This window comes from Bacillus sp. FSL W8-0640 (assembly GCF_038007725.1).
Classification (GTDB): Bacteria; Bacillota; Bacilli; order Bacillales; family Bacillaceae_G; genus Bacillus_A; species Bacillus_A cereus.
Map to the genome: position 1 here is coordinate 90001 of NZ_JBBOXT010000001.1, position 56387 is coordinate 146387.

Genomic DNA, 56387 nt, shown 5'->3' on the forward strand with positions numbered 1-56387 from the left:
GAGGCGGAGCCGCAGCGAAAGCGAGTCTGAATAGGGCGTTTAGTACGTGGTCGTAGACCCGAAACCAGGTGATCTACCCATGTCCAGGGTGAAGTTCAGGTAACACTGAATGGAGGCCCGAACCCACGCACGTTGAAAAGTGCGGGGATGAGGTGTGGGTAGCGGAGAAATTCCAATCGAACCTGGAGATAGCTGGTTCTCCCCGAAATAGCTTTAGGGCTAGCCTTAAGTGTAAGAGTCTTGGAGGTAGAGCACTGATTGGACTAGGGGTCCTCATCGGATTACCGAATTCAGTCAAACTCCGAATGCCAATGACTTATCCTTAGGAGTCAGACTGCGAGTGATAAGATCCGTAGTCAAAAGGGAAACAGCCCAGACCGCCAGCTAAGGTCCCAAAGTGTGTATTAAGTGGAAAAGGATGTGGAGTTGCTTAGACAACTAGGATGTTGGCTTAGAAGCAGCCACCATTTAAAGAGTGCGTAATAGCTCACTAGTCGAGTGACTCTGCGCCGAAAATGTACCGGGGCTAAATACACCACCGAAGCTGCGGATTGATACCGAATGGTATCAGTGGTAGGGGAGCGTTCTAAGGACAGTGAAGTCAGACCGTAAGGACTGGTGGAGTGCTTAGAAGTGAGAATGCCGGTATGAGTAGCGAAAGACGGGTGAGAATCCCGTCCACCGAATGCCTAAGGTTTCCTGAGGAAGGCTCGTCCGCTCAGGGTTAGTCAGGACCTAAGCCGAGGCCGACAGGCGTAGGCGATGGACAACAGGTTGATATTCCTGTACCACCTCTTTATCGTTTGAGCAATGGAGGGACGCAGAAGGATAGAAGAAGCGTGCGATTGGTTGTGCACGTCCAAGCAGTTAGGCTGATAAGTAGGCAAATCCGCTTATCATAAAGGCTGAGCTGTGATGGGGAAGCTCCTTATGGAGCGAAGTCTTTGATTCCCCGCTGCCAAGAAAAGCTTCTAGCGAGATAAAAGGTGCCTGTACCGCAAACCGACACAGGTAGGCGAGGAGAGAATCCTAAGGTGTGCGAGAGAACTCTGGTTAAGGAACTCGGCAAAATGACCCCGTAACTTCGGGAGAAGGGGTGCTTTCTTAACGGAAAGCCGCAGTGAATAGGCCCAAGCGACTGTTTAGCAAAAACACAGCTCTCTGCGAAGCCGTAAGGCGAAGTATAGGGGGTGACACCTGCCCGGTGCTGGAAGGTTAAGGAGAGGGGTTAGCGTAAGCGAAGCTCTGAACTGAAGCCCCAGTAAACGGCGGCCGTAACTATAACGGTCCTAAGGTAGCGAAATTCCTTGTCGGGTAAGTTCCGACCCGCACGAAAGGTGTAACGATTTGGGCACTGTCTCAACCAGAGACTCGGTGAAATTATAGTACCTGTGAAGATGCAGGTTACCCGCGACAGGACGGAAAGACCCCGTGGAGCTTTACTGTAGCCTGATATTGAATTTTGGTACAGTTTGTACAGGATAGGCGGGAGCCATTGAAACCGGAGCGCTAGCTTCGGTGGAGGCGCTGGTGGGATACCGCCCTGACTGTATTGAAATTCTAACCTACGGGTCTTATCGACCCGGGAGACAGTGTCAGGTGGGCAGTTTGACTGGGGCGGTCGCCTCCTAAAGTGTAACGGAGGCGCCCAAAGGTTCCCTCAGAATGGTTGGAAATCATTCGTAGAGTGCAAAGGCATAAGGGAGCTTGACTGCGAGACCTACAAGTCGAGCAGGGACGAAAGTCGGGCTTAGTGATCCGGTGGTTCCGCATGGAAGGGCCATCGCTCAACGGATAAAAGCTACCCCGGGGATAACAGGCTTATCTCCCCCAAGAGTCCACATCGACGGGGAGGTTTGGCACCTCGATGTCGGCTCATCGCATCCTGGGGCTGTAGTCGGTCCCAAGGGTTGGGCTGTTCGCCCATTAAAGCGGTACGCGAGCTGGGTTCAGAACGTCGTGAGACAGTTCGGTCCCTATCCGTCGTGGGCGTAGGAAATTTGAGAGGAGCTGTCCTTAGTACGAGAGGACCGGGATGGACGCACCGCTGGTGTACCAGTTGTTCTGCCAAGGGCATAGCTGGGTAGCTATGTGCGGAAGGGATAAGTGCTGAAAGCATCTAAGCATGAAGCCCCCTCAAGATGAGATTTCCCATAGCGTAAGCTAGTAAGATCCCTGAAAGATGATCAGGTTGATAGGTTCGAGGTGGAAGCATGGTGACATGTGGAGCTGACGAATACTAATAGATCGAGGACTTAACCATATAATATGTAGCAAATGTTATCTAGTTTTGAAGGAATATGCCTTCATAGTTTGGTGATGATGGCAGAGAGGTCACACCCGTTCCCATACCGAACACGGAAGTTAAGCTCTCTAGCGCCGATGGTAGTTGGGACCTTGTCCCTGTGAGAGTAGGACGTCGCCAAGCAACTAAACACGAGTCAAATGACTCGTGTTTTTTCGTGTTTTCTTTTATAATCCATAGTAATTAAAAAAATGTCCTTAAATAATTACTATTTTGATTAAATGCAGGGGAATGTGGCTAGGATAGTGAATAAGCAAAAGAGTTGCAAATTTTATTAATACGTATATAATTAAAGTCAAAGATAGTCAAAGTCAATAAAGGTGGCGGATAAATGAGAAATATATCTGATATCATTGAGCAATATCTAAAGCAAGTTATTGACTTAAGTAATAATAATGTGATTGAAATCAAAAGAAATGAGATTGCGGATCGATTCGAGTGCGTACCATCTCAAATCAATTATGTAATCAATACCCGTTTTACATTAGAAAGAGGATTTGTAGTAGAAAGTAAACGTGGTGGAGGAGGTTACATTCGCATTATAAAAGTCAAACTGCATGATGATATAGACATTATTGATCAAATGCTTCATATGATTGATCATAGCGTTGCACAAGGGAATGCAGAGAGTATGATTATACGTTTATTAGAAGAGGGAATCATAACAGGCCGTGAAGCAAAACTAATGTTAAGTGTACTAGATCGTTCTGTATTATCAATGGATATTCCTTCTCGAGATGAACTTAGGGCTCGAATATTATGCGCAATGTTAAGAACACTGAAATATAAATAAATACAGCTTTTGTAAAAGAATGATAATTAAGATAGGGCAGTTAAATATTGTAGAAGTTTTGAAAAAGAGCATGTACTTTTATCTAAATGGATTAAGGAAAGAGGACAATCTAGTAATGTATGAAAAGTATCATGAGGTAGATCGTTCCTGTTGTAAAGGTGGGGATATTGATGACTTGTCAAAACTGTAATATAAGACCAGCAACTTTACATTATACAAAAGTAATCAACGAGAAGAAGGCGGAAGTTCATCTTTGTGAGCAATGTGCAGAGCAAAGTGGCTATACGTCTTTCTTTCAATCATCACAGTCTAACTTTTCATTTCATGATGTATTTGCTGGTTTATTACACGGTGAATCAACAATGTTTGGAGAAGGAAAAAACGGGTTTTCAAATACAAATACAATAAGATGTCCAGGTTGTAAGATGACATACGAACATTTTACAAAGGTGGGACGCCTTGGTTGTGCTTCTTGTTACGATACATTTAAAGGACACTTAAACCCATTGTTAAAACGACTTCATGGTGGACATACAGAACATTGTGGAAAAATTCCGGAACGAATGGAAGGAAATATCCACTTAAAGAAAGAATTAGATGAACTAAAACTTATTCTGAAACAATATGTACAGAATGAGGAGTTTGAGAAAGCTGCTGAGGTAAGAGATGAAATTCGAGGGCTTGAAACTCAGCTTAGTGAGCATAGAGAGGGGGAGTAGTTCTATGTCACTGGACAAAATTATGAATGAAGCGATTAGTCCATGGATGAAGGGGGATGGCCCTGATTCTGATATTGTTTTAAGTAGTCGAATTCGTTTGGCTCGTAATTTTAAGCAATATCAATTTTCTACTATGCAAAACGAAGAGGAAGCTCAAAAGGTTCAAGAATTATTTAAAAAGAAATTTATAAATAAAGCGGTAGAGCCCTTTGGGAAGTTTGGACTATTAAAAATGAATGAATTAACGCCTCTTCAAAGGAGAGTTTTAGTCGAAAAGCATTTAATTAGTCCAAATCTAGCAGGGACTGAATATGGAGCATGTCTGTTATCAGAAAGCGAACACATTAGTGTGATGCTTAATGAGGAAGACCACATTAGGATTCAGTGCCTATTTCCAGGACTACAGTTATCAAAGGCGCTTCAAAGCGCCAATCAAATAGATAATTGGATTGAGAAAGAGGTTGAATATGCTTTTGATGAATCACTTGGATATATTACGAGTTGTCCTACTAACGTTGGTACAGGATTAAGAGCTTCTGTAATGATTCATTTACCAGGGCTGGTTTTAACAAAAAGAATTAGCCGTATTATACAAGTAATTCAAAAATTAGGTTTAGTAGTAAGAGGAATATACGGTGAAGGTAGCGAAGCGTTAGGTAATATATTTCAAGTATCAAATCAAATGACGCTAGGGAAATCCGAAGAAGATATTATTGCAGATTTAAAGAGTGTCATGCAGCAAATTATACAACAAGAAAAATTGGCCAGAGAATTAATTGTACAAAATTCGAGTATTGAGCTTGAAGATAAGGTTTATCGTTCTTACGGTATACTAGCAAATAGTCGTTTAATTCAATCTGCAGAAGCGGCAACTTGCTTATCGGATGTACGACTTGGTATTGATCTAGGATATATAAAAGGTATATCGAGAAATATTTTGACTGAGCTAATGGTTCTTACGCAACCAGGTATTTTACAACAATACGCAGGAGGACCTTTAGGACCAGAAGAAAGAGATTATCGAAGAGCAACCTTAATCCGTGAGCGATTACGTATTGAAAAAAACTAAGCGCAAGTAGGAGGCGATTTCTATGATGTTTGGAAGATTTACAGAAAGAGCACAGAAAGTATTAGCTTTATCTCAAGAGGAAGCAATTCGCATTGGGCATAATAATATTGGAACAGAACATATTTTACTTGGGCTTGTACGCGAAGGTGAAGGAATTGCAGCAAAAGCGTTAATTGCTCTTGGATTGAGCCCGGAGAAAGTGCAAAAAGAGGTAGAAGCGTTAATTGGACGTGGAACAGAAGCTTCTCAAACTGTACATTATACACCTCGTGCTAAAAAAGTTATTGAATTGTCTATGGATGAAGCGCGTAAGCTAGGACATTCTTACGTTGGAACAGAACATATTTTACTTGGCTTAATCCGTGAAGGTGAAGGTGTAGCGGCACGTGTTTTAAATAATTTAGGCGTCAGCCTTAACAAAGCAAGACAACAAGTGTTACAACTTCTTGGAAGTAACGAGGCAAGTTCAGGTCACCAAGGTGGTTCATCGACAAATGCCAATACACCGACACTAGACAGTTTAGCGCGCGACTTAACAGTTGTTGCACGTGAGAATCGTTTGGATCCTGTTATTGGACGTAGTAAAGAAATTCAACGTGTAATTGAAGTGTTAAGCCGTAGAACAAAAAACAATCCAGTGTTAATTGGAGAGCCTGGTGTAGGTAAAACAGCAATTGCTGAAGGGTTAGCACAGCAAATCGTAAATAATGAAGTTCCTGAAACGTTAAGAGATAAGCGTGTTATGACACTAGATATGGGAACAGTGGTAGCTGGGACGAAATATCGTGGTGAGTTTGAAGATCGTTTAAAGAAAGTAATGGATGAAATACGTCAAGCAGGGAATATTATTCTATTTATTGATGAACTTCATACATTAATCGGTGCAGGTGGAGCAGAAGGTGCAATCGATGCATCAAATATTTTAAAACCATCTTTAGCACGCGGAGAATTACAATGTATTGGTGCGACAACTTTAGATGAGTATCGTAAATATATTGAAAAGGATGCAGCTTTAGAGAGACGTTTCCAGCCAATTCATGTTGATGAGCCGAGTCTAGAAGAATCAACTCAAATCTTGAAAGGTTTACGCGATCGTTATGAGGCCCATCACCGTGTGTCTATTACAGATGATGCAATTGATGCAGCTGTGAAACTTTCCGATCGTTATATTACGGATCGTTTCTTACCAGATAAAGCAATTGATTTAATTGATGAAGCTGCTTCAAAGGTTCGCTTACGTTCTTATACAACACCACCAAACTTAAAAGAGCTTGAAGTGAATCTTGAGGAAATTCGAAAAGAAAAAGATGCGGCTGTACAAAGTCAAGAGTTTGAAAAGGCTGCTTCCTTACGTGATATGGAACAACGCTTACGTGAGAAATTGGAAGATACAAAGCGTCAGTGGAAAGAACAACAAGGAAAAGAAAATTCAGAGGTTACGGTAGAAGATATTGCAAATGTCGTTTCTACATGGACACGTATCCCTGTTTCTAAACTTGCACAAACAGAGACTGATAAATTATTAAACTTAGAATCCATTCTTCATGATCGTGTCATCGGCCAGGATGAAGCGGTAGTGGCTGTAGCGAAAGCTGTTCGTCGTGCAAGAGCAGGACTGAAAGATCCGAAACGTCCAATTGGTTCATTTATTTTCTTAGGGCCAACAGGTGTAGGTAAAACAGAATTAGCAAGAGCATTGGCAGAATCTATGTTCGGTGATGAGGATGCAATGATTCGCATTGATATGTCTGAGTATATGGAGAAACATTCAACTTCTCGCTTAGTTGGTTCTCCTCCAGGATATGTTGGGTATGAAGAAGGCGGACAATTAACAGAGAAGGTTCGTCGTAAGCCGTATTCAGTTGTCCTATTAGATGAAGTAGAGAAGGCGCATCCTGATGTATTTAATATTTTACTACAGGTATTGGAAGATGGTCGTTTAACTGATTCTAAAGGACGTACAGTTGACTTCCGTAATACGATTGTTATTATGACGTCTAACGTTGGTGCTGAGGCGTTAAAACGTAACAAACATCTTGGATTTAACGTACAAGATGAAAGCCGTGATTATTCGGATATGAAAGGTAAAGTAATGGATGAGCTGAAAAAGGCATTTCGTCCAGAATTCTTAAACCGTATTGATGAAATTATCGTATTCCATATGCTTGAGAAAAAACATATTCAAGAAATTGTGACTCTTATGGTAAATCAGTTAGTGAATCGCTTAAAAGAACAAGAAATTGAATTGCAATTAACAGAAGGGGCGATTGCAGCTATTGCTGATAAAGGGTTTGATCGTGAATATGGTGCTCGTCCACTACGTAGAGCAATTCAGAAGCATGTAGAAGATAGACTATCGGAAGAACTTTTAAAAGGTGCTATTGAGAAAGGACAAAAAGTTATCTTTGATGTAGAAGGGGAAACATTTGTCATTCATAGTGCTGAAAAGGTAAAATAAGTATAGACAAACTAAGAGGGCTACGAGATAGCCCTCTTTCTTGTACGAGAAGGTCAAATGTTTATAGATGAAAGCGAAGTGAAATATAAAAAGATATGGCTAAAAAGAAAACAAAATTCACATGTCAAGAGTGTGGTTATCAATCACCAAAATATATGGGTAAATGTCCAGGGTGTGGTCAATGGAATTCGCTTGTTGAAGAGATGGAACCCGTTGTATCATCCAGACGCCTAAATTATGCAAATGCAATTCAAACAGAAGTAACAAAACCAAGACGTCTTACAGAAGTAGAAACAAAGTCTGAGGCACGTATTGAAACAAAATTTCAGGAGTTTAACCGTGTACTAGGTGGCGGAATTGTAGATGGATCTTTAGTACTTATTGGTGGGGACCCTGGGATTGGAAAATCAACGTTATTATTACAGATTTCCTCGCAATTAGCAGATGCTTCATATGATGTATTGTATATATCAGGTGAGGAGTCAGCAAAGCAGATTAAACTTCGTGCAGATCGTTTACATGTAAATGGTAGTAATCTATTTGTTGTATCAGAGACAGATTTACAGCGTATTGCAGCACATATTGAAGAGATGAATCCTGCTTTTGTTGTTATTGATTCTATTCAAACGATACATTTACCTGAGGTGACATCAGCTCCTGGTAGCGTGGCGCAAGTACGTGAATGTACAGCAGAATTAATGAAACTTGCAAAAACAAAGGGAATCCCAATTTTCATCGTAGGACATGTGACAAAAGAAGGTGCAATTGCGGGGCCGCGTATGTTAGAACATATGGTCGATGCAGTTCTTTACTTTGAAGGAGATCGACACCATACATATCGTATTTTACGAGCTGTAAAGAATCGTTTTGGTTCTACGAATGAAATGGGTATCTTTGAAATGAAAGAACTTGGCCTTGCAGAAGTCTTAAATCCTTCTGAAATTTTCCTTGAGGAAAGACCAGTTGGAGTTGCAGGTTCAACAGTAGTTGCCTCAATGGAAGGAACAAGACCAGTTTTAGTAGAAATACAGGCATTAATTTCCCCTACTAGTTTTGGAAATCCTCGAAGAATGGCGACAGGAATTGATCATAATCGTGTCTCGCTTATTATGGCGGTACTAGAGAAAAGAACAGGTTTACTATTACAAAATCAAGATGCGTATTTAAAAGTAGCTGGTGGTTTGAAATTAGATGAACCGGCAATTGATTTAGCTGTTGCCTTAAGTATAGCTTCAAGTTTTAGAGATAAATCTACGGCACCAACTGATGCGGTAATAGGAGAAGTTGGATTAACTGGAGAAATAAGAAGAGTATCAAGAATCGAACAACGTGTACAAGAAGCAGCTAAATTAGGATTTCAACGTGCTATCATTCCTAGAAAAAATTTAGGGGGGTGGACAATTCCAGAGGGGATTGAGGTTGTAGGTGTTTCTAATTTAGGAGAAGCGCTTCGTTTGACATTAGGAGGCTAGGCTATGGAAGAAAATAAGCAACGTGTCAAAAGTATAATTAATATTTTACAGCTCGTGGCCCCGGGAACACCACTGCGCGAAGGGATAGATAATGTACTTCGTGCACAAACAGGGGGACTAATTGTTCTTGGGTATAATGAGCAGATTAAAAGCATTGTTGATGGTGGTTTTCATATTAATTGCGCATTCTCTCCTGCTAGTTTATATGAATTAGCAAAAATGGATGGAGCACTTATTTTAAATGAAACTGGAAGTAAAATTTTAATTGCAAACGCACAGTTAGTTCCGGATTCATCTATTGATTCTATTGAAACAGGTATGCGTCACCGAACAGCAGAGCGTGTAGCAAAGCAGACGGGCAGCCTTGTTGTGGCCATTTCACAAAGACGTAATGTAATTACGCTATATCAAGGGAACTTACGTTATACACTAAAAGATATAGGTGTCATTTTAACGAAGGCAAATCAAGCAATTCAAACGCTAGAAAAATATAAGGCTGTATGGAATGACGGCATTACGAATTTGGGTATTCTAGAATTTGAAGAGGTCGTTACAATGTCCGAGGTGGTTCACGTTTTACATAGTGTTGAAATGGTGCTGCGTATAAAAAATGAAATATTGAGCTATATTCATGAGCTAGGAACAGAAGGTAGGTTAATTCGTTTACAGCTTACAGAATTACTAGCTGATTTAGAGGCAGAGGCAGCATTGTTAATTAAAGATTATCACCAGGAGAAAACACAAGACCATCATCAAATCTTGAAAAAGTTACAAGATCTTGCAAATACACAACTTTTAGAGGATAGTGATTTAGTTAAATTACTTGGGTATCCAGGACAAACAAGTTTAGAAGAAAGTGTGACACCTAGAGGGTACCGAATCACAAGCAAGATTTCTCGTGTTCCGCCACTTATTATCGAGAATTTAATTAATCGATTTAAAACATTGCAAGGTGTTTGCCGAGCAACTATTAATGAATTGGATGATGTGGAAGGAATTGGAGAAGTGAGAGCGAAGAAAATACGAGAAGGTCTAAAAAGAATTCAAGAGCATCTCTATATGAGTAGACACAATTAAGAATATTACATTGATTCTATAATATAACGACACTAGAACATTTTTGGTATATGATATGATATATTGGTAAATAAAACTATTTACAAAAAAACACGTCCGCTTTTGCATTCGGCGTTTTGATTAGCGAAACAATGGTTAATAATGAGTAGGAGGTGGTTGGATGTTAAAACGGATTGTACAGCTCTTCTTTTTAGTGATCGGGGGAGCGTTAGGGATTTACTTAATCCCAAAAATTATTAATGTATTAGATATCGGTGCGGTTCCTTTGTTGGAAGGATCGTATGTTCGTGCAATTATTGGTGCAATTATTTTATTTTTAACAACATTTTGGCTTGTAGATTATATTGTTCAACTTATTAAGCATATTGAAGAGGCTCTTGTAAAGGCGCCTGTAGCAGATGTTTTATTTGGTACATTAGGATTAATCTCTGGTCTTATTGTTGCATATTTAATTTTGATACCAATTCGTGAATTTACAATTCCAGTTATTAGTACGGTGTTGCAAGTGTTCTTCACCCTTTTACTTGGATATTTAGGATTCCAAGTAGGGTTTAAAAAGAGGAATGAATTGCTAGGATTATTTACATTACCCCAACGCGGAGGTAAGAAGAAAAACAATAGTGAGAATGAAGAGGTAGAGGTCGAAGCAGAAAAATCTACGACTCATTGGAAAATTCTTGATACGAGTGTAATTATTGACGGACGTATTGCAGATATTTGCCAAACAAAGTTTTTAGAAGGAACAATTGTCATTCCGCAATTCGTATTAGAAGAGCTTCAGCATATTGCCGATTCTTCAGATGCTTTAAAGCGTAATCGTGGCCGCAGAGGGCTAGACATTTTAAATCGTATTCAAAAGGAGATGCCAATTCCGGTAGAAATTTATGAAGGCGATTTCGATGATATCCAAGAAGTAGATAGCAAGCTTGTAAAGTTGGCAAAAATCACTGGTGGAACTGTAGTAACAAACGATTTCAATTTAAACAAAGTTTCTGAATTACAAGGGGTTACGGTGTTAAACATTAATGATTTAGCTAATGCGATTAAACCAGTCGTACTCCCTGGTGAAGAATTAAGTGTTTATGTTGTGAAAGATGGTAAAGAACAGAATCAAGGTGTTGCATACTTAGATGATGGTACGATGATTGTAGTAGAAGATGGTAGAGAGTATGTGGGTTCACAACTTGATGTACTTGTTACTAGCGTATTACAAACATCGGCTGGTCGTATGATTTTCGCAAAACGTAAATTGCTAGAAAAAGCATTATAAGTAGAGGATTATTAATATGTATACATTAATTATTCCGGCAGCGGGCCAAGGGAAACGAATGGGTGCTGGTAAAAATAAGTTATTTTTACTTATAGATGAAGTACCAATTATTGTGCACACATTGCGTGCTTTTGAAAAAGATAAAGCGTGCAAAAGTATTATTATGGCAATTAACGAAGAAGAACGCCCGTATTTTGAAGAGTTGATGCAGAAGTACCAGATTGAAAAGCAGGTACAATTTATTCAGGGTGGAGCCGAAAGACAAGATAGCGTATATAACGCACTTCAGTATGCGAGTGGTGTCGAATATGTTCTTGTTCATGACGGGGCGCGCCCGTTCGTAACGAATAAAGTGATTCGCGATGTATTAACTGCAGCAGAAAAATATGGAGCTTCCATTTGTGCAGTGCCAGTAAAAGATACTGTTAAGAAAGTAGAGCAGGGTGTTGTTGTAGAAACGGTAGAGCGGTCTCAACTTAACGCTGTACAAACACCACAAGGATTCTCTGTTTCTCTTTTGCTAGAAGCTCATAGAAGCGCAAAGCAAAGTTGTTTTCTTGGCACAGATGATGCAAGTCTCGTAGAACGCGTTGGGAAGCAAGTTGGTGTAGTGGAGGGGAGTTACTATAATATTAAAGTGACGACTCCGGAAGATCTACTAATTGCTGAAAGTTTCCTTCGTGTTCAGAAGAAATAACGTTGATGATGTGTTAATAAAGAAAAGCTCGGCAACAGCCGGGCTTTTCTTTATAAGGATAGCGATATAATATAGAGTCATAAAGCTCAGTAGTTTAGCTTAAGGAGGAAGTAAGGATGTTTCGAATTGGACAAGGTTTTGATGTACATGAATTTGCGGAAGGGCGTCCGTTGATTATCGGTGGAATTACAATTCCACACGAGAAAGGATTAATTGGTCATTCAGATGCAGATGTATTGTTACATACGATTGCTGATGCATGTTTAGGTGCGATTGCAGCAGGAGATATCGGAAAGCATTTTCCTGATACAGACCCAGCTTTTAAAGATGCAGATTCAGCTGTATTGTTACAAAAAGTTTGGGAATTTGTGCGTGAACAAGGTTACGAGTTAGGAAATTTAGATTGTACAATTATTGCTCAAAAACCAAAAATGGCACCACATATTGAGAGCATGCGTAAGCGCATTAGTGAACTGTTAGAAACGTCTATCAATAACATTAATGTAAAGGCAACAACAACAGAAAAATTAGGATTTACAGGTAGAGAAGAAGGGATTGCTTCTCAAGCGGTTGTTTTATTACAGAAAAAATAATGGTTTTTAATTCGTAAGATGGATAATCACATTTTTTTGGTGTACAATTATAGAATGTGTTGACATTAAGAATGGAAGGTGTACCAATTATGGAAAAGCAAGTGAGAGTGCGCTACGCGCCAAGTCCAACAGGACACTTACATATCGGAAATGCGCGTACGGCATTATTTAATTATTTATTTGCTCGTCATTTAGATGGCAAATTTATTATTCGTATTGAAGATACTGATGTAAAACGTAACGTGGCTGGTGGAGAAGAAAGCCAATTAAAATACTTGAAATGGCTCGGTATGGACTGGGATGAAGGTGTTGATGTTGGTGGTGAATTTGGACCATATCGCCAAACAGAGCGTTTAGATATTTATAAAAAATTATATGAAGATTTATTAGAGCGTGGTCTAGCTTATAAATGTTATATGACAGAAGAAGAGCTAGAAGCAGAGCGTGAAGGACAAATCGCTCGCGGTGAAACACCTCGTTACGCAGGTAACCACCGTGAATTAACTGAAGAACAAGTGAAAGAATTTGAAGCTGAGGGACGTATTCCAAGTATTCGTTTCCGTGTACCAGCTGATCGTGACTACACATTCAAAGATATTGTAAAAGATGAAGTTGCGTTCCATTCAAATGATTTCGGTGATTTTGTTATTGTGAAAAAAGATGGAATTCCAACTTATAACTTTGCAGTAGCAGTAGATGATCATCTAATGGAAATTACACATGTACTTCGTGGTGATGATCATATTTCAAATACACCGAAACAAATGATGATTTATGAAGCTTTCGGCTGGGATATTCCACAATTCGGTCATATGACTCTAATTGTTAATGAAAGTCGTAAAAAGTTAAGTAAGCGTGATGAATCTATTATTCAATTTATTGAGCAATATAAAGAGCTTGGGTATCTTCCAGAAGCAATCTTTAACTTTATTGCACTACTAGGTTGGTCTCCGGTAGGAGAAGAAGAAATCTTCTCTAAAGATGAGTTTATCAAAATGTTCGATGCAGCTCGTTTATCAAAATCACCTGCATTATTTGATTCTCAAAAACTAAAATGGATGAACAACCAGTATATGAAAAAGCAAGATTTAGATACGGTTGTAGAGTTAAGCTTACCGCATTTAGTGAAAGCTGGACGTGTGGGAGAAACTTTAAGCGAACAAGACCAAGCTTGGATTCGTGATGTAATTGCTTTATACCATGAACAAATGAGTTTTGGAGCTGAAATTGTAGAGCTTTCTGAAATGTTCTTTAAAGATCATGTTGATTATGAAGAAGAAGGACAAGAAGTATTAAATGGTGAACAAGTACCTGAAGTACTTCGTGCATTTGCTGGTCAAATAGAAGCTCTAGAAGCAATGGAGCCAGCAGCAATTAAGGCAGCGATTAAAGCAGTTCAAAAGGAAACAGGACATAAAGGTAAAAATTTATTTATGCCAATCCGTGTTGCAACTACAGGACAAACGCATGGTCCAGAGCTTCCGAATGCTATTGCACTTCTTGGAAAAGAAAAAGTTTTAAATCGTCTTCAAAAAGTAATTGGTTAACATTTTCTAGGTTTAGAAATATAATAAGTATACCTAAAACCTAATAAGGAAAAGCGACGAGAAGGAGAAGTAGAAAATCAGGCTTTTTACAGAGAGAACCACCTTTAGGCTGGGAGTGGTTTATAAGCGGATTTTTGAAATGCCCCTTCGAGTCTTCTGCTGAACAGCGAATTGCTTCGTGGGATGTCTTAGGCCGCAAAGTAAGCAGAAGCGGTGTACACCGTTATCATGGATGAGTTTGAGGCTTTTTTAAGCCTAAACAGAGTGGAACCGCGCTTAAAAGGCGTCTCTGTCAATATGACAGAGACGCCTTTTTTTTTATACCGTGTAAATAGGTATGAATATAGAATTTATCTCCTTATATAAAGAATTAGGGGAGAAGTGATGAGTTAGGGGAGTTAGTTCGTTCGACAAAAAAGCAGCCCATAAAGGGGAGGGAACACCGATGTTTAAGAGGCTTCGGGAAGATATTGAAGTCGTTTTTGAACAGGATCCAGCGGCAAGAGGTTATTTCGAAGTCATTTTAACTTACTCTGGATTACATGCAGTTTGGGCCCATCGAATTGCACATGCTTTTTATAAAAGAAATTTTTTCTTTCTTGCACGTTTTGTTTCACAAGTGAGCCGCTTTTTTACTGGCATTGAGATCCATCCAGGAGCAACTATTGGTCGACGCTTTTTTATAGATCATGGAATGGGAGTTGTAATTGGAGAAACTTGTGAAATTGGTGATAATGTAACGATTTATCAAGGGGTTACATTAGGTGGTACAGGAAAAGAAAAAGGGAAGAGGCACCCAACAATTCAGGATAATGTATTAATTGCGACGGGTGCTAAAGTTCTTGGGTCTATTACTGTGGGAGAGAATTCTAAAATCGGAGCAGGGTCTGTCGTATTAAAAGAAGTTCCTGCACATTCTACAGTTGTAGGTATACCTGGCCGTGTCGTTATTCAAAATGGAGTAAAGATTGGTCAAGAATTAAATCACTCTGACCTTCCAGATCCGATTTTTGATAAATTAAAGGCTATGGAAGTAGAACTTGATAAATTGAAGAAACAATTGGAATTAAAGGTAGAAAGGAAGGATAAAAATGACTATTCACATTTATAATACGTTAACACGTCAAAAAGAAGAGTTTGTTCCATTAGAAGAAAATAAGGTAAAGATGTATGTATGCGGACCTACAGTTTATAACTACATTCATATTGGGAATGCAAGACCTCCTATGGTATTCGATACAGTGCGTCGTTATTTAGAATACAAAGGATACGATGTGCAATATGTATCTAACTTTACGGACGTAGATGATAAATTAATTAAAGCGGCAAATGAATTAGGTGAAGATGTACCAACGATTGCTGATCGTTTTGTTGAAGCGTACTTTGAAGATGTAACAGCACTAGGTTGCAAACACGCAACAGTTCATCCTCGTGTAACAGAAAATATGGATATCATTATTGAATTTATTCAAGAACTTGTGAATAAAGGGTATGCATATGAATCAGAGGGTGATGTGTACTTTAAGACGAAGGAATTCGAAGGTTACGGTAAATTATCACATCAACCAATCGCAGATTTACGTCACGGTGCTCGTATTGAGGTAGGGGAAAAGAAACAAGACCCTCTTGATTTTGCTTTATGGAAAGCTGCGAAAGAAGGAGAAATCTTCTGGGAAAGCCCTTGGGGGCAAGGACGTCCAGGATGGCATATTGAATGCTCAGCAATGGCGCGTAAGTACTTAGGGGATACAATTGACATTCATGCTGGTGGGCAAGACTTGGCGTTCCCGCATCATGAAAATGAAATTGCGCAGTCAGAGGCATTGACTGGAAAAACGTTTGCACGTTACTGGATGCATAATGGATATATTAATATTAACAATGAGAAGATGTCTAAATCGCTGGGTAACTTTATTTTAGTTCACGATATTATTAAGCAATACGACCCGCAGTTAATTAGATTCTTTATGTTATCAGTACACTATCGTCACCCGATTAACTTTAGTGAAGAGTTATTACAAAGTACGAATAATGGACTGGAAAGAATTAAAACAGCTTATGGAAACTTAAAGCATCGTATGGAGAGTAGTACGGATTTAACGGACCATAATGAGAAATGGTTAGCTGAAATAGAGAAATTCCAGACTGCATTTGAAGAGGCAATGAATGATGACTTTAACACTGCAAATGCAATTACCGAATTATACAACGTAGCAAATCATGCAAATCAATATTTACTTGAAGAACATACATCTAAAGTTGTGATTGAAGCATACGTAAAACAACTGGAAACGTTATTTGATATTTTAGGATTAGAATTATCAAAAGAAGAATTACTGGATGAAGAAATTGAAGAGCTTATCCAAAAGCGCATTGAAGCTCGTAAAAATCGCGATTTCGCATTGTCTGATCAAATTCGTGACGATTTAAAAGAACGTAATATTATTTTAGAAGATACCGCTCAAGGTACAAGATGGAAAAGAGGATAAGGATGATTGATGCAAAGCAATTAAACAGCTTGGCGTTAGCGTATATGGGTGATGCGGTATATGAACAATATATCCGCTATCACCTCCTTCAAAAAGGAAAAGTTCGCCCTAATCAATTACATCGCTTAGGGACGAGCTTTGTTTCAGCAAAAGCACAGGCGAAAGTTGTTTATCATTTATTAGAGACGGCATTTTTGACAGAGGAAGAAGAGGCGGTATTAAGAAGAGGGCGTAATGCAAATTCAGGTACAGTTCCGAAAAATACGGATGTACAAACATATCGACATAGTACAGCCTTTGAAGCACTAATTGGTTATCATCATTTATTAAATAATCGTGAAAGATTAGACGAAATTGTATATAAGGCAATTGCAGTTTTAGAAGAAAAGGAAGGGGGCACATCATCATGACTAGTGAATATATTATCGGACGTAACCCTGTAATTGAAGCGTTAAGATCAGGGAGAGATATTAATAAAATTTGGATCGCAGAAGGTGCTGCCAAAGGACAAGTACAAATTGTACTAGCGTTAGCGAAAGAAAATAAGATTATTTTACAACATGCACCAAAGAAAAAGTTAGATCAATTAGTTGAGGGTAATCATCAAGGTGTAATTGCTCAAGTAGCTGCATATCAGTATGCAGAGTTAGAAGATTTATTCAAAGTGGCAGAAAAACGTAATGAAGATCCGTTCTTCTTGATTTTAGATGAGATTGAAGATCCGCATAACCTAGGTTCTATTATGCGTACTGCTGATGCAACAGGAGCTCATGGAATTATTATTCCGAAGAGAAGAGCTGTGGGACTTACCGCATCAGTTGCGAAAGCATCAACAGGAGCGATTGAATACATTCCTGTTGCGCGCGTAACAAACTTATCTCGTACAATTGATGAATTAAAAGAGCGTGGACTTTGGATTGCTGGTACAGATGCCAAAGGGAAAACGGATTACCGTAATTTAGATGGTACAATGCCGATTGGATTAGTAATTGGTAGTGAAGGAAAAGGTATGAGTCGTATTATTGGTGAAAAGTGTGATTTCTTAATCACTCTACCGATGGTTGGTAAAGTTACATCCTTAAATGCTTCAGTAGCCGCAAGTTTGTTAATGTATGAGGTATATCGTAAACGTCACGAAATTGGTAAATAAAAAATGAACGATATTTTAATCGTTGACGGCTACAACATTATCGGAGCTTGGGGAGATTTGAAGAAACTGCGGGATGTAGATTTACAATCATCAAGAGATGCGCTTATTGATAAGATGGCGGATTATCAAGGTTATACAGGCACAAAAGTGATGATAGTCTTTGATGCCTATACAGTCCATGGTATTGAAAAAAAGATGAAACAATCTCGTGTAGAAGTAATATTCACACGAAAGAATCAAACTGCAGACGAAAAGATAGAGCAACTTGCGATAGAGCTTAGAAATATAAATACACAAATATATGTTGCGACTTCTGATTATACAGAACAATGGGTTATATTTGCGCAAGGTGCCCTTCGAAAATCTGCGCGTGAATTAGAGTTGGAAGTACAAGCGATGGAACAACAAGTAAGAAGGCGTACAAAAGACGCGAAAGAACAGCAGCCCGCCATGCGAAAGATATTTAGTAAGGATATTACAGAAAAATTAGAAAAATTAAGAAGAGGAGAGCGTTGAAGCATTGACGCTCTTTATCTTTTTACTGTATAATATTGCTAAATAAATAGCGGTCGGAGGGATCAAGGTGGAAGCAGGCTTCGTAAGTATAGGCGACGTTACATTTCGTGATTTAGAGGATGAGGCAATCGTTGAGTTAGTTCGAAAAGGTAATACTGACGCTCTAGAATATTTAATTCACAAGTATAAGAACTTTGTTCGTGCGAAATCAAGATCTTACTTTTTAGTGGGTGCCGATCGAGAAGACATTGTTCAAGAAGGTATGATAGGGTTGTTTAAAGCAATTCGTGATTATAAAGAGGACAAGCTGTCTTCATTCAAAGCATTTGCTGAACTATGTATCACTCGACAAATTATTACCGCTATTAAAACGGCAACAAGACAAAAACATATTCCTTTAAATTCGTATGTGTCTTTAGATAAGCCGATTTACGATGAGGAATCTGATCGAACGTTATTGGATGTTATTTCTGAAGCGAAGGTGACTGATCCTGAAGAGATGATCATTAGCCAGGAAGAATATACAGACATAGAATCAAAAATATCTGAATTATTAAGCGATTTAGAAAGAAAAGTGCTTTCTTTATATTTAGATGGTCGTTCTTATCAAGAGATTTCAGAACAGTTAAACAGGCATGTGAAATCTATTGATAACGCTTTACAAAGAGTAAAGAGGAAATTGGAACGATATATGGAAATGAGAGAAAGTACAACTTTAAATTCATAAGAAGTAACAAGTGCTGCAGGTGTAAAATAAATCACCTGTTTTCTTTTGTAGAGAGTACAAAATGCATGTCATTGACATTGTCTTTTATTGTATGATACATTTTTAGGGACATAATGTTACAAGGTTGGTGTAACTAATGAGGAAAAAAGTTGTACTCTCATGTGAAGAGTGTAAAAATCGAAACTACTCTACTATGAAAGATACGAGCTCAATAGAGCGACTTGAAATAAAAAAGTTTTGTAAAACATGCAATCAGCATACAGTTCACAAGGAAACAAAATAAATAATTGAAATAATACACTGGAGGTCCCGCAGATGCGTTTAACGAACTTTTTCGGCGATGTAGGTCGCGAAATGAAAAAAGTAAGTTGGCCTAAAAAAGATGAATTACTCCGCTCAACAGCGACTGTTGTTGCTACAGTTGTGTTCTTTGCGATTTTCTTCGCAGTAGTTGATATGGGCATTTCTTCTTTAATTCGGTTAATTCTTGGTTAATTCTTGAATAAGAAGCACTTATCCATGATATAATGTTATTTATAAGAACTGTGTAAAAGCCCGGTGAACGGGTTTTTTCATTTGCGCAAAAAAATGTACGTCAGGGAGGGAAGGACGCTCGTCCTAAATGAATGGAAAAAAGTTGGTATGTTGTCCATACTTATTCTGGATATGAAAATAAAGTAAAAGCAAACCTAGAGAAACGTGTAGAATCAATGGGTATGCAAGATAAAATTTTCCGTGTTGTTGTCCCGGAAGAAGTAGAAGTAGAAATGAAAAACGGAAAAGAAAAATTAATGAAAAGAAAAGTGTTCCCAGGTTATGTATTAGTAGAATTAATCATGACTGATGACTCTTGGTATGTTGTACGTAACACGCCGGGTGTAACTGGGTTCGTTGGTTCTTCTGGTTCTGGATCTAAACCATCACCTCTATTAGAAGAGGAAGTTGTTACCATTATGAAACATATGGGAATGGACAACGAAGTGGTTGATTTCGACTTTGAACTTCATGAGACAGTACGTGTAAATGAGGGGCCATTCGCAGATTATACAGGTGCTATTGAAGAAATTGATGTGGAGAAGAAAAAGGTTAGCGTGCTTGTGGATATGTTTGGTCGCGAGACTCCAGTTGAACTTGACTTCCATCAAATTGAAAAATTATAAAATGAAACTTGAAATGAATTGTAAAAAGTGATAATATCTTTTAAGTCAGTACGTCTTCGTTATCGGAGACGTTTTTTGAAAGATTTTATCCTTACAGATAAAATATGACGTGGGAGGGCAAATCACTGTCCAATTGACCACATCACGGACTTAAGGAGGTGTGTCTCGTGGCTAAAAAGGTAATTAAAATGGTAAAGCTTCAAATTCCTGCAGGTAAAGCTAACCCAGCTCCACCAGTTGGTCCAGCATTAGGACAAGCAGGTGTTAACATCATGGGCTTCTGTAAAGAGTTTAACGCTCGTACAGCAGATCAAGCTGGTCTTATCATCCCTGTTGAAATTACGGTATTTGAGGACCGTTCATTCACTTTCATTACTAAAACTCCTCCTGCTGCTGTTCTTCTTAAGAAAGTAGCTGGTATTGAGTCTGGTTCTGGTGAACCAAACCGTAATAAAGTGGCAACTGTTAAGCGTGATAAAGTACGCGAAATCGCTGAAACTAAAATGCCTGACCTAAACGCTGCTAGCGTAGAAGCTGCAATGCGTATGGTTGAAGGTACTGCACGCAGTATGGGCATCGTTATCGAAGACTAATTCGATTTGTTTTTAAAAAAGGTTGCGGGTCTGGAATTCCAATTCGCAACCTTTATTATCGTAAATGATTATCGTTTTTAAATAAATGGATGGCGCTCATCCTCAGGTTATACCTGAAAACAGGCGTAAACGTGGGAGGTTATTCCGCTAAAACCACATTCGAGGAGGAAATAAAAATGGCTAAAAGAGGTAAAAAGTACGTAGAAGCTGCAAAGCTTGTTGATCGTGCAGCTGCTTACTCTGCAACAGAAGCAGTAGAATTAGTAAAGAAAACAAACACAGCTAAATTTGATGCAACTGTAGAAGCTGCATTCCGTTTAGGTGTTGACCCTAAGAAAGCTGACCAACAAATCCGTGGTGCAGTTGTTCTTCCACACGGTACTGGTAAAGTACAACGTGTATTAGTATTTGCTAAAGGTGAAAAAGCTAAAGAAGCTGAAGCTGCTGGAGCTGACTTCGTAGGCGATACTGATTACATCGGTAAAATCCAACAAGGTTGGTTCGATTTCGATGTAGTAGTAGCAACTCCTGACATGATGGGTGAAGTTGGTAAACTTGGTCGCGTATTAGGACCTAAAGGTTTAATGCCAAACCCTAAAACTGGAACAGTTACTTTCGATGTAACTAAAGCTGTTAACGAAATCAAAGCTGGTAAAGTTGAATACCGCGTTGATAAAGCTGGTAACATCCACGTTCCAATCGGTAAAGTATCTTTCGAAGATGCTAAATTAGTAGAAAACTTCAAAACAATTGCTGACACTTTACAAAAAGTTAAGCCAGCTGCTGCAAAAGGTACTTACATGAAGAACGTAACAGTTGCTTCTACAATGGGACCTGGCGTACGTGTAGACGTTTCTACATTAGCGTAAATTTTGGAAGTTGACTTCATAAAGAAGTTTTAATATAATCATTTATGTTGTGAATTTAATTAGTGTACCGTAGACAGTAGGTGTCAATAGACTTAATTTCCTACCTAGGTGTTAATATACGAAGCGGAATCTTTTTTCTGTGACTATATGCCTCCATGTCTACAAGTTGGGCATGGAGGTTTTTAGTGCACTTTCGGTACATCTTCTATATAATCTACAGGAGGTGTAATAACATGAGCAAAGTAATCGAAACTAAACAACAAGTTGTAACTGAAATCGCGGACAAACTTCGCGCTAGTAAATCTACAATCGTTGTTGACTACCGTGGTTTAACAGTTTCTGAAGCAACAGAATTACGTAAGCAATTACGTGAAGCTGGCGTTGAGTTCAAAGTTTACAAAAACTCTCTAACTCGTCGTGCTGCAGAATCTGCTGAAATGGCTGAGTTAAATGAATTCTTAACAGGACCAAACGCAATCGCGTTCAGTAACGAGGATGTAGTTGCTCCTGCGAAAGTATTAAACGACTTCGCTAAAGATCATGAAGCTTTAGAAATTAAAGCGGGCGTAATCGAAGGTAAACTTGTAACACTTGATGAGGTTAAAGCAATCGCTACTCTTCCATCACGTGAAGGCTTACTTTCTATGCTTCTTAGCGTTCTTCAAGCTCCAATCCGTAACCTTGCACTTGCTACTAAAGCAGTTGCAGACCAAAAGGAAGAGCAAGGCGCTTAATTTTTTAAAAGATAATTACGTATTATCGATAAAACAATACAAACCTATTTAAGGGAGGATATTTACAATGACTAAAGAACAAATCATTGAAGCAGTTAAATCTATGACTGTATTAGAACTTAACGACTTAGTAAAAGCTATCGAGGAAGAATTCGGCGTAACTGCTGCTGCTCCTGTAGCTGTTGCTGGTGGCGCTGGAGAAGCTGCTGCTGAGAAAACTGAATTTGATGTGGAACTAACTAGCGCTGGTGCACAAAAAATCAAAGTTATCAAAGTTGTTCGTGAAATCACTGGTCTTGGCTTAAAAGAAGCTAAAGAATTAGTTGACAACACTCCAAAAGTAATCAAAGAAGCTGCTGCTAAAGAAGAAGCTGAAGAAATCAAAGCTAAACTTGAAGAAGTTGGCGCTGCTGTAGAAGTTAAGTAATTAACTTTTGATGCTTTAAAAAAAGCTCGCTCTCATGCGAGCTTTTTTTTTAACTGTAAAGAAAAGAGGTGGCCATATGGCAGACCATTATTTTTCTAACGACCCTTCTAGTAAAAGTGATCGTAAGCGATGGGAGTTTGCCCTTCGTGGATCTCGATTCACTTTCTTATCTGACCATGGGGTGTTCTCGAAAAACGAAGTGGACTTTGGTTCCCGTCTTTTAATTGAAGCGTTTCAAATGCCAGATATTAAAGGTGATATATTAGACGTAGGTTGCGGATACGGTCCTATTGGTTTGTCGTTAGCGAAAGAGTTTCAAGGTCGTGAAGTTCACATGGTGGATGTGAACGAGAGGGCACTTGGGCTTGCGAAAGAAAACGCCGCTAATAACAAAATCGAGAATATACGTATTTTTCAAAGTAGCGTCTATGAAAATGTAGATGGTAAGTATGCTGCTATTCTATCTAACCCTCCAATTCGTGCGGGTAAAGATATCGTACATGAGATTTTAGAAAAAGCTGTGGAGTATTTAGTTCCAGATGGAGAGCTTTGGATTGTTATTCAAAAGAAACAAGGTGCACCGTCTGCGCTAAAAAAACTAGAAGAAGTATTTTCTGAAGTTGAGGTTGTAGAAAAGAAAAAAGGATATTATATCATAAAATCAAAAAAACGTTGACGGTTATTTTTGGCTATGTTAACATTATACAATGCCAATATATGATTTTCTGCGTTGAGAAAGATGTATATTTTTGTTTCTCTTGGAAAAGATAGTAAAATCAGCAGATTATGAAACAGAATGATGGTTTTCTTATAGAAGCCATTTTTCTTTTTTGAGCAGGTAGAAAGACTCAACGTATTTATCTTTAAGAGAAAGAGACTACGCTAATAGCAGTAGTTGTATTTATTTGTGATTTTGCACAAATTTTTTTGTGCATTTATAATACTCATGATTTGAGGGGTGAAGCAGTTGACAGGTCAACTAGTTCAATACGGACGCCACCGCCAACGAAGAAGTTATGCCCGTATTAGTGAAGTATTAGAGTTACCAAATCTTATCGAAATTCAAACCTCTTCTTATCAGTGGTTTCTTGATGAGGGTTTGCGAGAAATGTTCCAAGACATTTCTCCGATTGAAGACTTTACGGGAAATCTATCGCTTGAATTTATCGACTACAGCTTAGGTGAACCTAAATACTCTGTAGACGAATGCAAAGAGCGTGATGTGACGTATGCAGCACCACTTCGTGTAAAAGTGCGTCTAATCAACAAGGAAACTGGTGAAGTAAAAGAACAAGATGTGTTCATGGGAGATTTCCCACTCATGACAGAGACTGGAACATTCGTAATTAACGGTGCAGAACGTGTTATCGTTTCCCAGTTAGTTCGCTCTCCAAGCGTATACTATAGTGGCAAAGTGGATAAAAACGGAAAACGTGGTTTTACTGCTACTGTAATTCCAAACCGCGGAGCTTGGTTAGAGTATGAGACAGATGCTAAGGATGTTGTATATGTGCGTATTGACCGTACGCGTAAACTTCCTGTAACTGTTTTGTTACGCGCATTAGGGTTTGGCTCTGATCAAGAAATCACCGAGCTTTTAGGTGATAACGAATACTTAAGCAACACATTAGAAAAAGACAACACAGATAGCACAGAAAAAGCATTGCTTGAAATTTATGAGCGTCTACGTCCTGGTGAACCACCAACAGTAGAAAATGCTAAGAGCTTACTTGTGTCTCGTTTCTTCGATCCAAAGCGCTACGATTTAGCAAATGTAGGTCGCTATAAGATCAACAAGAAGTTACACATTAAAAACAGATTGTTTAATCAACGTTTAGCTGAAACATTAGTGGATCCAGAAACTGGTGAAATTTTAGCGGCAGAAGGAACAATCTTAGATCGTCGTACACTTGATCGCATTTTACCTTACTTAGAGAAAAACATTGGATTCAAAACAGCGAAACCAATGGGTGGAGTGGTAGAAGGCGATGTTGAGCTGCAATCTATTAAGATTTATGCTCCTGAGTCGGAAGGCGAACGCGTAATTAATGTAATTGGTAATGCAAACATTACTCGTGATGTGAAACACATCACACCAGGTGATATCCTTGCTTCTATCAGTTACTTCTTCAACCTACTATACAAAGTAGGGGATACAGATGATATTGACCATTTAGGAAACCGTCGTCTGCGTTCTGTTGGAGAACTATTACAAAATCAATTCCGTATCGGTCTTTCTCGTATGGAACGTGTTGTTCGTGAGAGAATGTCGATCCAAGATACAAATGCGATTACACCACAGGCACTAATTAATATTCGTCCTGTTATTGCATCTATTAAAGAGTTCTTCGGAAGTTCTCAGTTATCTCAGTTTATGGACCAAACAAACCCATTAGCAGAGTTAACTCACAAACGAAGACTATCTGCATTAGGACCCGGTGGTTTAACGCGTGAGCGCGCAGGCTTTGAAGTGCGTGACGTTCATTACTCTCACTACGGTCGTATGTGTCCGATTGAAACACCAGAGGGACCAAACATCGGTTTGATTAACTCATTATCTTCGTTCGCGAAAGTAAATGAGTTTGGTTTCATTGAAACACCATACCGTCGTGTTGACCCAGAAACTGGTCTTGTAACAGGGCATGTTGATTACTTAACAGCAGATGAAGAAGATAATTATGTTGTAGCCCAAGCGAATATGAAATTATCTGACGAAGGTGAATTCCTAAGTGAAGATATCGTAGCTCGTTTCCGTGGTGAAAACATTGTCACAAATAGAGAACGCATCGACTACATGGATGTATCTCCAAAACAAGTAGTGTCGGCAGCGACAGCTTGTATTCCGTTCTTAGAAAACGATGACTCTAACCGCGCACTTATGGGAGCGAACATGCAACGTCAGGCGGTTCCGTTAATGAATCCGGAATCTCCGATTGTAGGTACAGGTATGGAGTACGTATCAGCAAAAGACTCAGGTGCTGCAGTAATCTGTAAACATCCTGGTGTTGTTGAGCGCGTAGAAGCACGTGAAGTTTGGGTACGTCGCTATGTAGAAGTTGACGGTCAAACAGTAAAAGGCGACTTAGATCGCTACAAAATGCAAAAATTCATTCGTTCTAACCAAGGAACTTGTTACAACCAACGTCCAATCGTAAGTGTTGGAAATGAAGTTGTAAAAGGTGAAATCCTTGCGGATGGTCCTTCTATGGAATTAGGTGAACTAGCACTTGGACGTAACGTGCTTGTTGGCTTCATGACTTGGGACGGTTATAACTACGAGGATGCGATCATCATGAGTGAGCGCCTTGTAAAAGATGATGTGTACACTTCTATTCATATTGAAGAATATGAATCAGAAGCTCGTGATACGAAGCTTGGACCAGAAGAAATTACACGTGACATTCCAAACGTTGGGGAAGACGCATTACGTAACCTTGACGAGCGCGGTATCATTCGCGTTGGTGCTGAAGTAAAAGATGGAGATTTACTTGTTGGTAAAGTAACACCTAAAGGTGTAACAGAATTAACAGCTGAAGAACGTCTATTACATGCTATCTTTGGAGAAAAAGCGCGTGAAGTACGTGATACATCACTACGTGTACCACACGGTGGTGGCGGTATTATCTTAGACGTAAAAGTATTCAACCGTGAAGATGGCGATGAATTGCCACCAGGCGTGAATCAACTTGTACGTGCATATATCGTTCAAAAACGTAAAATTTCTGAAGGTGACAAGATGGCCGGACGTCACGGTAACAAAGGTGTTATTTCTCGTATTTTACCAGAAGAAGATATGCCTTACTTACCAGACGGTACGCCAATCGATATCATGTTAAACCCATTAGGGGTACCATCTCGTATGAATATCGGTCAGGTATTAGAGCTTCATCTTGGTATGGCAGCAAGATACCTTGGCATTCACATTGCAACACCAGTATTCGATGGTGCTCGTGAGGAAGATGTTTGGGGCACAATTGAAGAAGCTGGTATGGCAAATGACGCGAAAACAATCCTGTATGACGGACGTACTGGTGAACCATTCGATAACCGCGTATCTGTTGGTGTCATGTATATGATCAAACTTGCGCACATGGTTGACGATAAACTTCATGCTCGTTCTACTGGACCATACTCACTTGTAACGCAGCAACCTCTTGGAGGTAAAGCTCAGTTCGGTGGACAGCGTTTCGGTGAGATGGAGGTTTGGGCACTTGAAGCTTACGGTGCTGCTTATACTCTTCAAGAAATCTTAACAGTGAAGTCTGATGATGTTGTTGGACGTGTTAAGACTTATGAAGCAATTGTTAAAGGCGAAAATGTTCCAGAACCAGGCGTTCCTGAATCATTCAAAGTATTGATTAAAGAGCTGCAAAGTTTAGGTATGGACGTTAAAATGATGTCTAGCGACGATACAGAAATTGAAATGCGTGATACAGAAGATGACGATGATCATCAATCAGCAGATAAATTGAATGTCGAAGTTGAGACAACTAAGGAATAATTGGGATAACCTGTAGACTAAAAGGGAGGTAGGCCCCTTGATAGATGTAAATAACTTTGAATATATGAAGATTGGACTTGCTTCACCTGACAAGATTCGTTCTTGGTCATACGGTGAAGTTAAGAAACCAGAAACTATTAACTATCGTACGTTAAAGCCTGAAAAAGATGGCTTGTTCTGTGAGCGTATTTTCGGACCACAAAAGGACTGGGAATGTCATTGTGGAAAATACAAACGTGTACGTTATAAAGGTGTAGTTTGTGATCGATGTGGCGTTGAAGTAACGCGTGCAAAAGTACGTCGTGAACGTATGGGTCATATCGAATTAGCTGCTCCTGTATCTCATATTTGGTATTTCAAAGGTATCCCGAGCCGCATGGGACTTGTCTTAGACATGTCCCCTCGCGCGCTTGAAGAAGTAATTTATTTCGCTTCTTATGTTGTAACAGAAAGTGGAGATACACCACTTGATAAGAAGCAATTACTTTCTGAAAAAGAATACCGTGCATATCGTGATCGATATGGTAGCACATTCCAAGCTGCTATGGGTGCAGAAGCAATTAAAAAGCTACTACAAGACATCGATTTAGATAAAGAAGTAGACTTCTTAAAAGAAGAATTAAAAACAGCACAAGGACAACGCCGTACTCGTGCTATTAAACGTCTAGAAGTATTAGAAGCATTCCGTAACTCTGGAAATGAACCGTCTTGGATGATCTTAGATGTTCTACCAGTAATCCCACCAGAACTACGCCCAATGGTACAGTTAGACGGTGGACGTTTTGCTACTTCTGACTTAAACGACTTATACCGTCGTGTAATTAACCGTAACAATCGTTTAAAACGTCTATTGGACTTAGGTGCACCAAGCATCATCGTTCAAAACGAAAAACGTATGTTACAAGAAGCTGTAGACGCATTAATCGATAATGGTCGTCGTGGCCGTCCAGTTACTGGACCAGGTAACCGTCCATTAAAATCACTATCTCACATGCTTAAAGGTAAACAAGGACGTTTCCGTCAAAACTTATTAGGTAAACGTGTTGACTACTCTGGTCGTTCTGTAATCGTTGTAGGACCGAACTTAAAGATGTATCAATGTGGATTACCAAAAGAAATGGCGCTTGAACTGTTCAAACCTTTCGTAATGAAAGAGTTAGTTGAAAAAGGATTAGCACATAACATTAAGAGTGCGAAACGTAAAATCGAGCGTGTACAACCTGAAGTTTGGGACGTTTTAGAGTCTGTGATTAAAGAACATCCAGTACTTCTAAACCGCGCACCAACACTTCACCGTCTTGGTATCCAGGCGTTTGAACCTACATTAGTAGAAGGTCGCGCAATCCGTCTTCACCCACTTGTATGTACTGCATACAACGCGGACTTTGACGGTGACCAAATGGCCGTTCACGTACCTTTATCATCAGAAGCTCAAGCTGAAGCTCGTCTTCTTATGTTAGCGGCACAAAACATCTTGAACCCGAAAGACGGTAAACCAGTTGTTACTCCATCTCAGGATATGGTATTAGGTAACTATTACTTAACACTTGAGCGTGAAGGTGCAATCGGTGAAGGTATGGTCTTCAAAGATGCAAACGAAGCATTGCTTGCATATCAAAATGGATATGTTCATCTTCATACACGTGTTGCAGTAGCTGCAAGTGCAGTAAACAACGCAACATTTACTGAAGAGCAAAAGAGTATGCTTCTATTAACAACAGTTGGTAAATTAATATTTAACGAAATCTTACCAGAGTCGTTCCCTTATATTAATGAACCAACAAATTCAAACCTTGAAAAAGAAACACCAGCGAAATATTTCGTTGAAAAAGGTGCGAACATTAAAGAAATTATTGCTAGTCGCGAAGAAGTGGCGCCATTTAGCAAGAAAATCCTTGGTAACATCATTGCGGAAGTATTCAAACGTTTCCAAATTACAGAAACGTCTCGCATGCTTGACCGTATGAAAAACTTAGGATTCAAGTACTCTACAAAAGCTGGTATTACAGTTGGGGTATCTGACATTCTTGTATTAGGCGAAAAAGATGAAATTCTCCACGAAGCACAAGCAAAAGTAGATAATGTAATTAAACAATTCCGTCGCGGTTTAATCACGGAAGAAGAACGTTACGATCGCGTTATCTCTATTTGGAGTAATGCAAAAGATGTTATCCAAGGAAAACTGATGAAATCCTTGAATAAACGCAACCCAATCTTCATGATGAGTGACTCAGGTGCCCGTGGTAACGCATCTAACTTTACTCAGCTTGCTGGTATGCGTGGTCTTATGGCCAATCCATCTGGTCGTATCATCGAACTTCCAATCAAATCGAGTTTCCGTGAAGGTTTAACAGTACTTGAGTACTTCATCTCTACGCACGGTGCGCGTAAAGGTCTTGCTGATACAGCACTTAAAACTGCCGATTCTGGTTACTTAACACGTCGTCTTGTTGACGTTGCACAAGATGTAATCGTTCGTGAAGATGATTGTGGAACAGATCGCGGTTTATTAATCGGTGCGATTAAAGAGGGTAATGAAGTTATCGAGTCATTATATGATCGTCTTGTTGGACGTTTTGCAAGAAAAACTGTAAAACATCCTGAAACAGGTGAAGTATTAGTTGCTGAAAATCAATTAATTACTGAAGATATCGCTCATATCGTTGAAAATTCGGGTGTTGAAACTGTAAACATTCGTTCAGCGTTTACGTGTAACACTCGCCACGGTGTATGTAAGAAGTGTTACGGTCGTAACTTAGCAACTGGAACAGACGTAGAAGTAGGAGAAGCGGTAGGTATTATCGCAGCTCAATCTATCGGTGAGCCAGGTACACAGTTAACGATGCGTACATTCCATACAGGTGGGGTTGCCGGAGATGATATCACTCAAGGTTTACCTCGTATCCAAGAGATCTTCGAAGCTCGTAATCCGAAAGGTCAGGCAGTTATCAGTGAAATCGACGGTGTTATCGCAGCGATCAACGACGTTAAAGATCGCCAAGAAGTAGTTGTACAGGGCGAAGTTGAAGCTCGTACGTATGCTATTCCTTACGGTGCTCGTCTGAAAGTAACTCCAGGACAGCCAATTAGCCACGGTAAAGAGTTAACAGAAGGTTCTATTGATCCGAAAGAATTACTAAAAGTAACGGACATTACGGCGGTTCAAGAATACTTATTACGTGAAGTTCAAAAAGTATACCGTATGCAAGGGGTAGAAATTGGTGACAAACACGTAGAAGTAATGGTACGTCAAATGTTACGTAAAGTTCGTGTAAGTGATGCAGGTGAAACAGATGTATTACCAGGAACATTACTAGATATCCATCAGTTCACTGATGCGAATGCTAAGGTCTTACTGCAAGGTAAGCAACCAGCAACAGCTAGACCTGTTCTACTTGGTATTACAAAAGCTTCACTTGAAACAGATTCATTCTTATCTGCAGCATCGTTCCAAGAAACAACTCGTGTCTTAACTGATGCAGCAATTAAGGGTAAACGCGATGAACTTCTAGGATTAAAAGAAAATGTTATTATCGGTAAACTTGTTCCTGCTGGAACAGGTATGAATCGTTATCGCAAAGTGGATCTTGTAAAAACAACACAAGATGACATGAATGTAGAAAACGATGAGGTTTATGTGGAACAGTAAAATTTTCCGGCATAAATTTTGTATAAAAACAATTAATCTTAGTTGACATTGTATGAGTCAAAATGTTACTATAATCAAGGTTGCTCCTGAACGATGCTTTGGAGGATATTTATATGTCTTATCAAAAAGTATCAACTGCTGAAAATGTAGTCGTTGGTCATAAACGCACATTGGAGGCAATCAAAAATGGTACAGTTAAAGAAGTTGTCATCGCAGAGGATGCTGACATGCGGTTAACCCATGCTATCATTCGTGTTGCAATGCAATATAACGTGCCCATAACAAAAGTTGAATCAGTTCGTAAGCTTGGTAAAGCTTCGGGGATTCAAGTGGGAGCTTCAGCAATAGGAATAATAAGTTAAAACTGTTTTTGTGAGGAGAGAGCATTTGCTCTTCCTTGCAAAAACTTTGTTTTCAACTAATAATGAACCACCTGGATATGTGGTCATACAAACATGCGAAGGGAGGATAATCAAATGCCTACTATTAACCAATTAGTGAGAAATGGTCGTACTGATAAAGTATGGAAATCTAAATCACCTGCGTTAAACAAAGGTTTTAACTCTTTAAAGAAAAAATCAACTGATATCTCTGCACCTCAAAAACGTGGTGTATGTACTCGTGTTGGTACAATGACTCCAAAGAAACCTAACTCAGCGTTACGTAAATACGCTCGTGTACGTTTAACAAACGGTATCGAGGTTACAGCTTACATCCCAGGTATCGGTCATAACCTACAAGAGCATAGCGTAGTATTAATTCGCGGTGGTCGTGTAAAGGATTTACCGGGGGTACGTTACCACATCGTTCGTGGTGCGCTTGACACAGCTGGTGTTGACAAACGTATGCAAGGACGTTCTAAATATGGTACTAAGAGACCAAAACCTGCTAAAAAATAATAACTTTAAAATGAAAGGAGGAACTCAATATGCCTCGTAAAGGACCTGTTGCGAAACGTGACGTGTTACCAGATCCAATGTACAATTCGAAGCTAGTAACACGCCTTATCAACAAAATGATGGTTGACGGTAAAAAAGGTAAATCTCAAACAATTCTTTATAATGCGTTCGATATCGTAAACGAACGTACTGGTAAAGAGCCAATGGAAGTATTCGAGCAAGCTCTTAAGAACATCATGCCTGTTCTTGAAGTACGCGCTCGTCGTGTTGGTGGTGCTAACTACCAAGTTCCAGTTGAGGTTCGTCCAGAACGCCGTACAACTTTAGGTCTTCGTTGGTTAGTAAACTACGCTCGTCTTCGTGGTGAAAAAACTATGGAAGAGCGTCTTGCTAACGAAATCTTAGATGCAGCTAACAACGCTGGTGCATCTGTTAAGAAACGTGAAGACACTCATAAAATGGCAGAAGCTAACAAAGCATTTGCTCATTACCGTTGGTAGGATTCAACGTAAAATAAATGTAAGCATAAACCGCTTTATTTGTCGCTTATGGAAGTGTGGAGAGGGAGAATGCCTCTCCCTTTCATCGGGCGCTCGTTTTACATAATGAGAGTACTGGACATACTGACATGTGTAACAATATAAAGTGGCTTTTTTGCTACTTAAAATAAAAAAATCCAATCCATATATGGAAGGAGCAAGACACCAAATGGCAAGAGAGTTCTCTTTAGAAAACACTCGTAATATTGGTATCATGGCTCACATCGATGCTGGTAAAACAACAGCAACTGAGCGTATTCTGTACTACACAGGACGTATTCATAAAATCGGTGAAACTCACGAAGGTGCATCTCAGATGGACTGGATGGAGCAAGAGCAAGAGCGTGGTATCACAATTACTTCTGCTGCAACTACAGCACAATGGAAAGGTCATCGTGTAAACATCATTGATACTCCAGGACACGTAGATTTCACAGTAGAAGTAGAACGTTCTTTACGCGTACTTGATGGCGCTGTAGCAGTACTTGATGCGCAATCTGGTGTAGAACCACAAACAGAAACTGTTTGGCGTCAGGCTACTACTTACGGCGTACCTCGTATCGTATTCGTTAACAAAATGGATAAGATCGGTGCAGATTTCTTATACTCTGTAGGAACAATCCACGATCGTTTACAAGCAAACGCACATCCAATTCAGTTACCAATCGGTGCTGAAGATGAGTTCAATGGTATCATTGACCTTGTTGAAGAGTGTGCTTACATGTACGGTAACGATTTAGGAACAGACATTCAACGTGTTGAAATTCCTGAAGAGCACAAAGAATTAGCTGAAGAATACCGTGGAAAACTTATTGAAGCGGTAGCTGAGCTTGATGAAGAAATGATGATGAAGTACCTAGAAGGTGAAGAAATCACTGTAGAAGAGCTTAAAGCTGGTATCCGTAAGGCTACAACTTCTGTAGAATTCTTCCCAGTAATCTGTGGTTCTGCATTCAAAAACAAAGGTGTTCAAATTCTGTTAGACGCAGTTATCGACTACCTTCCATCTCCACTAGATGTACCTGCTATTAAAGGTACTCTACCGGATACAGATGAAGAAGTAGAACGTAAGTCTAGCGATGAAGAACCATTCGCAGCTTTAGCATTCAAAATCATGACTGACCCTTATGTTGGTAAGTTAACGTTCTTCCGTGTGTACTCTGGTGTGTTAAACTCTGGATCATACGTGAAAAACTCAACTAAAGGTAAGCGTGAGCGTGTAGGTCGTATCCTACAAATGCACGCTAACAGCCGTGAAGAGATTTCAACAGTTTACGCTGGTGATATCGCTGCTGCTGTAGGTTTAAAAGATACTACTACTGGTGATACTCTTTGTGACGAGAAGAGCCTTGTTATCCTTGAGTCTATGGAATTCCCAGAGCCAGTTATCTCTGTAGCTATCGAACCAAAATCTAAAGCTGACCAAGATAAAATGGGTACAGCATTATCTAAGCTTTCTGAAGAAGATCCAACATTCCGTGCTCACACTGACCAAGAAACTGGCCAAACTATCATCGCTGGTATGGGTGAACTTCACCTTGATATCATCGTTGACCGTATGCGTCGTGAATTCAAAGTGGAAGCAAACGTTGGTGCTCCTCAGGTAGCATACCGTGAGACTTTCCGCGCTGCTGCGAAAGTTGAAGGTAAGTTCGCTCGTCAATCTGGTGGTCGTGGACAATTCGGTCACGTTTGGATTGAGTTTGAACCTAACGAAGAAGGTAAAGGATTCGAATTCGAAAACAAGATCGTCGGTGGTGTAGTTCCTCGTGAATACATCCCAGCTGTTGGAGCAGGTCTTGAAGATGCACTTAAAAATGGTGTACTAGCTGGTTATCCACTAGTTGACATTAAAGCTGCATTAGTTGACGGATCTTACCATGATGTCGATTCATCTGAGATGGCGTTCAAAATCGCTGCATCTATGGCACTTAAAGCTGCGGTTTCTAAATGTAGCCCAGTAATTCTTGAGCCAATGATGAAAGTTGAAGTTGTAATTCCTGAAGAGTACATGGGTGACATTATGGGTGACGTAACATCTCGTCGTGGACGTGTAGAAGGTATGGAAGCTCGCGGTAACGCACAAGTTGTTCGCGCTATGGTTCCACTTTCTGAAATGTTCGGTTATGCAACGTCATTACGTTCTAACACTCAAGGACGCGGAACATTCTCTATGGTGTTTGACCACTATGAAGAAGTACCAAAGTCTGTTTCTGAAGAAATTATCAAAAAAAATAAAGGTGAATAATTGATTTTTATCGATTGTTCAAGTATAACTACTTATGTAAGCTTAGAAAGTGGGACGTAAGTTTCACTTTCTAGTCTAAATATAAAATAACCTATATAAACTAAGGAGGAATTTAGAATGGCTAAAGCTAAATTCGAACGTTCTAAACCCCATGTTAACATCGGTACAATCGGCCACGTTGACCATGGTAAAACTACATTAACTGCTGCGATCACTACAGTTCTTGCAAAAGCTGGTGGTGCTGAAGCACGCGGATACGATCAAATCGATGCTGCTCCAGAAGAAAGAGAGCGCGGTATCACAATCTCAACTGCACACGTTGAGTACGAAACTGAAACTCGTCACTATGCACACGTTGACTGCCCAGGTCACGCTGACTATGTTAAAAACATGATCACTGGTGCTGCTCAAATGGACGGCGGTATCTTAGTAGTATCTGCTGCTGATGGCCCAATGCCTCAAACACGTGAGCACATCCTTCTTTCTCGTCAAGTAGGTGTTCCTTACATCGTTGTATTCTTAAACAAATGCGACATGGTAGATGACGAAGAATTATTAGAATTAGTAGAAATGGAAGTTCGCGACCTATTATCTGAATACGGATTCCCAGGCGACGACATTCCTGTAATCAAAGGTTCTGCTCTTAAAGCTCTTCAAGGAGAAGCTGATTGGGAAGCAAAAATCATTGAATTAATGGCTGAAGTTGATGCTTACATCCCAACTCCAGAACGTGAAACTGACAAACCATTCTTAATGCCTGTAGAGGACGTATTCTCTATCACAGGTCGTGGTACAGTTGCTACTGGTCGTGTTGAGCGCGGTATCGTTAAAGTTGGTGACGTAGTAGAAATCATCGGTCTTGCTGAAGAAAATGCTTCTACAACTGTAACTGGTGTAGAGATGTTCCGTAAACTTCTTGACCAAGCTCAAGCTGGAGACAACATCGGTGCTTTACTTCGTGGGGTTGCTCGTGAAGACATCCAACGTGGACAAGTACTTGCAAAAAGCGGTTCTGTAAAAGCTCACGCTAAATTCAAAGCTGAAGTTTTCGTATTATCTAAAGAAGAAGGTGGACGTCACACTCCATTCTTCGCTAACTACCGTCCTCAGTTCTACTTCCGTACAACTGACGTAACTGGTATCATCCAATTACCAGAAGGTACTGAAATGGTAATGCCTGGTGACAACATCGAAATGACTATCGAACTTATCGCTCCAATCGCTATCGAAGAGGGAACTAAATTCTCTATTCGTGAAGGTGGACGTACAGTAGGTTACGGTGTAGTTGCTACTATCGTTGAGTAATCTTAACTGATATAAAAAAACCTAAGGGATTTTCCCTTAGGTTTTTTGTTTGCGTTTATATAAGGGAGAAGAGAGTGTTTTTTTGTTTTGACGAGTTTCTTCTATAGTAATATAAAAACAACAAAAGATAATCCAGAAACTGTAAAATGAATTCTGTTAGATGAAAACTTGAAATTCTTTAAAGTGCCATGTATAATAGCAAAAGTAGAGAAAAGCAGATGCAAACAAAAAGATGCTTGCATCTAGACGAATAACATTGTATAATAGACAATGTTGGTCTTTGACTGCGATGAAGTGGAAGGTTGCTGACACACCCGGCCGCTTTGCCATGGCATGGTGTGGGGAAATTTCCATGGAGAAGGTCTATTTTAGAAATAGGCGAACGAAGGAGGGAAAATAATGGCAAAAGAAAAAATTCGTATCCGTTTAAAAGCTTACGATCACCGTATTCTTGATCAGTCAGCTGAGAAAATTGTAGAAACAGCTAAGCGTTCTGGGGCAACAGTTTCTGGTCCGATCCCATTACCAACTGAAAAAACTGTTTACACAATTCTTCGTGCTGTTCATAAGTACAAAGATTCTCGTGAGCAATTCGAAATGCGCACGCACAAACGTCTAATCGACATCGTGAGTCCTACTCCACAAACAGTAGATTCATTAATGCGTTTAGACTTACCATCTGGTGTAGATATCGAAATCAAACTATAATTTATATAACTTAAAAATGTAGGAGGTGTAACTCATGACCAAAGGAATCTTAGGAAGAAAGATCGGTATGACTCAAGTATTTGCTGAGAACGGTGAGTTAATCCCAGTAACAGTTATCGCTGCTAATCCAAACGTTGTTCTTCAAAAGAAAACAACTGAAACTGATGGCTACAATGCAATCCAGTTAGGATTTGAAGATAAACGTGAAAAGTTAACTAACAAACCTGAACAAGGCCACACTGCTAAAGCATCTACAACTCCTAAGCGCTTCATTCGCGAAATCCGCGATGCAGACGTGGACGGATTAGAGGTTGGTCAAGAGGTAAAAGTTGACGTATTCGCTACAGGTGAAATCGTTGATGTAACAGGAATTTCTAAAGGTAAAGGTTTCCAAGGTGTTATCAAACGCCACGGACAATCTCGCGGACCTATGTCTCATGGTTCTCGCTATCACCGTCGTCCAGGTTCAATGGGCCCAGTTGCTCCGAACCGTGTATTCAAAGGCAAAAAACTTGCTGGACGTATGGGTGGAGACCAAGTTACTATCCAAAACTTAGAAATCGTTCAAGTTGACACTGAGCGCAACTTATTACTAGTAAAAGGTAACGTTCCAGGTGCTAAGAAATCTCTTGTAGTTGTTCAAGGCGCTGTGAAGGTTAGCAAATAATTCACAATAGGAAGGAGGAATTCCAATGCCAAAAGTTACTGTATATAACCAAACTGGTTCACAGGTTGGTGAAATCGAATTAGCTGAAGCTATTTTCGGTATCGAACCAAATGAAGCTGTACTTTTCGAAGCTGTAATGATGCAACGTGCATCTTTACGTCAAGGTACACACAAAGTAAAAACTCGCTCTGAAGTTCGCGGTGGTGGTCGTAAACCATGGCGTCAAAAAGGAACTGGACGTGCTCGTCAAGGGTCTATCCGCTCTCCTCAATGGCGTGGTGGTGGTACGGTATTCGGACCTACACCAAGAAGCTATGCGTACAAACTTCCTAAGAAAGTTCGTCGTTTAGCAATCAAATCTGCATTAGCTACTAAAGTAGTTGAGAACAACATTGTAGTTCTTGAAGACCTAGTGTTAAATGCACCAAAAACAAAAGATATGCTAGCAGTACTTAAAGGATTAACTGTTGAGAAGAAAGCTCTTATCGTAACTGCTGATGCAAACGAATCTGTAGAGTTATCTGCTCGCAATATCCCTGGAGTAACAGTAATCACTGCTGATGGCGTAAACGTTTTAGACGTGCTTCATCATGATAAGCTAATCATGACAAAAGCGGCAGTGGAAAAAGTAGAGGAGGTGCTTGCATAATGAGAGATCCTCGTGATATCATTAAGCGCCCAGTTATCACTGAACGTTCTATGGAAATGATGGCTGAAAAAAAATACACGTTCGATGTGGACGTTAAATCTAATAAAACAGAAGTTAAAGATGCTCTTGAAGCGATCTTTGGTGTTAAAGTAGAAAAAGTGAACATCATGAACTACAAGCCGAAAGCAAAACGCGTTGGTCGTCACGCTGGTTTTACTAGCCGTCGTCGTAAAGCAATCGTTAAGCTAACTGCTGACAGCAAAGAAATCGAAATCTTCCAAGGCGTTTAATTCTTACTAAAGAAGGAGGGAAATTGAGATGGGAATCAAAAAGTATAATCCAACTACTAACGGTCGTCGTAATATGACTACGAATGATTTCGCTGAAATCACGACTGATAGACCCGAAAAGTCATTACTTGCTCCTTTAAGCAAGAAGGCTGGTCGTAATAACCAAGGTAAAATCACTGTACGTCATCAAGGTGGCGGACATAAGCGTCAATACCGTATCATCGACTTTAAGCGTAACAAAGATGGAATTCCAGGACGCGTTGCTACGATCGAATACGATCCAAACCGCTCTGCGAATATCGCATTAATTAACTACGTTGACGGTGAAAAACGTTACATTCTTGCTCCTAAATCTTTAGAAGTAGGTATGGAAGTTATGTCTGGCCCAGAAGCTGACATTAAAATCGGTAACGCATTACCATTAATCAACATTCCAGTAGGTACTGTTGTTCATAACATCGAGCTTAAGCCTGGTCGTGGCGGACAATTAGTTCGTTCTGCTGGTACATCTGCTCAAGTACTTGGTAAAGAAGGTAAATACGTACTTGTACGTTTAACTTCTGGTGAAGTACGTCTTGTATTATCTGCTTGTCGCGCTTCAATCGGTCAAGTAGGTAACGAACAACACGAACTTATCAAAATCGGTAAAGCAGGTCGCTCTCGCTGGTTAGGTAAACGCCCAACAGTTCGTGGTTCTGTAATGAACCCGGTTGATCACCCACACGGTGGTGGTGAAGGACGTTCTCCAATCGGACGTAAGTCTCCAATGTCTCCATGGGGTAAACCAACTCTTGGATTCAAGACTCGTAAGAAAAACAAAGCGTCTGACAAATTCATCGTTCGTCGTCGTAAAAAATAATGGGATTGTAGTACGGTTCATTTCTAGAACCGTACGCCAATCACGAAGGGAGGCACCAAAATGGCTCGTAGCTTAAAAAAAGGACCATTTGTCGATGATCACTTAATGAGCAAAATGGAAAAATTAGTTGCATCTGAGCAAAAACAAGTTGTTAAAACTTGGTCTCGCCGTTCAACAATCTTCCCTCAGTTCATCGGACACACAATCGCTGTATATGATGGTCGTAAACACGTACCTGTGTACATCACTGAGGATATGGTTGGCCATAAGTTAGGTGAATTCGCACCAACTCGTACGTACAAAGGTCACCTTGCTGACGATAAGAAAACTAGAAGATAATGAGAGGAGGCACTTCAATGCAAGCTAAAGCAGTAGCGAGAACAGTTCGTATTGCTCCTCGTAAAGTTCGTTTAGTAGTAGACTTAATCCGAGGTAAGCAAGTGGGTGAAGCGATTGCTATCCTTAACCACACACCAAAAACTGCTTCTCCAGTTGTAGAAAAAGTTTTAAAATCTGCAATCGCAAATGCAGAGCACAATTATGAGATGGACATTAACAACCTAGTTGTTGAAAAAGTTTTCGTTGACGAAGGTCCAACGTTAAAACGTTTCCGTCCACGTGCAATGGGTCGTGCAAGCCAAATTAACAAACGCACAAGCCACATCACAGTTGTGGTATCAGAAAAGAAGGAGGGATAATCGATGGGTCAAAAGGTTAATCCAATTGGTCTTCGTGTCGGCGTTATCCGTGACTGGGAATCTCGTTGGTTCGCTGAGAAAGATTACGCTACATTATTACATGAAGACATCAAAATCCGTGAGTACATTAATGTACGCTTAAAAGATTCTGCTGTTGCTAAAGTAGAAATCGAACGTGCAGCAAATCGTGTAAATGTTACAATTCACACTGCAAAACCTGGTATGGTAATTGGTAAAGGTGGTACTGAAGTTGAAGCACTTCGTAAAGCTCTTAACCAATTAACAGGCAAGCGTGTACACATCAACATTTTAGAAGTTAAGAGAGCTGATCTTAACGCTAAATTAGTAGGCGAAAACATCGCTCGTCAATTAGAAAACCGTGTATCATTCCGTCGTGCACAAAAGCAAGTTATTCAACGTGCTATGCGTGCAGGTGCTAAAGGTATTAAAACACAGGTTTCTGGTCGTCTTGGCGGAGCTGATATCGCTCGTGCAGAATCTTACAGTGAAGGAACTGTTCCACTTCATACACTTCGCGCTGATATTGACTATGCAGCAGTTGAAGCTGATACAACATACGGTAAATTAGGCGTAAAAGTATGGATCTACCGTGGAGAAGTCCTTCCTACAAAAAAGAAAGCTTCTGAGGAAGGAGGAAAATAATATGTTAATGCCAAAACGCGTAAAATATCGTAGAGAGCATCGTGGTAAAATGCGTGGTCGTGCTAAAGGTGGAACTGAAATTGCTTTCGGTGAATTCGGTTTACAAGCACAAGCTGCTTCATGGATTACAAACCGTCAAATCGAAGCTGCTCGTCGTGCAATGACTCGTTACATGAAACGTGGCGGTAAAGTATGGATTAAAATTTTCCCTTCTAAACCTTACACTGCAAAACCTCTAGAAGTACGTATGGGTTCCGGTAAAGGGGCACCAGAAGGCTGGGTAGCAGTAGTAAAACCTGGGAAAATTATGTTCGAAATCGCGGGTGTATCTGAAGAGGTAGCACGCGAAGCATTACGTCTTGCAGCTCACAAGTTACCTGTGAAATGTAAATTCGTAAAACGTGAAGAAAATGGTGGTGAATCTAATGAAAACTAATGATATTCGTGAATTAACCACTGCCGAAATCGAAACAAAAGTTAAAGCTTTAAAGGAAGAGTTGTTTAATCTTCGCTTCCAACTTGCTACAGGACAATTAGAGAATCCAACTCGCATTCGTGAAGTGCGTAAAGCAATTGCTCGTATGAAAACTGTAGTTCGTGAAAGAGAGATCGGAATTAATCGATAAATTGAGGGGAGGTTTGCATAGTGAGCGAACGTAACCAACGCAAAGTTTATACTGGTCGTGTAGTGTCTGACAAAATGGACAAAACGATTACAGTTTTAGTTGAAACTTACAAAACTCATTCCTTGTACGGAAAACGTGTTAAGTATTCTAAGAAGTACAAAGCCCATGATGAGCAAAACCAAGCGAAACTTGGCGATATCGTTAAAATCATGGAAACTCGCCCGCTTTCTGCTACTAAGCGTTTCCGTTTAGTTGAAATCGTTGAAGAAGCGGTTATTATCTAAATAGACGAATCGGAATTTTTAGTCCGAAGGGAGGTTTCATAACATGATCCAACAAGAATCTCGTTTGAAAGTTGCTGACAACTCTGGTGCACGTGAACTTTTAACAATTAAAGTATTAGGCGGCTCTGGTCGTAAATATGCTAACATTGGTGACATTATCGTTGCTACGGTAAAACAAGCAACACCAGGTGGCGTTGTTAAAAAAGGTGACGTTGTTAAAGCAGTAGTGGTACGTACGAAGAGCGGAGCTCGTCGTCCGGACGGTTCTTACATCAAATTTGATGAAAACGCAGCGGTTATCATTAAAGACGATAAGAGCCCACGTGGTACTCGTATCTTCGGACCAGTAGCTCGTGAATTACGTGATAGCAACTTCATGAAGATCGTTTCTTTAGCTCCAGAAGTTCTATAATTTAAGGTATTGCCTTGCTAAGGAGGTGCAGAATTAAGATGCATGTAAAAAAAGGTGATAAAGTACAGGTAATCACTGGTAAAGACAAAGGAAAACAAGGCGTTATCCTTGTGGCTTTCCCAAAGCAAAACCGTGTTATCGTTGAGGGTGTCAATATCGTTAAGAAGCACTCTAAGCCATCTCAATTAAATCCACAAGGTGGAATTATTACTAAAGAAGCACCTATTCACGTTTCTAACGTTATGATTTTAGATCCGAAAACAGGTGAACCTACTCGTGTAGGCTTCAAAGTAGAAGATGGTAAAAAAGTTCGTATTGCAAAAAAATCTGGTGAATTATTAGATAAATAATTTTCTTAAGAAAGGAGGTCACTTCATTGAATCGCCTTAAAGAGAAGTTCCAAAAGGAAATTACTCCTGCTCTAGTGAGCAAGTTTAACTATAAATCTGTAATGCAGGTACCAAAAATCGAAAAGATCGTAATCAACACTGGTGTTGGTGACGCGGTATCTAACTCAAAAGCGTTAGACAACGCAGTAGAAGAATTAACACAAATCACAGGTCAAAAACCTGTTGTAACTCGTGCTAAAAAATCAATCGCTGGTTTCCGTCTTCGTGAAGGTATGCCAATCGGTGCGAAAGTAACTTTACGCGGCGAGCAAATGTATGAGTTCTTCGACAAATTAGTATCAGTTTCTTTACCACGTGTACGTGATTTCCGTGGTGTTTCTAAGAAATCATTCGATGGTCGTGGAAACTATACATTAGGTGTTAAAGAGCAACTTATTTTCCCTGAGATTGATTATGATAAAGTAAGCAAAGTCCGCGGTATGGACATCGTAATCGTTACTACAGCGAAAACTGATGAAGAAGCTCGTGAACTTTTAACACAATTCGGTATGCCATTCCAAAAATAATGGAAGCCAACGCTAAGTAGAGGAGGCGAAAACGTGGCTAAAAAATCTATGATAGCGAAACAAAAGCGTACTCCTAAGTTTAAAGTACAAGAGTATACACGTTGCGAACGCTGCGGTCGTCCGCATTCTGTATACCGCAAATTTAAACTTTGCCGTATTTGTTTCCGTGAACTTGCATATAAAGGTCAAATTCCTGGTGTTAAAAAAGCTAGTTGGTAAAACCCACAAATGGGAAGGAGGTAAAACACATGGTGATGACAGATCCAATTGCAGACATGCTTACTCGCATCCGTAATGCGAACATGGTACGTCATGAGAAATTAGAGGTTCCTGCTTCTAAAATCAAAAAAGAGATCGCTGAACTTTTAAAACGTGAAGGTTTCATTCGTGATGTAGAATACATCGAGGATAACAAACAAGGTATCCTTCGTATTTTCCTGAAATATGGTGCAAACAATGAACGTGTAATCACTGGATTAAAACGTATCAGTAAACCTGGCTTACGCGTTTACGCTAAAGCTGACGAAGTACCACGTGTACTTAACGGATTAGGTATCGCTCTTGTTTCTACATCTAAGGGAGTAATGACAGACAAAGACGCTCGTCAATTACAAACTGGTGGAGAAGTAGTAGCATACGTTTGGTAATATATATTTAAAACGAACGGAGGTGTGACCACATGTCTCGTATTGGTAAAAAGATTCTTGAAATCCCTGCAGGTGTTACTATTACAGTTGCAGAAGACAATACTGTAACAGTAAAAGGCCCTAAAGGTGAATTAACTCGTACTTTCAATGCTGATATGCTTATCAAAATTGAAGAGAATACATTAACAGTTGAGCGTCCATCTGAACAGAAGGAACACCGTGCATTACACGGTACAACTCGTGCTTTAATCGGAAACATGGTTGAAGGTGTAACTGAAGGTTTCGCACGCGGACTTGAATTAGTCGGTGTTGGTTACCGTGCTCAAAAACAAGGTGATAAACTTGTATTAAGCGTAGGTTATTCTCATCCAGTAGAAATGACTCCGGAAGCAGGTCTTGAAGTTGAAGTACCTGCACCAACTAAGATCGTAATTAAAGGTATCGACAAGCAACGTGTTGGCGAATTCGCTGCTAACATCCGTGCTGTACGTGCTCCTGAGCCTTACAAAGGTAAAGGTATTCGTTACGAAGGCGAAGTTGTTCGTCGTAAAGAAGGTAAAACTGCTAAGTAAACCCGTTAGGTGAGAGAAAGGAGTGACAAGAATGATCACTAAAGCTGATAAAAATGCGACTCGTAAGAAAAGACATGCACGTGTACGTGCTAAACTTACTGGTACTGCAGAGCGTCCACGTTTAAACGTGTTCCGTTCTAACCAACATATTTACGCTCAAGTTATTGATGATGTGAATGGTGTAACGTTAGTAAGTGCATCTACTCTTGATAAAGACCTTGCTCTTAACGGTACTAGCAATATTGAAGCTGCTACGAAAGTTGGAGAATCAGTTGCTAAGCGTGCTGTAGAGAAAGGCGTTAAAGAAGTAGTATTTGATCGCGGTGGTTACTTATACCATGGCCGTGTTAAAGCTCTAGCTGAAGCTGCTCGTGAGGCTGGATTACAATTTTAATGGTCAAAGGAGGGAAAATTGATGCATCGCATTGACCCAAGTAAATTAGAACTTGAAGAACGTGTAGTTACGATAAATCGTGTCGCGAAAGTTGTTAAGGGTGGTCGTCGTTTCCGCTTTGCTGCACTAGTTGTAGTTGGCGATAAAAACGGTCATGTTGGATTCGGTACTGGTAAAGCACAAGAGGTACCAGACGCAATCCGTAAAGCTATCGAAGACGCTAAGAAAAACTTAATCGCTGTACCATTAGTTGGTACAACAATTCCACACACAATCAACGGTCATTTTGGCGCTGGTGAAGTATTCTTAAAACCTGCTGCTGAGGGTACTGGTGTTATTGCTGGTGGACCTGTTCGTGCGGTCCTTGAATTAGCTGGTGTACAAGATATTCTTTCGAAATCTCTTGGTTCTAACACACCAATCAACATGATTCGCGCTACTGTGAACGGATTAAGCGAACTTAAGCGCGCTGAAGATGTTGCAAAATTACGCGGTAAATCTGTAGAAGAGCTACTAGGTTAAGGAGGGAAAACAAATGGCGAAAAAGTTAGAAATTACCCTCACTCGTAGTGTAATTGGTCGTCCACAAGATCAACGTGCGACGGTAGAAGCTTTAGGTCTTAAAAAGTTGAATTCAACTGTAGTTAAGGAAGAAACTCCTGCTATTCTTGGTATGATCAACAAAGTTTCTCACCTTGTAACTGTAAAAGAAGCTTAAGGATAACTCATTAATATAAGGAGGTGCCTGGGAATGAAACTTCATGAATTAAAACCTGCAGAAGGTTCTCGTAAAGTACGTAACCGTGTCGGTCGTGGTATCGGTTCTGGTAACGGTAAAACTGCTGGTAAAGGTCATAAAGGACAAAACGCACGTTCTGGCGGCGGTGTTCGTCTTGGCTTCGAAGGTGGTCAAACTCCATTATTCCGTCGTTTACCAAAACGCGGCTTCACAAACATTAACCGTAAAGAGTTTGCTATTGTAAACTTATCAACGTTAAATCGTTTTGAAGATGGTACAGAAGTAACACCTGAATTATTGCTGGAAACTGGCGTTATCAGCAAGTTAAACGACGGTGTTAAAGTTCTTGCAAGCGGAGCAGTAGAGAAAAAACTAACTGTTAAAGCGCACAAGTTCTCTTCAAGTGCTAAAGAAGCAATTGAAGCAGCTGGCGGATCAGTTGAGGTGATCTAATGTTTCGTACAATCTCCAACTTTATGCGCGTTGCTGAGATAAGACGTAAAATATTATTCACTTTAGCGATGTTAATCGTATTCAGGATTGGCACGTTTATCCCCGTGCCATTTACAAATGGAGACGTACTGAAGGCACAAGATCAATTAAATGCTTTAGGTATTCTAAATACATTTGGCGGTGGAGCCTTGAAAAACTTCTCCATCTTTGCGATGGGAATCATGCCGTATATTACAGCATCCATCATCGTGCAATTATTGCAGATGGATGTTGTTCCTAAATTTTCGGAATGGTCGAAGCAAGGTGAAATGGGCCGTCGTAAATTAACGCAATTCACGCGTTACTTTACAATTGTTCTTGCGTTTATTCAGGGGTTTGGTATGTCAATCGGTTTTAACGGTATGGTAGGTGGACAATTAATTTTGAATCCAGGTTGGAGCACTTATTTATACATTGCTACGGTACTGACTGCTGGTACTGCATTTTTAATGTGGTTAGGTGAACAGATTACAGCTAAAGGTGTAGGTAATGGTATTTCCATCCTTATCTTTGGCGGTATTGCCGCAGCGATCCCAAGTGTTATATCTCAAGTGTATCAGCAACAGTTTCAAAATATCGGAGATCAATTGTTCATGAGTATCGTTAAAGTTGCATTGATTTTACTAGCTGTGCTAGCAGTTATTGTGGGTGTTATTTTCATTCAACAGGCTGTTAGAAAGATTCCAATTCAATATGCGAAGCGTGTAACAGGAGGAAATGGTGGTTATGCTGGAGCACAAAACACACATTTACCGCTTAAGGTAAATAGTGCTGGTGTTATTCCAGTAATTTTTGCTGTTTCATTCTTAATTACGCCTCCGACTATTGCACAGTTCTTCCCGAAACATGATGTATCGCAGTGGATTATTGCAAACTTTAACTATTCTCACCCAGTGGGAATGATCATATATGTTGCGCTCATTGTAGCCTTCACATATTTCTATGCATTTGTTCAGGTTAATCCAGAGCAAATGTCAGAGAATCTAAACAAGCAAGGTGGATATGTTCCAGGTATTCGTCCGGGTAAGAATACGGAACAATATCTAACAAAAATCTTGTATCGTTTGACCTTTGTAGGATCAATTTTCCTAGCAGCGATTGCAATCTTACCAGTTATCTTTACGAAATTGGGAAATCTTCCTCCATCTGCACAGATCGGTGGAACGAGTATGTTAATCGTTGTCGGCGTTGCTTTAGAAACAATGAAGCAGCTAGAAAGCCAACTGGTAAAACGCCATTACAAAGGGTTTATCAAGCAGTGAGTAAGTGGGAAGAATTGTCTTCCCTACATGCTCATGTACTCTGAGGGGGAACAAGGATGAACTTAATTTTAATGGGGCTTCCTGGTGCTGGTAAAGGTACACAAGCCGAACAGATTGTTGCCAAGTATAACATCCCTCACATTTCAACAGGAGACATGTTCCGTGCAGCTATGAAGGCTGAAACTGAAATGGGTCTACAAGCAAAATCTTTTATTGATAAAGGTGCACTTGTTCCAGATGAAGTTACGATCGGAATCGTTCGTGAACGTTTAAGTCAAGACGACTGCGTAAGAGGTTTCTTACTAGACGGTTTCCCACGAACTGTTGCACAAGCATCAGCTCTTGAAGAAATTATGAAAGATCTTGGCAAAAAAATCGACTATGTTTTAAACATTAATGTGGATTCAGGGTTGTTATTAAAACGCCTTACAGGCCGTCGCATTTGTAAAGAGTGCGGTGCGACTTACCACTTAGAATTCAATCCACCAGCAAAAGCTGATGTGTGCGATAAATGTGGTGGCGAATTATATCAACGCTCTGATGACAATGAAGAAACTGTAGCAAATCGTTTAGATGTAAATATTAAGCAAACAAAACCTTTGCTTGATTTCTACGAAGAGCTTGGTTACTTACAAAGCATTAATGGTGAGCAAGATATCAATAAAGTATTTGCTGATATCGATGTTCTCATCGGAGGCTTAGCGTAATGATAATCTGCAAAACTCCTCGCGAGATAGAAATCATGCGAGAAGCTGGCAGGATCGTTGCTTTGACTCATCAAGAGTTGAAACAGCACATTACTCCAGGAATTACAACGAAAGAGCTCGATCAAATAGCGGAAAAGACGATTCAAAAATATGGTGCTACGCCATCTTTTAAAGGATACAACGGATTTCCGGGGAGCATATGTGCTTCTGTAAATGAAGAGCTTGTACACGGAATTCCAGGGAAGCGCAAGCTCAAAGAGGGCGATATCATCAGTATCGATATTGGTGCGAAATACAATGGGTACCATGGAGATTCTGCATGGACGTATCCAGTTGGAAACATTTCTGAATCTGTTCAAAAGCTACTTGATGTCACAGAAAAATCGTTGTATCTTGGTCTAGAACAAGTAAAACCAGGCGAGAGATTATCAAATATCTCACATGCGGTTCAAACCCATGCTGAAGAGAATGGATTCTCGATCGTTAGGGAGTATGTTGGTCACGGAATCGGGCAAGACTTACATGAGGACCCTCAAATCCCGCACTATGGTCCACCAAATAGAGGCCCTAGATTAAAGCCGGGAATGGTCATCTGTGTTGAGCCGATGGTGAATCAAGGAAGACGATATGTAAAAACACTATCTGATGACTGGACAGTGGTAACGGTAGATGGTAAATGGTGTGCCCATTTTGAGCACACGATTGCTCTTACAGAAGCAGGATACGAAATCCTTACCACTTTATAAGTAGCTGGCTCTCCGGGATTTCAGAGCAGTGTAAAATGTTACTGATTTGAAGAAGGGAGAACTATTGAATGGCTAAAGATGATGTAATTGAAGTCGAAGGTACCGTTCTTGAAACGTTGCCAAATGCTATGTTCAAAGTAGAATTAGAGAATGGGCATGTCGTATTGGCTCACGTTTCTGGTAAAATCCGTATGAACTTCATTCGTATTTTACCAGGAGACAAAGTTACGGTAGAATTATCTCCGTACGATTTAAATCGTGGTCGTATTACGTACCGTTTTAAATAATATAGCACTCCGTAATCTTTAAGGAGGTTCGAGACATGAAAGTAAGACCGTCAGTTAAACCAATCTGCGAAAAATGTAAAGTTATTCGTAGACGTGGAAAAGTAATGGTTATTTGTGAAAACCCTAAACATAAACAAAAACAAGGTTAATCAGAAGGAGGTGCATTCGTAATGGCACGTATCGCAGGTGTAGATATTCCTCGAGACAAACGCGTTGTTATTTCTTTAACTTACGTATTCGGCATTGGTCGCACAACTGCTGAAAAAATTCTTGCTGAAGCAGGTATTTCTGAAGAAACACGAGTTCGTGATTTAACGGAAGACGAATTAGGACGTATCCGTGATATCATCGATCGTATTAAAGTTGAGGGAGACCTTCGTCGTGAAGTATCTCTTAACATCAAACGTCTAATGGAGATCGGTTCTTACCGTGGTCTTCGTCACCGTCGTGGTTTACCAGTTCGTGGTCAAAACTCTAAAAACAATGCTCGTACACGTAAAGGTCCACGTCGTACAGTAGCAAATAAAAAGAAATAATAAGTAAAGGAGGTTGAACTAACAATGGCACGTAAAACAAACACTCGTAAAAAACGTGTGAAAAAGAATATTGAAGCTGGTATAGCTCATATTCGTTCTACTTTCAACAACACAATCGTAACACTTACAGATACTCACGGTAACGCACTTTCTTGGTCTAGTGCTGGTGCACTTGGTTTCCGTGGATCTCGTAAATCTACTCCATTCGCTGCGCAAATGGCTGCTGAAACTGCTGCTAAAGCTGCAATGGAACACGGTTTAAAAACTTTAGAGGTTACTGTTAAAGGTCCTGGTGCTGGTCGTGAAGCTGCAATTCGTGCTCTTCAAGCTGCAGGTCTAGAAGTAACAGCAATTAGAGATGTTACTCCAGTTCCTCATAATGGATGTCGTCCACCAAAACGTCGTCGTGTGTAATTTTTCTGTATAGAATTTTCCCTTTTGTCTATAATGGATATGATGCATTATCGAGAAATTTCGTACAGAAACATCGCTTGTTGTGCACAATCGGGAACTGCCTAAGGGGGACTTTCGGTTAGACAGGGGTTATACCTTTGTTTAACCGGGGTTTCGACGTTTTGAAGGAGGGTTTAGTTAATGATTGAAATCGAAAAGCCGAAAATCGAAACGGTTGAACTTAACGAAGATGCTAAATATGGTAAATTCGTAATTGAACCGCTTGAGCGTGGATATGGTACTACTTTGGGTAACTCCTTACGTCGTATTCTTTTATCCTCACTCCCTGGTGCCGCTGTTACTGCTATCCAAATCGATGGCGTATTACATGAATTTTCAACAGTTGAGGGCGTAGTAGAAGACGTTACGACGATCATCTTAAACTTGAAAAAGTTAGCTCTTAAAATCTACTCTGAAGAAGAGAAGACGTTGGAAATTGATGTACAGGGCGAAGGTATTGTCACAGCTGCTGATATTACTCACGATAGTGATGTAGAAATCTTAAATCCAGATTTACACATTGCAACGTTAGCAAAAGATGCGCATTTCCGCGTGCGTTTAACTGCAAAGCGTGGCCGTGGGTATACGCCAGCTGATGCAAATAAAAGCGAAGATCAACCAATAGGAGTAATTCCTATTGATTCTATTTATACTCCAGTATCACGTGTGACTTACCAAGTGGAAAAGACACGTGTCGGACAAGTGGCTAATTATGATAAGCTTACGCTTGATGTATGGACGGATGGAAGCATCGGGCCAAAAGAAGCTATCTCTTTAGGTGCCAAAATCTTAACTGAGCATTTAAATATCTTTGTTGGTTTAACTGATGAAGCACAAAATGCTGAGATTATGGTCGAGAAGGAAGAAGATCAAAAAGAGAAAGTTCTTGAGATGACTATCGAAGAACTAGACCTTTCTGTTCGTTCTTATAATTGCCTAAAACGTGCAGGAATTAATACTGTACAAGAGCTTGCGAACAAAACAGAAGAAGATATGATGAAAGTTCGTAACTTAGGACGTAAATCCTTAGAAGAAGTTAAACATAAACTTGAGGAATTAGGTTTAGGTTTACGTAAAGACGACTGAGGATTTAAACCCATCAACAAAGGAGGGAACTACGAATGGCATACAGAAAATTAGGCCGTACAAGTGCGCAACGTAAAGCTATGTTACGTGATTTAGCTACTGATTTAATTATCAACGAGCGCATCCAAACGACAGAAACTCGTGCAAAAGAACTTCGTTCTGTAGTGGAAAAAATGATCACTTTAGGTAAACGCGGAGATCTTCATGCTCGTCGTCAAGCAGCAGCTTTCATTCGCAATGAAGTAGCTAACGCTGAGACTGGTCAAGATGCACTTCAAAAACTATTCGCTGATGTAGCTCCACGCTATGCTGAGCGCCAAGGCGGATACACTCGTATTGCAAAAATTGGTCCACGTCGCGGAGACGCAGCACCAATGGTAATTATCGAGTTAGTATAATGATAATTAAAAGGGCAGGACAGTTCTTTTCAAGAAACTGGTCATGGCCCTTTTTTTTAAATATAAAAATAGGCTAACTGTGCGAAGGAAAGGGTGCCTTCTATTGAAAAAAGAGAAACTTCGGATAGAAAATATATCATTTCAATATCCTGGGGCAGCCACTTATGCATTAAAAGATGTTTCATTTTCCTTATATGAGGGAGAATGGGTATCTATTATTGGACAAAACGGTTCAGGAAAGTCTACACTTGCAAAATTATTGAATGGTTTGTTTTTGCCAGAAGCAGGGACTATTACAGTAAATGATACAATGGTTTTATCAGAGGAAACGGTATGGGATGTTCGAAAACAAATTGGAATGGTATTTCAAAATCCAGATAATCAATTTGTTGGAACAACAGTGCAAGATGATGTTGTATTTGGCTTAGAGAATATCGGAATGCCAAGAGAACAAATGATTGAAAGATTAGAACAGGCCTTGCGACTTGTCCGTATGGAAGATTTTCTTAATGATGAGCCTCATTCCTTATCTGGTGGGCAAAAGCAGCGAGTGGCAATAGCAGGTGTTTTAGCACTTCAACCATCTATTTTAATATTAGATGAAGCAACGTCAATGTTAGACCCTCAAGGGAGACGTGAAGTAGTAGAAACGGTTAGACAACTTGTTACTCAAAAAGGTATTACCGTGTTATCGATTACGCACGATTTAGAAGAAGCGGCACAGTCAGATCGTGTCATTATTTTAAATAAGGGAGAAATATTAGAGGAAGGGACTCCAGAAAAAATTTTCAAATCCTCTCATATGCTCCAAGAAATTGGCTTAGATGTACCGTTTTCAGTGAAAATAGCAGAATTATTAAAAAGAAATGAAATTCTCTTGCAAAATACGCATCTTACAATGGAAAGCTTGGTGAACGAACTTTGGAGATTACATTCCAAAAAGTAGAGCATCGTTATCAATATAAAACTCCATTTGAAAGACGCGCACTTTATGATGTAGATGTGTCGTTTCCAAGTGGGGGCTATTATGCCATTATTGGTCATACTGGTTCAGGTAAGTCAACGATGATTCAACATTTAAATGGTTTATTGCAGCCGACAAATGGTACAGTTCAAATTGGTGAACATTTGATTTCGGCAGGAAAGAAAGAAAAAAAGTTAAAGCCACTACGTAAAAAAGTAGGGGTTGTCTTTCAATTCCCAGAACATCAGTTGTTTGAAGAGACTGTGGAGAAAGATATTTGTTTCGGCCCTACTAATTTTGGAGTATCTGTAGACGAAGCAAGGCAAAAGGCTAGAAAGGCAATTGAACTTGTAGGGCTAGAACCGGAACTGTTAACACGTTCTCCGTTCGAATTAAGTGGTGGACAAATGAGACGTGTTGCTATAGCGGGTGTACTGGCGATGGAACCTGAAGTGCTTGTATTAGATGAACCTACAGCAGGACTAGATCCAAAAGGGCAGAACGAACTTATGGAGATGTTTTATAAGCTGCACAAGGAAAAGGGGCTTACAGTTATCCTTGTAACGCATAATATGGAGGATGCTGCTCAGTATGCGGAGCAGATTGTAGTTATGCATAAAGGAACGGTCTTTTTGCAAGGAAGTGCAGAGGAAGTATTTTCACATGCCGATGAACTAGAGAAAATTGGTGTGGATCTTCCTATGTCATTAAAGTATAAACGTGCAATTGAAGAGAAGTTTGGTATTTCAATTCCAAAGGCTACCTTATCTTTAGAGGATCTTACTCATGAAGTTGTGCAGGTGTTACGAAAAGGTGGTCATGAATCATGCAGCAGTTGATTATTGGGAGATATATCCCGGGGAATTCACTTATTCATCAACTTGATCCACGTACGAAGCTGCTGATTGTCTTTTTATATGTATTTGTTGTTTTCTTAGCAAATAATGCGATTTCATATGGATTTTTATTTTTATATGCACTCATTGCTTTATTTTTTGCAAAAGTGCCGATTCGTTATGTACTTTCGGGCTTAAAACCAATTTTATGGATTTTTCTTTTTACATTTTTCCTGCATATTTTTACAAATAAGGAGGGGGATGTACTATTCCAGCTTGGTTGGTTTTCGATATATGAAAAAGGATTAGAGCAAGGGATATACATTTCTGTACGATTCTTCGTTATTATTTTAATGACGACATTATTAACGTTAACGACGACACCTATTGAAATTACAGATGGTTTGGAGACGTTATTAAAGCCGTTGAAGCGTATAAAGGTTCCTGTTCATGAAATCGCATTAATGATGTCAATTTCTCTTCGTTTTATCCCGACATTAATGGATGAAACGAGTAAAATAATGAAAGCACAAGCGTCACGTGGTATTGATTTTGCCGGGGGACCGATAAAAGATAGAATGAAAGCTATTATTTCACTGCTCGTTCCTCTGTTTATCAGTGCTTTTAAGCGTGCAGAGGACTTAGCCATTGCGATGGAAGCTCGTGGATATCAAAGTGGTGAAGGACGTACTAAATTTAGGCAACTACGCTGGAAAACAAGCGATACAGTAACGATTGTCAGCTTATTTTGTTTAGCTTGTATTTTGGCATGGGTGCGATCGTAATGGAGAATAGAGAAATGGATAGAATAAAATGTACGGTTGCATATGATGGCATGCATTTTTGTGGTTATCAAATTCAGCCGAACCATCGTACTGTTCAACAGGAGATAGAAAAAGCATTGCAGAAATTGCATAAGGGAGAACTTGTTCGTGTTCAGGCATCTGGTAGAACAGATTCTACAGTTCATGCAAAAGGACAAGTAATACACTTTGATACTTCTTTGTCTCTTGAAGAGTGGCAATGGATTAATGCTTTAAACACAATGTTGCCAGATGATATTGTTATTAGGCAAGTAGAGAAAAAAACAGAAGAATTTCATGCACGTTACGGTGTTGAGAAAAAAGAATATCGTTATCGTGTATTATTATCAAAGACTGCGGATGTATTCCGTAGAAATTACGTATATCAATATCCATACCCGCTCGAAATCAACTCTATAAGAAAAGCAATTCCTTATTTTATTGGAACACATGATTTCACTTCTTTTTGTTCGGCAAAAACTGACAAAAAAGATAAAGTGCGAACAATTTATGAAATCGAGTTAATTGAACAAAATGATGAAATAATTTTTCGTTTTGTAGGTAATGGATTTTTATATAATATGGTCAGAATTATTGTTGGTACGTTACTTAGCGTAGGGCAAGGAAAGCTTGATCCTGATAGCATTCCAGAGATTTTAGCGAAACAAAATCGTCAGTTTGCTGGAAAGATGGCTCCAGGTCATGGGCTTTACTTATGGGAGGTAAACTATAACAACTAATCCTGGTGTAACATTTGCTTGACATTAGAAACTCAAAAGTATATCATAACATATGGTATTGTTTCTAAAACCACGATTAGCCCCGGAAGGAAATCGTGTTTAAGATAAACAATAGATTTTTTCTATGGAAAAGATAACGAGGAGGGAAACACATGCGTACGACTTTTATGGCAAAAGCTAACGAAGTTGAGCGTAAATGGTATGTGGTTGATGCTGAAGGTCAAACTTTAGGTCGCCTTGCTAGTGAAGTAGCATCCATTTTACGTGGTAAAAACAAACCTACATTTACACCACACGTTGACACGGGTGATCATGTAATTATTATTAACGCTGAGAAAATTCATTTAACAGGTAATAAATTAAACGATAAAATTTACTACCGTCACACTAACCACCCAGGTGGACTTAAGCAAAGAACAGCTCTTGAAATGCGTACAAACTACCCTGTACAAATGTTAGAGCTTGCAATTAAAGGCATGCTTCCAAAAGGACGCTTAGGCCGTCAAGTTTCTAAGAAACTTAACGTGTATGCTGGAGCAGAGCATCCACACCAAGCACAAAAACCAGAAGTTTACGAACTTCGCGGATAATTAATTAAAGGAGGGCTTACTTTGGCACAGGTTCAATACTATGGCACTGGACGTCGTAAGAGTTCAGTAGCGCGCGTACGCCTAGTTCCAGGCGAAGGACGCGTTATCATTAACGGTCGTGATTTTGAAAACTATATCCCATTTGCTGCATTACGTGAAGTAGTGAAACAACCTCTAGTTGCAACAGAAACTTTAGGTAACTACGATGTACTTGTAAACGTAAATGGTGGTGGATACACTGGTCAAGCTGGTGCTATTCGTCACGGTATTTCTCGCGCTTTATTAAAAGCTGATCCAGAATACCGTCTAACACTAAAACGTGCAGGTCTATTAACTCGTGACGCACGTATGAAAGAGCGTAAAAAATACGGTCTTAAAGGCGCACGTCGTGCACCTCAGTTCTCAAAACGTTAATTTTTGCGAACTACAAACCCCAACCATTTTGGTTGGGGTTTTTTTATGTTTCATTCCTCTTTTGCAATTTTTATAGCTTGGAATATTTTAGTGCTACCGCCATGCGTATGCTTCTTCTTTAGAAGTTTAGACTAATACGTATTAGGGAGGTTTATAAGTACTATGAATGTCATTGTCAGCTTACAAGAAAAACAAAAAGAAAAGCAGTTAAAATACGAGCGGAAGATGTTGCGGGAATTATCATTAAAAACATTGCGTTCAAATATTCGTGATGCCTTTCAAATGCAAGAGCTTCATCGTCAGTATGAAGATTACTGTATTGAATTAGGGATAGAATCTTATTTATTAGGAGCGAGATACAGTAAATTTGGTTATTATGGTGAATCGTTTTTTGATGTGAAATATAGAGCTTTAGAAGAAGAACAACAATTAACTGAAACGCTATTTCAATTTTTAACGAGTATGACTATGCGAGAAATAAAGTTGAAAGATGAGGAATTACTTTTTGAATCTTGTCAGCAGTTTATAGGATTGTGGTGGCAAGAAGGGTATGAAAAAGGTGAAAGAAGATATCGATTAAAGCTTCATTAAGACAAGCATAAACTTTCCTCTTGTCCCATATAAGTAATTAGAGGGACTAGCTGGAGGAGGAAAGGTATGAAGAGAATTCGAATTATCTCTTTTGCACTCGCTGCGGTTGTATTGTTTTTTTTAGTTAAACAAGAATTTCAAATTACAAAATCGTGGCGAGCTTGGAATTTACCCTTATCAGGGAAAGTAATTGTATTAGATGCTGGGCATGGTGGACCAGATGGAGGGGCTGTTGGTGGAAAGGATATTATAGAAAAGGATATTACGCTTGAAATTACAAAAAAGGTACAAGACTATTTACAAGAACAAGGTGCACTAGTTATTTTAACGCGTGAGGGAGATTATGATTTAGCTAACAAAGATACAAAGTCATATAGTAGACGTAAAGCAGAGGATTTAAAAAAACGTGTAGAAATCATCAATAAACCTGATGTAGACTTTTTTGCAAGTATTCATTTAAATGCTTTAACTAGTAGTGGATCGAAAGGCGCACAAACGTTCTATTACCGCTCTTCGATTGAAAATGAACGTGCTGCAAAATTTATACAGGCT

69 protein-coding genes, 2 rRNA genes and 2 other annotated features (2 of these 73 only partly in view) are annotated in these 56387 nt (G+C 39.7%); all 71 genes read left to right on the plus strand.

The genetic code is table 11. The annotated features are described in order from the left end of the window. A 23S ribosomal RNA gene (locus N2V80_RS00500) occupies nucleotides 1–2263 on the plus strand (it extends 659 nt beyond the left edge of the window). 49 nt (nucleotides 2264–2312) lie between these two features. Beyond that, nucleotides 2313–2428 (plus strand): 5S ribosomal RNA (gene rrf, locus N2V80_RS00505). A 208-nt stretch (nucleotides 2429–2636) separates the two neighbouring features. Next, nucleotides 2637–3098 (plus strand): transcriptional regulator CtsR, encoded by a 462-nt coding sequence (ctsR, locus tag N2V80_RS00510; RefSeq protein ID WP_001244565.1) that lies wholly within the window; start codon nucleotides 2637–2639, stop codon nucleotides 3096–3098. A 170-nt stretch (nucleotides 3099–3268) separates the two neighbouring features. Then, nucleotides 3269–3817: a UvrB/UvrC motif-containing protein gene (locus N2V80_RS00515; protein ID WP_000128398.1), complete on the plus strand. Its 549-nt coding sequence runs from the start codon at nucleotides 3269–3271 to the stop codon at nucleotides 3815–3817. A gap of 4 nt (nucleotides 3818–3821) precedes the next feature. Continuing rightward, entirely contained in the window at nucleotides 3822–4886 is a 1065-nt protein-coding gene (locus tag N2V80_RS00520) for a protein arginine kinase (protein WP_000050842.1), read from the plus strand. Between the two features lie 22 nt (nucleotides 4887–4908). Then, nucleotides 4909–7344 carry an ATP-dependent protease ATP-binding subunit ClpC gene (gene clpC, locus N2V80_RS00525; protein ID WP_000971187.1) on the plus strand — a complete coding sequence of 812 codons (2436 nt, stop codon included), beginning with the start codon at nucleotides 4909–4911 and terminating at the stop codon, nucleotides 7342–7344. A 95-nt stretch (nucleotides 7345–7439) separates the two neighbouring features. Continuing rightward, nucleotides 7440–8816, plus strand: a complete 1377-nt coding sequence (gene radA / locus N2V80_RS00530) for a DNA repair protein RadA (RefSeq protein ID WP_001085202.1) — start codon at nucleotides 7440–7442, stop codon at nucleotides 8814–8816. 3 nt (nucleotides 8817–8819) lie between these two features. Continuing rightward, nucleotides 8820–9893 (plus strand): DNA integrity scanning diadenylate cyclase DisA, encoded by a 1074-nt coding sequence (disA, locus tag N2V80_RS00535; protein WP_000392158.1) that lies wholly within the window; start codon nucleotides 8820–8822, stop codon nucleotides 9891–9893. Between the two features lie 160 nt (nucleotides 9894–10053). Next, nucleotides 10054–11163 carry a PIN/TRAM domain-containing protein gene (locus N2V80_RS00540; protein WP_000919677.1) on the plus strand — a complete coding sequence of 370 codons (1110 nt, stop codon included), beginning with the start codon at nucleotides 10054–10056 and terminating at the stop codon, nucleotides 11161–11163. Nucleotides 11164–11179: 16 nt separating this feature from the next. Continuing rightward, the gene (gene ispD / locus N2V80_RS00545) at nucleotides 11180–11860 is read left to right on the plus strand and encodes a 2-C-methyl-D-erythritol 4-phosphate cytidylyltransferase (RefSeq protein ID WP_000288286.1); all 681 of its coding nucleotides are present in this window, start codon (nucleotides 11180–11182) and stop codon (nucleotides 11858–11860) included. Nucleotides 11861–11976: 116 nt separating this feature from the next. Beyond that, a complete protein-coding gene (gene ispF, locus N2V80_RS00550; RefSeq protein ID WP_000488388.1) occupies nucleotides 11977–12453 on the plus strand; it encodes a 2-C-methyl-D-erythritol 2,4-cyclodiphosphate synthase in 477 nt (158 codons plus the stop codon). Nucleotides 12454–12542: 89 nt separating this feature from the next. Next, nucleotides 12543–14000 (plus strand): glutamate--tRNA ligase, encoded by a 1458-nt coding sequence (gene gltX / locus N2V80_RS00555; RefSeq protein WP_000415143.1) that lies wholly within the window; start codon nucleotides 12543–12545, stop codon nucleotides 13998–14000. Between the two features lie 47 nt (nucleotides 14001–14047). Beyond that, nucleotides 14048–14294 (plus strand) — a binding site (T-box leader). 151 nt (nucleotides 14295–14445) lie between these two features. Beyond that, complete coding sequence (gene cysE / locus N2V80_RS00560) at nucleotides 14446–15111, plus strand: serine O-acetyltransferase (protein ID WP_000476497.1); 666 nt, start codon at nucleotides 14446–14448, stop codon at nucleotides 15109–15111. Next, nucleotides 15092–16489: a cysteine--tRNA ligase gene (gene cysS / locus N2V80_RS00565; RefSeq protein ID WP_000152276.1), complete on the plus strand. Its 1398-nt coding sequence runs from the start codon at nucleotides 15092–15094 to the stop codon at nucleotides 16487–16489. The genes cysE and cysS overlap by 20 nt, the downstream gene beginning before the upstream one ends. Nucleotides 16490–16491: 2 nt before the next feature. Then, entirely contained in the window at nucleotides 16492–16899 is a 408-nt protein-coding gene (locus tag N2V80_RS00570; RefSeq protein ID WP_000564261.1) for a Mini-ribonuclease 3, read from the plus strand. Continuing rightward, nucleotides 16896–17639, plus strand: coding sequence for a 23S rRNA (guanosine(2251)-2'-O)-methyltransferase RlmB (rlmB, locus tag N2V80_RS00575; protein WP_000200237.1), 744 nt, complete (start codon nucleotides 16896–16898; stop codon nucleotides 17637–17639). The genes N2V80_RS00570 and rlmB overlap by 4 nt, the downstream gene beginning before the upstream one ends. A 3-nt stretch (nucleotides 17640–17642) precedes the next feature. Beyond that, on the plus strand, nucleotides 17643–18155 hold the full coding sequence (locus tag N2V80_RS00580; RefSeq protein WP_000997880.1) for an NYN domain-containing protein: 513 nt from the start codon (nucleotides 17643–17645) through the stop codon (nucleotides 18153–18155). Between the two features lie 67 nt (nucleotides 18156–18222). Next, nucleotides 18223–18882 carry an RNA polymerase sporulation sigma factor SigH gene (locus tag N2V80_RS00585; protein WP_000387193.1) on the plus strand — a complete coding sequence of 220 codons (660 nt, stop codon included), beginning with the start codon at nucleotides 18223–18225 and terminating at the stop codon, nucleotides 18880–18882. A gap of 136 nt (nucleotides 18883–19018) precedes the next feature. Then, a complete protein-coding gene (gene rpmG / locus N2V80_RS00590) occupies nucleotides 19019–19165 on the plus strand; it encodes a 50S ribosomal protein L33 (protein ID WP_014481927.1) in 147 nt (48 codons plus the stop codon). Nucleotides 19166–19197: 32 nt separating this feature from the next. Further along, entirely contained in the window at nucleotides 19198–19377 is a 180-nt protein-coding gene (secE, locus tag N2V80_RS00595) for a preprotein translocase subunit SecE (protein ID WP_001241323.1), read from the plus strand. Between the two features lie 131 nt (nucleotides 19378–19508). Further along, a complete protein-coding gene (gene nusG / locus N2V80_RS00600; RefSeq protein ID WP_000415794.1) occupies nucleotides 19509–20042 on the plus strand; it encodes a transcription termination/antitermination protein NusG in 534 nt (177 codons plus the stop codon). 167 nt (nucleotides 20043–20209) lie between these two features. After that, nucleotides 20210–20635, plus strand: a complete 426-nt coding sequence (gene rplK, locus N2V80_RS00605; RefSeq protein WP_001085872.1) for a 50S ribosomal protein L11 — start codon at nucleotides 20210–20212, stop codon at nucleotides 20633–20635. 176 nt (nucleotides 20636–20811) lie between these two features. Further along, the gene (rplA, locus tag N2V80_RS00610; RefSeq protein WP_001987630.1) at nucleotides 20812–21504 is read left to right on the plus strand and encodes a 50S ribosomal protein L1; all 693 of its coding nucleotides are present in this window, start codon (nucleotides 20812–20814) and stop codon (nucleotides 21502–21504) included. Between the two features lie 49 nt (nucleotides 21505–21553). Continuing rightward, nucleotides 21554–21698, plus strand: a sequence feature (ribosomal protein L10 leader region). Between the two features lie 39 nt (nucleotides 21699–21737). Next, a complete protein-coding gene (gene rplJ / locus N2V80_RS00615) occupies nucleotides 21738–22238 on the plus strand; it encodes a 50S ribosomal protein L10 (RefSeq protein ID WP_000048716.1) in 501 nt (166 codons plus the stop codon). Nucleotides 22239–22305: 67 nt separating this feature from the next. Continuing rightward, nucleotides 22306–22665 (plus strand): 50S ribosomal protein L7/L12, encoded by a 360-nt coding sequence (gene rplL / locus N2V80_RS00620; protein WP_000159736.1) that lies wholly within the window; start codon nucleotides 22306–22308, stop codon nucleotides 22663–22665. Between the two features lie 76 nt (nucleotides 22666–22741). After that, on the plus strand, nucleotides 22742–23341 hold the full coding sequence (locus N2V80_RS00625; protein WP_000763262.1) for a class I SAM-dependent methyltransferase: 600 nt from the start codon (nucleotides 22742–22744) through the stop codon (nucleotides 23339–23341). Between the two features lie 291 nt (nucleotides 23342–23632). After that, nucleotides 23633–27166: a DNA-directed RNA polymerase subunit beta gene (gene rpoB, locus N2V80_RS00630; protein ID WP_000147553.1), complete on the plus strand. Its 3534-nt coding sequence runs from the start codon at nucleotides 23633–23635 to the stop codon at nucleotides 27164–27166. 37 nt (nucleotides 27167–27203) lie between these two features. After that, nucleotides 27204–30815, plus strand: coding sequence for a DNA-directed RNA polymerase subunit beta' (gene rpoC, locus N2V80_RS00635; protein ID WP_000567939.1), 3612 nt, complete (start codon nucleotides 27204–27206; stop codon nucleotides 30813–30815). Nucleotides 30816–30928: 113 nt separating this feature from the next. Beyond that, nucleotides 30929–31177 (plus strand): 50S ribosomal protein L7ae-like protein, encoded by a 249-nt coding sequence (locus N2V80_RS00640; RefSeq protein ID WP_000121837.1) that lies wholly within the window; start codon nucleotides 30929–30931, stop codon nucleotides 31175–31177. A 114-nt stretch (nucleotides 31178–31291) separates the two neighbouring features. Further along, the gene (gene rpsL, locus N2V80_RS00645; RefSeq protein WP_001142341.1) at nucleotides 31292–31714 is read left to right on the plus strand and encodes a 30S ribosomal protein S12; all 423 of its coding nucleotides are present in this window, start codon (nucleotides 31292–31294) and stop codon (nucleotides 31712–31714) included. Nucleotides 31715–31743: 29 nt separating this feature from the next. Then, nucleotides 31744–32214 carry a 30S ribosomal protein S7 gene (gene rpsG / locus N2V80_RS00650; RefSeq protein WP_001137491.1) on the plus strand — a complete coding sequence of 157 codons (471 nt, stop codon included), beginning with the start codon at nucleotides 31744–31746 and terminating at the stop codon, nucleotides 32212–32214. A 208-nt stretch (nucleotides 32215–32422) separates the two neighbouring features. Next, nucleotides 32423–34501 carry an elongation factor G gene (gene fusA, locus N2V80_RS00655; RefSeq protein WP_000090370.1) on the plus strand — a complete coding sequence of 693 codons (2079 nt, stop codon included), beginning with the start codon at nucleotides 32423–32425 and terminating at the stop codon, nucleotides 34499–34501. Nucleotides 34502–34618: 117 nt separating this feature from the next. After that, complete coding sequence (gene tuf / locus N2V80_RS00660; RefSeq protein WP_001029614.1) at nucleotides 34619–35806, plus strand: elongation factor Tu; 1188 nt, start codon at nucleotides 34619–34621, stop codon at nucleotides 35804–35806. 399 nt (nucleotides 35807–36205) lie between these two features. Continuing rightward, complete coding sequence (gene rpsJ, locus N2V80_RS00665; RefSeq protein ID WP_001040596.1) at nucleotides 36206–36514, plus strand: 30S ribosomal protein S10; 309 nt, start codon at nucleotides 36206–36208, stop codon at nucleotides 36512–36514. 34 nt (nucleotides 36515–36548) lie between these two features. Further along, entirely contained in the window at nucleotides 36549–37181 is a 633-nt protein-coding gene (gene rplC / locus N2V80_RS00670) for a 50S ribosomal protein L3 (protein WP_000160207.1), read from the plus strand. A 25-nt stretch (nucleotides 37182–37206) separates the two neighbouring features. Then, a complete protein-coding gene (gene rplD, locus N2V80_RS00675) occupies nucleotides 37207–37830 on the plus strand; it encodes a 50S ribosomal protein L4 (RefSeq protein ID WP_001127258.1) in 624 nt (207 codons plus the stop codon). Then, a complete protein-coding gene (gene rplW / locus N2V80_RS00680; RefSeq protein ID WP_001205558.1) occupies nucleotides 37830–38120 on the plus strand; it encodes a 50S ribosomal protein L23 in 291 nt (96 codons plus the stop codon). Before rplD ends, rplW begins: the two co-directional genes overlap by 1 nt. Nucleotides 38121–38148: 28 nt before the next feature. Further along, on the plus strand, nucleotides 38149–38979 hold the full coding sequence (gene rplB, locus N2V80_RS00685; RefSeq protein ID WP_000511583.1) for a 50S ribosomal protein L2: 831 nt from the start codon (nucleotides 38149–38151) through the stop codon (nucleotides 38977–38979). Between the two features lie 60 nt (nucleotides 38980–39039). Continuing rightward, nucleotides 39040–39318 (plus strand): 30S ribosomal protein S19, encoded by a 279-nt coding sequence (gene rpsS / locus N2V80_RS00690; RefSeq protein ID WP_000124454.1) that lies wholly within the window; start codon nucleotides 39040–39042, stop codon nucleotides 39316–39318. 17 nt (nucleotides 39319–39335) lie between these two features. Then, nucleotides 39336–39677, plus strand: coding sequence for a 50S ribosomal protein L22 (gene rplV, locus N2V80_RS00695; RefSeq protein WP_001148024.1), 342 nt, complete (start codon nucleotides 39336–39338; stop codon nucleotides 39675–39677). A gap of 3 nt (nucleotides 39678–39680) precedes the next feature. Further along, nucleotides 39681–40340 carry a 30S ribosomal protein S3 gene (gene rpsC, locus N2V80_RS00700; protein ID WP_000529956.1) on the plus strand — a complete coding sequence of 220 codons (660 nt, stop codon included), beginning with the start codon at nucleotides 39681–39683 and terminating at the stop codon, nucleotides 40338–40340. A 1-nt stretch (nucleotide 40341) separates the two neighbouring features. Then, nucleotides 40342–40776 carry a 50S ribosomal protein L16 gene (gene rplP, locus N2V80_RS00705; protein WP_000928969.1) on the plus strand — a complete coding sequence of 145 codons (435 nt, stop codon included), beginning with the start codon at nucleotides 40342–40344 and terminating at the stop codon, nucleotides 40774–40776. Continuing rightward, entirely contained in the window at nucleotides 40766–40966 is a 201-nt protein-coding gene (gene rpmC, locus N2V80_RS00710) for a 50S ribosomal protein L29 (protein WP_000855718.1), read from the plus strand. Before rplP ends, rpmC begins: the two co-directional genes overlap by 11 nt. Before the next feature lie 20 nt (nucleotides 40967–40986). Beyond that, complete coding sequence (gene rpsQ / locus N2V80_RS00715; RefSeq protein WP_000004106.1) at nucleotides 40987–41250, plus strand: 30S ribosomal protein S17; 264 nt, start codon at nucleotides 40987–40989, stop codon at nucleotides 41248–41250. Between the two features lie 43 nt (nucleotides 41251–41293). Then, a complete protein-coding gene (gene rplN, locus N2V80_RS00720; RefSeq protein WP_000615912.1) occupies nucleotides 41294–41662 on the plus strand; it encodes a 50S ribosomal protein L14 in 369 nt (122 codons plus the stop codon). Between the two features lie 38 nt (nucleotides 41663–41700). Continuing rightward, nucleotides 41701–42012, plus strand: coding sequence for a 50S ribosomal protein L24 (gene rplX, locus N2V80_RS00725; RefSeq protein ID WP_000558200.1), 312 nt, complete (start codon nucleotides 41701–41703; stop codon nucleotides 42010–42012). 26 nt (nucleotides 42013–42038) lie between these two features. Then, the gene (gene rplE, locus N2V80_RS00730) at nucleotides 42039–42578 is read left to right on the plus strand and encodes a 50S ribosomal protein L5 (protein WP_001080831.1); all 540 of its coding nucleotides are present in this window, start codon (nucleotides 42039–42041) and stop codon (nucleotides 42576–42578) included. Between the two features lie 33 nt (nucleotides 42579–42611). After that, complete coding sequence (rpsN, locus tag N2V80_RS00735; RefSeq protein WP_001085700.1) at nucleotides 42612–42797, plus strand: 30S ribosomal protein S14; 186 nt, start codon at nucleotides 42612–42614, stop codon at nucleotides 42795–42797. Nucleotides 42798–42826: 29 nt separating this feature from the next. After that, on the plus strand, nucleotides 42827–43225 hold the full coding sequence (gene rpsH, locus N2V80_RS00740; protein ID WP_000245511.1) for a 30S ribosomal protein S8: 399 nt from the start codon (nucleotides 42827–42829) through the stop codon (nucleotides 43223–43225). Nucleotides 43226–43257: 32 nt separating this feature from the next. Continuing rightward, nucleotides 43258–43797, plus strand: a complete 540-nt coding sequence (gene rplF, locus N2V80_RS00745) for a 50S ribosomal protein L6 (protein ID WP_000086558.1) — start codon at nucleotides 43258–43260, stop codon at nucleotides 43795–43797. A 31-nt stretch (nucleotides 43798–43828) separates the two neighbouring features. Continuing rightward, nucleotides 43829–44191, plus strand: coding sequence for a 50S ribosomal protein L18 (gene rplR, locus N2V80_RS00750; RefSeq protein WP_000628816.1), 363 nt, complete (start codon nucleotides 43829–43831; stop codon nucleotides 44189–44191). Between the two features lie 21 nt (nucleotides 44192–44212). Then, nucleotides 44213–44713 carry a 30S ribosomal protein S5 gene (gene rpsE / locus N2V80_RS00755; protein ID WP_000554646.1) on the plus strand — a complete coding sequence of 167 codons (501 nt, stop codon included), beginning with the start codon at nucleotides 44213–44215 and terminating at the stop codon, nucleotides 44711–44713. A gap of 13 nt (nucleotides 44714–44726) precedes the next feature. Next, nucleotides 44727–44909 carry a 50S ribosomal protein L30 gene (gene rpmD, locus N2V80_RS00760; RefSeq protein ID WP_001085234.1) on the plus strand — a complete coding sequence of 61 codons (183 nt, stop codon included), beginning with the start codon at nucleotides 44727–44729 and terminating at the stop codon, nucleotides 44907–44909. Between the two features lie 33 nt (nucleotides 44910–44942). Beyond that, nucleotides 44943–45383, plus strand: a complete 441-nt coding sequence (rplO, locus tag N2V80_RS00765; protein ID WP_000766081.1) for a 50S ribosomal protein L15 — start codon at nucleotides 44943–44945, stop codon at nucleotides 45381–45383. Then, the gene (gene secY, locus N2V80_RS00770; RefSeq protein WP_000490117.1) at nucleotides 45383–46684 is read left to right on the plus strand and encodes a preprotein translocase subunit SecY; all 1302 of its coding nucleotides are present in this window, start codon (nucleotides 45383–45385) and stop codon (nucleotides 46682–46684) included. Before rplO ends, secY begins: the two co-directional genes overlap by 1 nt. Nucleotides 46685–46740: 56 nt before the next feature. Further along, the gene (locus N2V80_RS00775; protein WP_001048989.1) at nucleotides 46741–47391 is read left to right on the plus strand and encodes an adenylate kinase; all 651 of its coding nucleotides are present in this window, start codon (nucleotides 46741–46743) and stop codon (nucleotides 47389–47391) included. After that, a complete protein-coding gene (gene map / locus N2V80_RS00780) occupies nucleotides 47391–48137 on the plus strand; it encodes a type I methionyl aminopeptidase (protein WP_000582539.1) in 747 nt (248 codons plus the stop codon). The genes N2V80_RS00775 and map overlap by 1 nt, the downstream gene beginning before the upstream one ends. 68 nt (nucleotides 48138–48205) lie before the next feature. Further along, nucleotides 48206–48424, plus strand: coding sequence for a translation initiation factor IF-1 (gene infA / locus N2V80_RS00785; RefSeq protein WP_001029884.1), 219 nt, complete (start codon nucleotides 48206–48208; stop codon nucleotides 48422–48424). A gap of 35 nt (nucleotides 48425–48459) precedes the next feature. Then, nucleotides 48460–48573 (plus strand): 50S ribosomal protein L36, encoded by a 114-nt coding sequence (rpmJ, locus tag N2V80_RS00790; RefSeq protein ID WP_000868344.1) that lies wholly within the window; start codon nucleotides 48460–48462, stop codon nucleotides 48571–48573. Between the two features lie 21 nt (nucleotides 48574–48594). Next, nucleotides 48595–48960: a 30S ribosomal protein S13 gene (gene rpsM, locus N2V80_RS00795; protein WP_000090788.1), complete on the plus strand. Its 366-nt coding sequence runs from the start codon at nucleotides 48595–48597 to the stop codon at nucleotides 48958–48960. Between the two features lie 24 nt (nucleotides 48961–48984). Further along, the gene (gene rpsK / locus N2V80_RS00800; RefSeq protein WP_000101798.1) at nucleotides 48985–49374 is read left to right on the plus strand and encodes a 30S ribosomal protein S11; all 390 of its coding nucleotides are present in this window, start codon (nucleotides 48985–48987) and stop codon (nucleotides 49372–49374) included. A 180-nt stretch (nucleotides 49375–49554) separates the two neighbouring features. Next, the gene (locus N2V80_RS00805; protein ID WP_000569643.1) at nucleotides 49555–50499 is read left to right on the plus strand and encodes a DNA-directed RNA polymerase subunit alpha; all 945 of its coding nucleotides are present in this window, start codon (nucleotides 49555–49557) and stop codon (nucleotides 50497–50499) included. Between the two features lie 35 nt (nucleotides 50500–50534). Then, nucleotides 50535–50897 carry a 50S ribosomal protein L17 gene (gene rplQ, locus N2V80_RS00810; RefSeq protein ID WP_000331490.1) on the plus strand — a complete coding sequence of 121 codons (363 nt, stop codon included), beginning with the start codon at nucleotides 50535–50537 and terminating at the stop codon, nucleotides 50895–50897. A gap of 103 nt (nucleotides 50898–51000) precedes the next feature. After that, nucleotides 51001–51843: an energy-coupling factor ABC transporter ATP-binding protein gene (locus N2V80_RS00815; protein ID WP_000711759.1), complete on the plus strand. Its 843-nt coding sequence runs from the start codon at nucleotides 51001–51003 to the stop codon at nucleotides 51841–51843. Then, on the plus strand, nucleotides 51819–52700 hold the full coding sequence (locus N2V80_RS00820; protein WP_000406535.1) for an energy-coupling factor ABC transporter ATP-binding protein: 882 nt from the start codon (nucleotides 51819–51821) through the stop codon (nucleotides 52698–52700). The genes N2V80_RS00815 and N2V80_RS00820 overlap by 25 nt, the downstream gene beginning before the upstream one ends. Continuing rightward, nucleotides 52688–53482, plus strand: a complete 795-nt coding sequence (locus N2V80_RS00825; protein ID WP_001186526.1) for an energy-coupling factor transporter transmembrane component T family protein — start codon at nucleotides 52688–52690, stop codon at nucleotides 53480–53482. The genes N2V80_RS00820 and N2V80_RS00825 overlap by 13 nt, the downstream gene beginning before the upstream one ends. Before the next feature lie 14 nt (nucleotides 53483–53496). After that, complete coding sequence (truA, locus tag N2V80_RS00830) at nucleotides 53497–54240, plus strand: tRNA pseudouridine(38-40) synthase TruA (RefSeq protein WP_033667318.1); 744 nt, start codon at nucleotides 53497–53499, stop codon at nucleotides 54238–54240. A gap of 152 nt (nucleotides 54241–54392) precedes the next feature. Further along, on the plus strand, nucleotides 54393–54830 hold the full coding sequence (gene rplM, locus N2V80_RS00835) for a 50S ribosomal protein L13 (protein WP_001260793.1): 438 nt from the start codon (nucleotides 54393–54395) through the stop codon (nucleotides 54828–54830). Nucleotides 54831–54851: 21 nt separating this feature from the next. Then, nucleotides 54852–55244: a 30S ribosomal protein S9 gene (rpsI, locus tag N2V80_RS00840; protein WP_000079986.1), complete on the plus strand. Its 393-nt coding sequence runs from the start codon at nucleotides 54852–54854 to the stop codon at nucleotides 55242–55244. A 162-nt stretch (nucleotides 55245–55406) separates the two neighbouring features. Then, nucleotides 55407–55835 (plus strand): DUF2521 family protein, encoded by a 429-nt coding sequence (locus tag N2V80_RS00845; RefSeq protein WP_001101005.1) that lies wholly within the window; start codon nucleotides 55407–55409, stop codon nucleotides 55833–55835. Between the two features lie 66 nt (nucleotides 55836–55901). Beyond that, nucleotides 55902–56387 carry the 5' portion of an N-acetylmuramoyl-L-alanine amidase CwlD gene (cwlD, locus tag N2V80_RS00850; protein ID WP_000822439.1) on the plus strand. Its footprint extends 228 nt past the window's final position, so the window shows 486 of its 714 coding nt (coding positions 1–486); it begins with the start codon at nucleotides 55902–55904; the stop codon falls past the right edge of the window.

Excerpts from the sequence above, each read along its gene's own strand:
- ctsR (WP_001244565.1), top strand. The coding sequence starts at position 2,637 with ATGAGAAATATATCTGATATCATTGAGCAATATCTAAAGCAAGTTATT.
- N2V80_RS00515 (WP_000128398.1), top strand. The coding sequence starts at position 3,269 with ATGACTTGTCAAAACTGTAATATAAGACCAGCAACTTTACATTATACA.
- N2V80_RS00520 (WP_000050842.1), top strand. The coding sequence starts at position 3,822 with ATGTCACTGGACAAAATTATGAATGAAGCGATTAGTCCATGGATGAAG.
- clpC (WP_000971187.1), top strand. The coding sequence starts at position 4,909 with ATGATGTTTGGAAGATTTACAGAAAGAGCACAGAAAGTATTAGCTTTA.
- radA (WP_001085202.1), top strand. The coding sequence starts at position 7,440 with ATGGCTAAAAAGAAAACAAAATTCACATGTCAAGAGTGTGGTTATCAA.
- disA (WP_000392158.1), top strand. The coding sequence starts at position 8,820 with ATGGAAGAAAATAAGCAACGTGTCAAAAGTATAATTAATATTTTACAG.
- N2V80_RS00540 (WP_000919677.1), top strand. The coding sequence starts at position 10,054 with ATGTTAAAACGGATTGTACAGCTCTTCTTTTTAGTGATCGGGGGAGCG.
- ispD (WP_000288286.1), top strand. The coding sequence starts at position 11,180 with ATGTATACATTAATTATTCCGGCAGCGGGCCAAGGGAAACGAATGGGT.
- ispF (WP_000488388.1), top strand. The coding sequence starts at position 11,977 with ATGTTTCGAATTGGACAAGGTTTTGATGTACATGAATTTGCGGAAGGG.
- gltX (WP_000415143.1), top strand. The coding sequence starts at position 12,543 with ATGGAAAAGCAAGTGAGAGTGCGCTACGCGCCAAGTCCAACAGGACAC.
- cysE (WP_000476497.1), top strand. The coding sequence starts at position 14,446 with ATGTTTAAGAGGCTTCGGGAAGATATTGAAGTCGTTTTTGAACAGGAT.
- cysS (WP_000152276.1), top strand. The coding sequence starts at position 15,092 with ATGACTATTCACATTTATAATACGTTAACACGTCAAAAAGAAGAGTTT.
- N2V80_RS00570 (WP_000564261.1), top strand. The coding sequence starts at position 16,492 with ATGATTGATGCAAAGCAATTAAACAGCTTGGCGTTAGCGTATATGGGT.
- rlmB (WP_000200237.1), top strand. The coding sequence starts at position 16,896 with ATGACTAGTGAATATATTATCGGACGTAACCCTGTAATTGAAGCGTTA.
- N2V80_RS00580 (WP_000997880.1), top strand. The coding sequence starts at position 17,643 with ATGAACGATATTTTAATCGTTGACGGCTACAACATTATCGGAGCTTGG.
- rpmG (WP_014481927.1), top strand. The coding sequence starts at position 19,019 with ATGAGGAAAAAAGTTGTACTCTCATGTGAAGAGTGTAAAAATCGAAAC.
- secE (WP_001241323.1), top strand. The coding sequence starts at position 19,198 with ATGCGTTTAACGAACTTTTTCGGCGATGTAGGTCGCGAAATGAAAAAA.
- nusG (WP_000415794.1), top strand. The coding sequence starts at position 19,509 with ATGGAAAAAAGTTGGTATGTTGTCCATACTTATTCTGGATATGAAAAT.
- rplA (WP_001987630.1), top strand. The coding sequence starts at position 20,812 with ATGGCTAAAAGAGGTAAAAAGTACGTAGAAGCTGCAAAGCTTGTTGAT.
- rplJ (WP_000048716.1), top strand. The coding sequence starts at position 21,738 with ATGAGCAAAGTAATCGAAACTAAACAACAAGTTGTAACTGAAATCGCG.
- rplL (WP_000159736.1), top strand. The coding sequence starts at position 22,306 with ATGACTAAAGAACAAATCATTGAAGCAGTTAAATCTATGACTGTATTA.
- N2V80_RS00625 (WP_000763262.1), top strand. The coding sequence starts at position 22,742 with ATGGCAGACCATTATTTTTCTAACGACCCTTCTAGTAAAAGTGATCGT.
- N2V80_RS00640 (WP_000121837.1), top strand. The coding sequence starts at position 30,929 with ATGTCTTATCAAAAAGTATCAACTGCTGAAAATGTAGTCGTTGGTCAT.
- rpsL (WP_001142341.1), top strand. The coding sequence starts at position 31,292 with ATGCCTACTATTAACCAATTAGTGAGAAATGGTCGTACTGATAAAGTA.
- rpsG (WP_001137491.1), top strand. The coding sequence starts at position 31,744 with ATGCCTCGTAAAGGACCTGTTGCGAAACGTGACGTGTTACCAGATCCA.
- fusA (WP_000090370.1), top strand. The coding sequence starts at position 32,423 with ATGGCAAGAGAGTTCTCTTTAGAAAACACTCGTAATATTGGTATCATG.
- tuf (WP_001029614.1), top strand. The coding sequence starts at position 34,619 with ATGGCTAAAGCTAAATTCGAACGTTCTAAACCCCATGTTAACATCGGT.
- rpsJ (WP_001040596.1), top strand. The coding sequence starts at position 36,206 with ATGGCAAAAGAAAAAATTCGTATCCGTTTAAAAGCTTACGATCACCGT.
- rplC (WP_000160207.1), top strand. The coding sequence starts at position 36,549 with ATGACCAAAGGAATCTTAGGAAGAAAGATCGGTATGACTCAAGTATTT.
- rplD (WP_001127258.1), top strand. The coding sequence starts at position 37,207 with ATGCCAAAAGTTACTGTATATAACCAAACTGGTTCACAGGTTGGTGAA.
- rplW (WP_001205558.1), top strand. The coding sequence starts at position 37,830 with ATGAGAGATCCTCGTGATATCATTAAGCGCCCAGTTATCACTGAACGT.
- rplB (WP_000511583.1), top strand. The coding sequence starts at position 38,149 with ATGGGAATCAAAAAGTATAATCCAACTACTAACGGTCGTCGTAATATG.
- rpsS (WP_000124454.1), top strand. The coding sequence starts at position 39,040 with ATGGCTCGTAGCTTAAAAAAAGGACCATTTGTCGATGATCACTTAATG.
- rplV (WP_001148024.1), top strand. The coding sequence starts at position 39,336 with ATGCAAGCTAAAGCAGTAGCGAGAACAGTTCGTATTGCTCCTCGTAAA.
- rpsC (WP_000529956.1), top strand. The coding sequence starts at position 39,681 with ATGGGTCAAAAGGTTAATCCAATTGGTCTTCGTGTCGGCGTTATCCGT.
- rplP (WP_000928969.1), top strand. The coding sequence starts at position 40,342 with ATGTTAATGCCAAAACGCGTAAAATATCGTAGAGAGCATCGTGGTAAA.
- rpmC (WP_000855718.1), top strand. The coding sequence starts at position 40,766 with ATGAAAACTAATGATATTCGTGAATTAACCACTGCCGAAATCGAAACA.
- rplN (WP_000615912.1), top strand. The coding sequence starts at position 41,294 with ATGATCCAACAAGAATCTCGTTTGAAAGTTGCTGACAACTCTGGTGCA.
- rplX (WP_000558200.1), top strand. The coding sequence starts at position 41,701 with ATGCATGTAAAAAAAGGTGATAAAGTACAGGTAATCACTGGTAAAGAC.
- rpsH (WP_000245511.1), top strand. The coding sequence starts at position 42,827 with ATGGTGATGACAGATCCAATTGCAGACATGCTTACTCGCATCCGTAAT.
- rplF (WP_000086558.1), top strand. The coding sequence starts at position 43,258 with ATGTCTCGTATTGGTAAAAAGATTCTTGAAATCCCTGCAGGTGTTACT.
- rplR (WP_000628816.1), top strand. The coding sequence starts at position 43,829 with ATGATCACTAAAGCTGATAAAAATGCGACTCGTAAGAAAAGACATGCA.
- rpsE (WP_000554646.1), top strand. The coding sequence starts at position 44,213 with ATGCATCGCATTGACCCAAGTAAATTAGAACTTGAAGAACGTGTAGTT.
- rpmD (WP_001085234.1), top strand. The coding sequence starts at position 44,727 with ATGGCGAAAAAGTTAGAAATTACCCTCACTCGTAGTGTAATTGGTCGT.
- rplO (WP_000766081.1), top strand. The coding sequence starts at position 44,943 with ATGAAACTTCATGAATTAAAACCTGCAGAAGGTTCTCGTAAAGTACGT.
- secY (WP_000490117.1), top strand. The coding sequence starts at position 45,383 with ATGTTTCGTACAATCTCCAACTTTATGCGCGTTGCTGAGATAAGACGT.
- N2V80_RS00775 (WP_001048989.1), top strand. The coding sequence starts at position 46,741 with ATGAACTTAATTTTAATGGGGCTTCCTGGTGCTGGTAAAGGTACACAA.
- map (WP_000582539.1), top strand. The coding sequence starts at position 47,391 with ATGATAATCTGCAAAACTCCTCGCGAGATAGAAATCATGCGAGAAGCT.
- infA (WP_001029884.1), top strand. The coding sequence starts at position 48,206 with ATGGCTAAAGATGATGTAATTGAAGTCGAAGGTACCGTTCTTGAAACG.
- rpmJ (WP_000868344.1), top strand. The coding sequence starts at position 48,460 with ATGAAAGTAAGACCGTCAGTTAAACCAATCTGCGAAAAATGTAAAGTT.
- rpsM (WP_000090788.1), top strand. The coding sequence starts at position 48,595 with ATGGCACGTATCGCAGGTGTAGATATTCCTCGAGACAAACGCGTTGTT.
- rpsK (WP_000101798.1), top strand. The coding sequence starts at position 48,985 with ATGGCACGTAAAACAAACACTCGTAAAAAACGTGTGAAAAAGAATATT.
- N2V80_RS00805 (WP_000569643.1), top strand. The coding sequence starts at position 49,555 with ATGATTGAAATCGAAAAGCCGAAAATCGAAACGGTTGAACTTAACGAA.
- rplQ (WP_000331490.1), top strand. The coding sequence starts at position 50,535 with ATGGCATACAGAAAATTAGGCCGTACAAGTGCGCAACGTAAAGCTATG.
- N2V80_RS00825 (WP_001186526.1), top strand. The coding sequence starts at position 52,688 with ATGCAGCAGTTGATTATTGGGAGATATATCCCGGGGAATTCACTTATT.
- truA (WP_033667318.1), top strand. The coding sequence starts at position 53,497 with ATGGATAGAATAAAATGTACGGTTGCATATGATGGCATGCATTTTTGT.
- rplM (WP_001260793.1), top strand. The coding sequence starts at position 54,393 with ATGCGTACGACTTTTATGGCAAAAGCTAACGAAGTTGAGCGTAAATGG.
- N2V80_RS00845 (WP_001101005.1), top strand. The coding sequence starts at position 55,407 with ATGAATGTCATTGTCAGCTTACAAGAAAAACAAAAAGAAAAGCAGTTA.